The sequence below is a fragment of the Variovorax sp. DXTD-1 genome (assembly GCF_003984625.1).
Lineage (GTDB): Bacteria > Pseudomonadota > Gammaproteobacteria > Burkholderiales > Burkholderiaceae_C > Variovorax.
In genome coordinates this window covers 54,664-111,245 of record NZ_RWKH01000017.1, presented here as the reverse complement: position 1 = coordinate 111,245, position 56,582 = coordinate 54,664, and the positions used below count along the sequence as shown (strand labels likewise).

At 66.3% G+C, this 56,582-nt stretch carries 48 protein-coding genes and 4 pseudogenes (2 of these 52 only partly in view); 29 read left to right on the top strand and 23 right to left on the bottom strand.

The features are described from left to right. On the top strand, positions 1-31 hold the final stretch of the coding sequence (locus tag EJI00_RS17115) for a DUF1003 domain-containing protein (RefSeq protein WP_260590750.1). 530 nt of this gene lie to the left of the window's left edge; 31 of the gene's 561 nt are visible here — the last part of the coding sequence; its start codon lies off the left edge, out of view; the stop codon is at positions 29-31. A 10-nt stretch (positions 32-41) separates the two neighbouring features. On the opposite strand, the gene EJI00_RS17110 is transcribed toward EJI00_RS17115, so the two are convergent. Further along, positions 42-635: a DUF4142 domain-containing protein gene (locus tag EJI00_RS17110; RefSeq protein WP_185868152.1), complete on the bottom strand. Its 594-nt coding sequence runs from the start codon at positions 633-635 to the stop codon at positions 42-44. A 163-nt stretch (positions 636-798) separates the two neighbouring features. Here EJI00_RS17110 and EJI00_RS17105 point away from each other — a divergent pair, with 163 nt between their 5' ends. Further along, positions 799-1,083 (top strand): hypothetical protein, encoded by a 285-nt coding sequence (locus EJI00_RS17105; RefSeq protein ID WP_126748692.1) that lies wholly within the window; start codon positions 799-801, stop codon positions 1,081-1,083. A gap of 31 nt (positions 1,084-1,114) precedes the next feature. Here the strand turns inward: EJI00_RS17105 and EJI00_RS17100 are convergent, their stop codons facing one another. The 3 genes from EJI00_RS17100 to rpoN are packed head-to-tail and all read right to left on the bottom strand — an operon-like array spanning position 1,115 to position 3,079. Then, on the bottom strand, positions 1,115-1,327 hold the full coding sequence (locus EJI00_RS17100) for a hypothetical protein (RefSeq protein ID WP_126748691.1): 213 nt from the start codon (positions 1,325-1,327) through the stop codon (positions 1,115-1,117). A 10-nt stretch (positions 1,328-1,337) separates the two neighbouring features. After that, on the bottom strand, positions 1,338-1,598 hold the full coding sequence (locus tag EJI00_RS17095) for a hypothetical protein (protein WP_126748690.1): 261 nt from the start codon (positions 1,596-1,598) through the stop codon (positions 1,338-1,340). A 17-nt stretch (positions 1,599-1,615) separates the two neighbouring features. Then, a complete protein-coding gene (gene rpoN / locus EJI00_RS17090) occupies positions 1,616-3,079 on the bottom strand; it encodes an RNA polymerase factor sigma-54 (RefSeq protein WP_126748689.1) in 1,464 nt (487 codons plus the stop codon). Positions 3,080-3,291: 212 nt separating this feature from the next. Here rpoN and EJI00_RS17085 point away from each other — a divergent pair, with 212 nt between their 5' ends. Both EJI00_RS17085 and EJI00_RS17080 read left to right on the top strand, forming a co-directional pair. Beyond that, positions 3,292-3,651, top strand: a complete 360-nt coding sequence (locus EJI00_RS17085; RefSeq protein ID WP_126748688.1) for a histidine kinase dimerization/phospho-acceptor domain-containing protein — start codon at positions 3,292-3,294, stop codon at positions 3,649-3,651. Between the two features lie 112 nt (positions 3,652-3,763). Then, positions 3,764-5,188, top strand: coding sequence for a sigma-54-dependent transcriptional regulator (locus EJI00_RS17080; RefSeq protein ID WP_126748687.1), 1,425 nt, complete (start codon positions 3,764-3,766; stop codon positions 5,186-5,188). Here EJI00_RS17080 and EJI00_RS17075 read toward each other — a convergent pair. Further along, on the bottom strand, positions 5,158-5,403 hold the full coding sequence (locus EJI00_RS17075; protein ID WP_126748686.1) for a hypothetical protein: 246 nt from the start codon (positions 5,401-5,403) through the stop codon (positions 5,158-5,160). The genes EJI00_RS17080 and EJI00_RS17075 overlap by 31 nt on opposite strands. Before the next feature lie 146 nt (positions 5,404-5,549). Between EJI00_RS17075 and EJI00_RS17070 the strand changes: the two genes are divergently transcribed. Together EJI00_RS17070 and EJI00_RS17065 are read left to right on the top strand one after the other, a co-directional pair. Beyond that, the gene (locus tag EJI00_RS17070) at positions 5,550-10,163 is read left to right on the top strand and encodes a PAS domain S-box protein (RefSeq protein ID WP_185868154.1); all 4,614 of its coding nucleotides are present in this window, start codon (positions 5,550-5,552) and stop codon (positions 10,161-10,163) included. Positions 10,164-10,255: 92 nt separating this feature from the next. Further along, complete coding sequence (locus EJI00_RS17065) at positions 10,256-11,266, top strand: chemotaxis protein CheB (RefSeq protein ID WP_126748684.1); 1,011 nt, start codon at positions 10,256-10,258, stop codon at positions 11,264-11,266. A gap of 19 nt (positions 11,267-11,285) precedes the next feature. Here EJI00_RS17065 and EJI00_RS17060 read toward each other — a convergent pair whose 3' ends face one another. Further along, positions 11,286-12,209, bottom strand: a complete 924-nt coding sequence (locus EJI00_RS17060) for a manganese catalase family protein (RefSeq protein ID WP_126748683.1) — start codon at positions 12,207-12,209, stop codon at positions 11,286-11,288. Positions 12,210-12,317: 108 nt separating this feature from the next. On the opposite strand from EJI00_RS17060, the gene EJI00_RS17055 reads away from it, so the two are divergent. Together EJI00_RS17055 and EJI00_RS25550 are read left to right on the top strand one after the other, a co-directional pair. After that, positions 12,318-12,815 (top strand): ferritin-like domain-containing protein, encoded by a 498-nt coding sequence (locus EJI00_RS17055; RefSeq protein ID WP_126748682.1) that lies wholly within the window; start codon positions 12,318-12,320, stop codon positions 12,813-12,815. Between the two features lie 59 nt (positions 12,816-12,874). Next, complete coding sequence (locus tag EJI00_RS25550; protein WP_126748681.1) at positions 12,875-13,156, top strand: KGG domain-containing protein; 282 nt, start codon at positions 12,875-12,877, stop codon at positions 13,154-13,156. Between the two features lie 21 nt (positions 13,157-13,177). Here EJI00_RS25550 and EJI00_RS17045 read toward each other — a convergent pair whose 3' ends face one another. Next, positions 13,178-13,759 (bottom strand): response regulator transcription factor, encoded by a 582-nt coding sequence (locus tag EJI00_RS17045; RefSeq protein WP_126748680.1) that lies wholly within the window; start codon positions 13,757-13,759, stop codon positions 13,178-13,180. 241 nt (positions 13,760-14,000) lie between these two features. Between EJI00_RS17045 and EJI00_RS17040 the strand changes: the two genes are divergently transcribed. Further along, positions 14,001-14,399 (top strand): hypothetical protein, encoded by a 399-nt coding sequence (locus EJI00_RS17040; protein WP_126748679.1) that lies wholly within the window; start codon positions 14,001-14,003, stop codon positions 14,397-14,399. 218 nt (positions 14,400-14,617) lie between these two features. Here EJI00_RS17040 and EJI00_RS17030 read toward each other — a convergent pair whose 3' ends face one another. Further along, a complete protein-coding gene (locus EJI00_RS17030) occupies positions 14,618-15,166 on the bottom strand; it encodes an OBAP family protein (protein WP_260590749.1) in 549 nt (182 codons plus the stop codon). Further along, entirely contained in the window at positions 15,124-15,375 is a 252-nt protein-coding gene (locus EJI00_RS25430) for a hypothetical protein (RefSeq protein WP_260590748.1), read from the bottom strand. The genes EJI00_RS17030 and EJI00_RS25430 overlap by 43 nt, the downstream gene beginning before the upstream one ends. Positions 15,376-15,649: 274 nt before the next feature. Here EJI00_RS25430 and EJI00_RS17025 point away from each other — a divergent pair, with 274 nt between their 5' ends. Beyond that, complete coding sequence (locus EJI00_RS17025) at positions 15,650-19,789, top strand: CheR family methyltransferase (protein ID WP_126748677.1); 4,140 nt, start codon at positions 15,650-15,652, stop codon at positions 19,787-19,789. Positions 19,790-19,807: 18 nt separating this feature from the next. Here EJI00_RS17025 and EJI00_RS17020 read toward each other — a convergent pair whose 3' ends face one another. The 3 genes from EJI00_RS17020 to arsC all read right to left on the bottom strand — a co-directional run bounded on the left by EJI00_RS17020 (position 19,808) and on the right by arsC (position 22,431). Further along, positions 19,808-21,178: an NUDIX domain-containing protein gene (locus EJI00_RS17020; protein ID WP_126748676.1), complete on the bottom strand. Its 1,371-nt coding sequence runs from the start codon at positions 21,176-21,178 to the stop codon at positions 19,808-19,810. A gap of 103 nt (positions 21,179-21,281) precedes the next feature. Further along, the gene (arsH, locus tag EJI00_RS17015; protein ID WP_126748675.1) at positions 21,282-22,019 is read right to left on the bottom strand and encodes an arsenical resistance protein ArsH; all 738 of its coding nucleotides are present in this window, start codon (positions 22,017-22,019) and stop codon (positions 21,282-21,284) included. Next, positions 21,985-22,431, bottom strand: coding sequence for an arsenate reductase (glutaredoxin) (arsC, locus tag EJI00_RS17010; RefSeq protein WP_126748674.1), 447 nt, complete (start codon positions 22,429-22,431; stop codon positions 21,985-21,987). Before arsC ends, arsH begins: the two co-directional genes overlap by 35 nt. Before the next feature lie 29 nt (positions 22,432-22,460). On the opposite strand from arsC, the gene EJI00_RS17005 reads away from it, so the two are divergent. The 5 genes from EJI00_RS17005 to arsB are packed head-to-tail and all read left to right on the top strand — an operon-like array spanning position 22,461 to position 25,389. Then, positions 22,461-22,784, top strand: a complete 324-nt coding sequence (locus EJI00_RS17005; protein ID WP_126748673.1) for an ArsR/SmtB family transcription factor — start codon at positions 22,461-22,463, stop codon at positions 22,782-22,784. Between the two features lie 14 nt (positions 22,785-22,798). After that, positions 22,799-23,290, top strand: coding sequence for an ArsI/CadI family heavy metal resistance metalloenzyme (locus EJI00_RS17000; RefSeq protein ID WP_126748672.1), 492 nt, complete (start codon positions 22,799-22,801; stop codon positions 23,288-23,290). 11 nt (positions 23,291-23,301) lie between these two features. Further along, positions 23,302-23,811, top strand: a complete 510-nt coding sequence (locus tag EJI00_RS16995; RefSeq protein ID WP_126748671.1) for an arsenate reductase ArsC — start codon at positions 23,302-23,304, stop codon at positions 23,809-23,811. After that, the gene (locus EJI00_RS16990) at positions 23,808-24,302 is read left to right on the top strand and encodes an arsenate reductase ArsC (protein ID WP_126748670.1); all 495 of its coding nucleotides are present in this window, start codon (positions 23,808-23,810) and stop codon (positions 24,300-24,302) included. Before EJI00_RS16995 ends, EJI00_RS16990 begins: the two co-directional genes overlap by 4 nt. Positions 24,303-24,309: 7 nt before the next feature. Further along, positions 24,310-25,389, top strand: coding sequence for an ACR3 family arsenite efflux transporter (arsB, locus tag EJI00_RS16985; protein ID WP_126748669.1), 1,080 nt, complete (start codon positions 24,310-24,312; stop codon positions 25,387-25,389). A 51-nt stretch (positions 25,390-25,440) separates the two neighbouring features. Here the strand turns inward: arsB and EJI00_RS16980 are convergent, their stop codons facing one another. Beyond that, positions 25,441-27,552: a hypothetical protein gene (locus tag EJI00_RS16980; RefSeq protein WP_126748668.1), complete on the bottom strand. Its 2,112-nt coding sequence runs from the start codon at positions 27,550-27,552 to the stop codon at positions 25,441-25,443. Between the two features lie 374 nt (positions 27,553-27,926). On the opposite strand from EJI00_RS16980, the pseudogene EJI00_RS16975 reads away from it, so the two are divergent. Further along, positions 27,927-28,184, top strand: a pseudogene (locus EJI00_RS16975) (helix-turn-helix domain-containing protein); the annotation flags it as partial. Positions 28,185-28,293: 109 nt separating this feature from the next. Here the strand turns inward: EJI00_RS16975 and EJI00_RS16970 are convergent. The 3 genes and pseudogenes from EJI00_RS16970 to EJI00_RS25425 form a co-directional block, all read right to left on the bottom strand. Then, positions 28,294-29,063, bottom strand: a pseudogene (locus EJI00_RS16970) (IS3 family transposase); the annotation flags it as partial. Between the two features lie 31 nt (positions 29,064-29,094). Next, on the bottom strand, positions 29,095-29,409 hold the full coding sequence (locus EJI00_RS16965; protein WP_126748667.1) for a hypothetical protein: 315 nt from the start codon (positions 29,407-29,409) through the stop codon (positions 29,095-29,097). Beyond that, positions 29,406-29,531, bottom strand: coding sequence for a hypothetical protein (locus EJI00_RS25425; RefSeq protein ID WP_260590747.1), 126 nt, complete (start codon positions 29,529-29,531; stop codon positions 29,406-29,408). Before EJI00_RS25425 ends, EJI00_RS16965 begins: the two co-directional genes overlap by 4 nt. A 275-nt stretch (positions 29,532-29,806) precedes the next feature. On the opposite strand from EJI00_RS25425, the gene EJI00_RS16960 reads away from it, so the two are divergent. Both EJI00_RS16960 and EJI00_RS16955 read left to right on the top strand, forming a co-directional pair. After that, the gene (locus tag EJI00_RS16960; protein WP_126748666.1) at positions 29,807-30,586 is read left to right on the top strand and encodes an exodeoxyribonuclease III; all 780 of its coding nucleotides are present in this window, start codon (positions 29,807-29,809) and stop codon (positions 30,584-30,586) included. Positions 30,587-30,627: 41 nt separating this feature from the next. Next, positions 30,628-31,323 (top strand): AP2 domain-containing protein, encoded by a 696-nt coding sequence (locus tag EJI00_RS16955; RefSeq protein ID WP_126748665.1) that lies wholly within the window; start codon positions 30,628-30,630, stop codon positions 31,321-31,323. A gap of 130 nt (positions 31,324-31,453) precedes the next feature. Here the strand turns inward: EJI00_RS16955 and EJI00_RS16950 are convergent, their stop codons facing one another. Then, positions 31,454-33,346 carry a GspE/PulE family protein gene (locus EJI00_RS16950; RefSeq protein WP_126748664.1) on the bottom strand — a complete coding sequence of 631 codons (1,893 nt, stop codon included), beginning with the start codon at positions 33,344-33,346 and terminating at the stop codon, positions 31,454-31,456. A 122-nt stretch (positions 33,347-33,468) separates the two neighbouring features. Further along, entirely contained in the window at positions 33,469-36,546 is a 3,078-nt protein-coding gene (locus EJI00_RS16945) for a PAS domain-containing protein (protein ID WP_126748663.1), read from the bottom strand. A gap of 90 nt (positions 36,547-36,636) precedes the next feature. Between EJI00_RS16945 and EJI00_RS16940 the strand changes: the two are divergent. Beyond that, a pseudogene (locus EJI00_RS16940) lies at positions 36,637-36,997 on the top strand (alpha-amylase family glycosyl hydrolase); the annotation flags it as partial. 58 nt (positions 36,998-37,055) lie between these two features. On the opposite strand, the pseudogene EJI00_RS25420 reads toward EJI00_RS16940, so the two are convergent. The 5 genes and pseudogenes from EJI00_RS25420 to EJI00_RS16915 all read right to left on the bottom strand — a co-directional run. Continuing rightward, positions 37,056-37,133: pseudogene (locus EJI00_RS25420) on the bottom strand (erythromycin esterase family protein); the annotation flags it as partial. A 131-nt stretch (positions 37,134-37,264) separates the two neighbouring features. Next, positions 37,265-37,969 (bottom strand): phosphoribosyltransferase, encoded by a 705-nt coding sequence (locus EJI00_RS16930; RefSeq protein ID WP_126748662.1) that lies wholly within the window; start codon positions 37,967-37,969, stop codon positions 37,265-37,267. 58 nt (positions 37,970-38,027) lie between these two features. Beyond that, a complete protein-coding gene (locus EJI00_RS16925; RefSeq protein WP_126748661.1) occupies positions 38,028-38,375 on the bottom strand; it encodes a hypothetical protein in 348 nt (115 codons plus the stop codon). Between the two features lie 37 nt (positions 38,376-38,412). Beyond that, on the bottom strand, positions 38,413-38,817 hold the full coding sequence (locus tag EJI00_RS16920) for an Hsp20/alpha crystallin family protein (protein ID WP_126748660.1): 405 nt from the start codon (positions 38,815-38,817) through the stop codon (positions 38,413-38,415). Between the two features lie 25 nt (positions 38,818-38,842). Further along, entirely contained in the window at positions 38,843-39,280 is a 438-nt protein-coding gene (locus EJI00_RS16915) for an Hsp20/alpha crystallin family protein (RefSeq protein ID WP_126748659.1), read from the bottom strand. Between EJI00_RS16915 and EJI00_RS16910 the strand changes: the two genes are divergently transcribed. From EJI00_RS16910 to EJI00_RS16865, 10 genes are all read left to right on the top strand, one after another. Continuing rightward, positions 39,279-39,461, top strand: a complete 183-nt coding sequence (locus EJI00_RS16910; protein ID WP_126748658.1) for a hypothetical protein — start codon at positions 39,279-39,281, stop codon at positions 39,459-39,461. The two genes, EJI00_RS16915 and EJI00_RS16910, sit on opposite strands and share 2 nt — an antisense overlap. 75 nt (positions 39,462-39,536) lie before the next feature. Then, entirely contained in the window at positions 39,537-39,896 is a 360-nt protein-coding gene (locus tag EJI00_RS16905) for a hypothetical protein (RefSeq protein WP_126748657.1), read from the top strand. A gap of 108 nt (positions 39,897-40,004) precedes the next feature. Further along, positions 40,005-40,325 carry a hypothetical protein gene (locus tag EJI00_RS16900; protein WP_126748656.1) on the top strand — a complete coding sequence of 107 codons (321 nt, stop codon included), beginning with the start codon at positions 40,005-40,007 and terminating at the stop codon, positions 40,323-40,325. 193 nt (positions 40,326-40,518) lie between these two features. After that, on the top strand, positions 40,519-42,417 hold the full coding sequence (glgB, locus tag EJI00_RS16895) for a 1,4-alpha-glucan branching protein GlgB (RefSeq protein WP_126748655.1): 1,899 nt from the start codon (positions 40,519-40,521) through the stop codon (positions 42,415-42,417). After that, positions 42,417-44,468, top strand: coding sequence for an alpha-1,4-glucan--maltose-1-phosphate maltosyltransferase (locus EJI00_RS16890; protein WP_126748724.1), 2,052 nt, complete (start codon positions 42,417-42,419; stop codon positions 44,466-44,468). Before glgB ends, EJI00_RS16890 begins: the two co-directional genes overlap by 1 nt. 13 nt (positions 44,469-44,481) lie before the next feature. After that, on the top strand, positions 44,482-47,808 hold the full coding sequence (gene treS, locus EJI00_RS16885; RefSeq protein WP_126748654.1) for a maltose alpha-D-glucosyltransferase: 3,327 nt from the start codon (positions 44,482-44,484) through the stop codon (positions 47,806-47,808). 58 nt (positions 47,809-47,866) lie between these two features. After that, positions 47,867-48,622, top strand: coding sequence for a mechanosensitive ion channel family protein (locus EJI00_RS16880; RefSeq protein WP_126748653.1), 756 nt, complete (start codon positions 47,867-47,869; stop codon positions 48,620-48,622). Positions 48,623-48,667: 45 nt separating this feature from the next. After that, the gene (glgX, locus tag EJI00_RS16875) at positions 48,668-50,830 is read left to right on the top strand and encodes a glycogen debranching protein GlgX (protein WP_126748652.1); all 2,163 of its coding nucleotides are present in this window, start codon (positions 48,668-48,670) and stop codon (positions 50,828-50,830) included. Continuing rightward, positions 50,827-52,683, top strand: coding sequence for a malto-oligosyltrehalose trehalohydrolase (gene treZ / locus EJI00_RS16870; RefSeq protein ID WP_126748651.1), 1,857 nt, complete (start codon positions 50,827-50,829; stop codon positions 52,681-52,683). Before glgX ends, treZ begins: the two co-directional genes overlap by 4 nt. Beyond that, on the top strand, positions 52,676-56,582 hold the 5' portion of the coding sequence (locus EJI00_RS16865; RefSeq protein ID WP_260590745.1) for a malto-oligosyltrehalose synthase. Its footprint extends 1,160 nt past the window's final position; 3,907 of the gene's 5,067 nt are visible here — the first part of the coding sequence; it begins with the start codon at positions 52,676-52,678; its stop codon lies off the right edge, out of view. The genes treZ and EJI00_RS16865 overlap by 8 nt, the downstream gene beginning before the upstream one ends.

Sequence of the window (56,582 nt, the reverse complement as noted above, 5' to 3'; positions counted from 1 at the left end):
TTCGAAAGAAGCGGGACAGCCGGACGAATAGGGCGGCGGACTTACTTCTTGCCGGTGATTCCCTGCGCCGTCGTCAAGTGGCCGTGAACCACCGGCAGCGTCTTGGCCGCATAGGCCTTCAGGTCTGCGTCGGCCGCATTGCGCTGCACCTTCTGCAGCATTTCATGCGTCTTCTTGTGGTCGGAAAGGCCCGCCATCGACATGTACTGCTTGTCGAAGGTTTCACCGCTCAGGGCCTTCAGCGCGGTTGCGGTGGCCTTGTGCTTGGCGTCGGGCTCGGTCGGCAGCTCCACGCCTTTCTTCGATGCGATTTCCTGCAGTTCGCTCAGCGCCTTGGTGTGGTCGTCGACCATGGTCTTGCCGAACTGCTTCACCTCGTCCTTCGAAGCTTTTTCCTGGGCCAGCTTTCCGGTTTCGATCTCCGCGAGGTTGGCCTGCGCAATGTCTCTCATAAAGCGCTGGTCGCCCTTCGACGGCTTGCCTGCCTGGTCCGACTTGCCGGCGGCGCTGCTCGTTTGTGTGGCCTGGTCGCCGCGGGAGCTCGCGCTCTGGGCGCCCGCGGGAAGAGCAGCCGCAAATGCGCAAGAGGCCACTGCGGCCAAGCCGAGACGGGATACTGTGCTTTGGATGGTCATCGATGTGCTCCTTGAGAGTGATGATTTCGGGCCCGCCCGGTGGAGCGGGGTGTCCAGGTTTTTCTTGGCAACGCGCATGCCCGCGCAGCGCAGGCATGTCGCTTGCCGCTCGAGTTGTTCCCTCTTCCTCCACTTTTCTTTTCAACGCCTTGGACGTCCTGTCATGAAAAGATCGCAATCGCGCATGGGCCATGCCAGCGAGTGCTATGAACTGCTTGAATTCCTCTCGCGCCGCCAGATGCCCGTGGTGTGCTCGGAGCCAGACGACATCCACAAGATCCTTGCACTGCGCAGCGCTTCGCTGCTGCAGGCGATGACCGAGCCGACGGTGGTCTTGCGCACCGGCGAACGGCGGATCGAACGTGCCATCGTCACGGCCATTACCGCCGAAGGCCGCGCCGCCTGCACGATGCGCAGCGCCACCGCGCAGAGCGCCGGACGCCGCTGAGCGCGCTGCGCCGCCGCTCGCGGCGGGCGTTTCAGGGTGAGTCGGCCCCGCGAACGGCGTTCCATCCGGCGGGCGTGAGTGCCCGGACTTCGCCGAACTGCCCGGCGCCCGAATCCGGCGGGTAGAAGCGAACGTCCACATGCCCGGTGGCCGCGAGCCGCCGCAGCGCGCGCACCTTGGACGGCCGTGCCACGAAGATCGGGAGGCGTTTGCGGGCCAGTCGTTCGAGATAGCGGTAGGACACGGATACCTCTTCACTGCGGCAACTTCTGCAACTGGGAAATGGCCTGCGCACCGCGGTTCGAGCCGTCTGTGGCCATGCCGAGCGCGCTGCGGCCGTCGGGCGTCAGCGCGAGAAAGCGGCCCACCTCGCGGCCTCCGGCATCGGGCTTGAAGGTGAGGGCTGCAACCAGGCCGGCGGCCCGCAGCACCAGCAGGTTGTCGACATCGTGGGGGTCGGTTAGCGTCGCGGGCGCGGGATGCTTCGCAAGCACGCGCAGAAATTCGATGGACATGTTGTCTCCCTTGCGGGCTAGGCCGCAGCTCCCATTTCTCCCCCTTGGGCGCGGCGGCGCTCGAAGGGATCGATGTTCATGCTCTGGCGGTACTTGGTGACGGTGCGGCGCGCAATGCGAAAGCCCTGCTGCGCCAGCTGGCGCGCCAGCGCCGCATCGCTCAGCGGCGCCACGGGTTCTTCGACGGCAATGAGTTCGCGGATGAGCCCCTGCAGCGCCACCGGCGCGCTCGCGCCTCCGGCCGCGTGTTCGAGCCCGCGTGAGAAGAAGTGCTGCAGCTCGAAAACGCCGGCGGGCGTGGCCATGTACTTGTTGTGCACGGTGCGCGACACGGTGGACGGGTGCACGCCCACTTCTTCGGCGATCTCGCGCAGCCCGAGCGGCTTCATGGCGAGCGGGCCGTGCTCGAAGAACATCTTCTGCCGCGCGACGATGGCGCGGGCCACGTCGAGAATGGTGGATGCGCGCTGCGACACGCTGCCCACCATCCAGCGTGCCTGCTCCAGGCATTCCTTCATGGCGGCGCACTGGCCTGTGCCGCGTTTCTCGCCATGCTGCTCGAGCAACTGCGCATAGGCCGAGTTCACCTTCACGCGAGGCAGGGCGCTGGCATTGAGCGAGGTCCGCCAAGTGCCGCGCACCTTCTTCACGGTCACGTCGGGTATCACGATGCGCGCCGCCGTCTCGCCGAACTGCCAGCCCGGGTGCGGGTTCAGCCGCCGGATGCAATCGATTGCGCACTGCACTTCCTGCGGCGCTGCATCTAGCGCCTTGGCCAACTTGCCGAGGTCATGCGTCGCAAGCAGGCCAATGTGCTCTTCGAGGATCCGCCGCGCGAGTTGAAGGATGCCTGCGTCCAATTCTTTCGCATGCGCTGGGGAAGCCTCGAGCTGCAGGCAAAGGCACTCGGCCACGCTGCACGCCGCCACGCCTGCAGGGTCGAGCGCCTGCACGCGCCGCAGGGCCGTGCGCAGTTCGCGTTCGGCATCCGCACCGGTTTCTCCGAGGGCGGAGCCCATGTCCTCGAGCGAGATGCGAAGGTAGCCGTCGTCGTCCAGCGCCTCGACCACGGCACGCGCAAATGCCATTTCGCGAGCGGAGATGCGCAGCACGCCGAGTTGCCCGTGCAAGTGGGCGCGCAGCGAATCCGGCAGCGGCAGGCGCTGCATCAGGTCGAAGCTCTCGTCATGCGACAGGTGCCTATCGCTCGACGCCGGCGCCGCGGTAATCCTGTCGAAGGCCGCGGCTGATTCGATGTCGGCGGCAGCATCTGCCGCGGCCGACACGGTTTCGGTGATGGATTCGTGGCCGTCTTGCGGCGCCGGCTCGATCTCGAGAAAGGGGTTCAGCTCGGCCGCGTCGCGCAGCGCCTGCGCGTATTCCTGCGAAGACATCTGCAGCAGCCGCACAGCCTGCTGCAGGCGGGGGGAAAAGACAGAGGCCTGCACCTGGCGAGCCCGCAAGACGATCGATGTGTTCATGGTTCTCCGTAGCGCCTCCGATCCCGGTGGCGTGATCACTGCGCAACGGTCGTGCCAGGGTATTCAGGAGTCCCGCGGTGAAAAACTAGTTTAAAAGTACGCAAAAACGCGTTTCGAACGCTCTCGCGGCACCTGTAGGTTGGAAGGCTTGCGGCAAATCTTGCGGTTCTCCCGGGCAGACAGGGGTAGTGCGTTTGCCGCAAACTCGCGCCATGAAAAATCTATCGGGAGACAGGGGGCAGCCGGTGCTGCTGATCGGGGCATGCCTCGCTATTGCGGGATGTGCGGGACTGGGTCTCGCGCTCCGGCAGAAAGCCCGCACCGCACGGGCTGCAGAAGAAAAGCTGGCGCTGCACAAGGCGCGCCTGTCCCGCCAGGCGCAAAGCGCGCAACGCCTCGAGCATGACCTGCGCAGCCCTGTGGGCGCCATGGCGGTGGCGCTGGAGCTCTTGCGCACGTGCGACGACGCCGACACGAGGCGCGAAGCGCTTGGCGTGTTGGAGCGACAGGTGGCGCGTATGACCTCTCTGACAGAGCAAGTGCACGAATTCGTACAGAGCTTGAACGACTGAACCGTCCGGCATTTATTGCGCGTGGGCGCAAGATCCGTACCGGGGTACTCGCGTATGAAAGCGAGGCAAGCACTCTTTGGCAGCGCAGCAAGGCATCAAGCCAGGAACGAAGTTGGGCCACACACTTATTGTTGAAGACGACGAAGATTCGGCGCGGATGATTGCCGCCCTGGTCGCGCGCGAAGGGCACACGGTGATGTGCGCGCATTCGATCGCCGCGGCGCGCCGCCTGGTTGCCATGCAGCGACCCGATCTGCTGCTGCTCGACCTGCACCTGCCCGACGGCAGCGGCTTCGACCTGCTGAACGACCCCGAGATCGTGAGTGACACCATGCTGGTCCTCATGACTGGGCAGGCGAGCCTGGAGACCTCCATCAAGGCGCTGCGGCTCGGTGCGGCCGACTACCTCGTGAAGCCGATCAATCCGCAGCACCTCAAGGGCCTGCTGTCGCGCCTGATCGCCCCGTCGCAATTGCGCGCCGAACTCGACGAGGTGCAGGAACTCTGGCGCGAGACCGGGCGCTTCGGCCACCTGATCGGCCGTTCGCAGCCGATGCAGCGCGTGTACCGGCAGATTTCGCGTGTGGCCGGCACCGCCGTCACCGTGTTCATCCACGGGGAGAGCGGAACCGGCAAGGAACTGGTCGCCCGCGCGGTGCACGACCTGAGCCGGCGGCGCGAGCAGCCGTTTCTTGCCGTGAACTGCGGCGCGCTGTCGCCGCACCTCGTCGAAAGCGAAATCTTCGGCCACGAGCGCGGCAGCTTCACCGGGGCGGAGCGCCAGCACCAGGGCTTCTTCGAACGCGCGCATGGCGGCACGCTGTTTCTGGACGAAGTAACGGAAATGCCGCTCGAGCTGCAGGTAAAGCTGCTGCGCGTGCTGGAGAGCGGCACCTTCATGCGAGTGGGCTCCACACAGGTGCAACAGACCGATGTGCGCATCATCGCGGCCACCAACCGGGATGCCGGCGAGGCGGTGGCGCGCGGCACCATGCGCGAAGACCTGCTGTACCGCCTCAACGTGTTTCCGATCGCGCTGCCGCCCCTGCGTGAACGCGGCGACGACGTCGCCCTCATTGCCACGGGCTTTCTGCAAGACCTGGCGCGCCAGGAAGGCGGCAGCAAGCATTTCACGCCGGGCGCCTTGGGACGGCTGGCGGTGCACCGTTGGCCGGGCAACGTGCGCGAGCTGCGCAACGTGGTGCAGCGCGCATGGGTCATGGCCTCCGGCAACGAGATCGACGAGGAATGGCTGCCCGCAGCGGACAGCGCGGGCGCCGGGCCCGAGCCCGATGCAACGCGCGGCCGGGCGTTCGCGCCCCCTGCGCTCAACGGCCAGCGAGACAGCCATGCGGCACCTCCCGAGGCGGGGGAGGACCAAATCGTGATCGAAGTGGGCACGCAGCTCGCGGATGTAGAACGGCGCGTCATTCTTGCCACCTACGAGCGCTGCGGGCGCCACAAGGAGCGCACCGCGGCGCTCCTGGGCATCAGCATGAAGACGCTCTACAACCGGCTGAAGGAGTACCAGCAATGAGAAGGCGCCGGCGGCTGCGCCGGCGTGTTCCGGCGGGAGCATGAGGACGGGCCGGCGGCGGAGGACGCCGCGCGCATTCGTGTGCGATAGCGTTCCTTCCAGCCGCGCAGCCGCAACCTGTAGGCCGCAGCGCCTGCGGGATCGAAGTCGGTTCCCAGATAATTCGCCGGATTTTCAAGAGGATGGTGGGCGAAATAGCTGCTGAGTTCGTTCATGCGTGTCTCCGGGTGCGTGAAGGTTCTCGCTGGGCGAAAGGTCTCGCGCAAGGCGTTCACCGCCCGGCAAACTGCGTGCCGATGGTGACGCCGCCAAGTCGGTACGCCGTTTGCCGGAGAGCAGAAGGAGAAGCGCATTGGATGAAATGAACCCCGACCATGCCGAGGAAGCACTGGGCGATCAGATCGACGACGCCGTGCCGTCGCGCGGCTATCGCATGCTGCCCGTCGTCGGGCTCGGCGGCTCGGCGGGCAGCATCGAGGCCGTGGGCGAGTTCCTGGAGGCGACGCCCGCCGACACGGGCATGGCTTTCGTGGTCGTTCTGTACCTGCCCGCGGCGCATGAGCATGCGTTGGTGCAGGTGCTGGCGCGGTCCACCCGGATGCGGGTGGTGCCGGTCGGCGGCAGGGAGCGCATCGAGCGCGACACGGTGTACGTGGTTCCGCCCGGCAAGACGCTGCGCACACGCGGCGAACTCATTGAACTGGCGGCGCTTCCGCCGGGCCAGGCCCGCCACATGGCAGTCGACTTTTTTTTTCGCACGCTGGCCGATACCCACGGGCCCCACGCCATTTCGGTGGTTCTTTCGGGCGTGGACAGCGACGGCACCATCGGCATCAAGCGCATCAAGGAGCGCGGTGGCCTCACGGTCGCGCAAGACCCGCAGGAAACCCGCCACAGCGGCATGGCGCAGTCGGCCATTGCCACCGGCATGATCGACTGGGTGCTGCCCGCGCGCGAAATGGGCGAGCGCATTCACGCCTACTACCGCATCGAGCGGCAGCTCAAGCTCCCTCCCGAGCAGTTGCCGAACGGCGAAGACGATGCATCGCCCGCGCCCGATGTGGACGAAGCGGCCTTCCGCGAAGTGCTGGCCTTCGTGCGAAGCCGCAGTGGGCGCGACTTCGCCAACTACAAGCGGGCCACCGTGCTGCGGCGCATCGGCCGCCGCATGCAGGTGAACGGCGTGAGCGATCTTGCCGCCTACCTGGACTGCCTGCGCACGCGCCCCGGCGAGGCCGGCGCGCTGCTGCAGGACATGCTGATCAGCGTGACCAATTTCTTCCGTGACGGCGAATGCTTTTCGGCGCTCGAAGGCATGGTGCACGAGCTGTTCCGCAACAAGACATCGGCCGACACCATTCGCGTGTGGGTGGTGGCCTGCGCCACGGGCGAAGAGGCCTATTCGATCGCGATGCTGCTGAGCGAATACGCCCGCAGCCTCGAGAGTCCGCCGTCCATCCAGATCTTTGCCACCGACCTGGACGAGGACGCGGTGCGCGCCGCCCGCGAAGGCGTCTACCCGCTGGTCAGCGAGGCGGATGTCTCGGAAGACCGGCTGCGGCGCTTCTTCATCCGCGAACAGCGCGGCTACCGCGTGCGCCGCGAACTGCGCGAGATGGTGCTGTTCGCGGTGCACGACGTGCTGAAGGATTCGCCGTTCTCGCGCATCGACCTGGTCACCTGCCGCAACCTGCTCATCTACCTCAACCGGGAGGCGCAGGCCCGGGTGTTCGAGACGCTGCACTTCGCGCTGGTGCCCGGCGGCCGGCTGTTCATCGGCGCATCGGAAGCGGTGGACGAGGACAGCCCGTTGTTCGCTGTGCTCGACAAGAAGCACCGCATCTATGCGCACCGCCATGCGCCCAAGGCCACGTTGCCGGTGCCCACGGGCCGCAGCAGCGCCGCGCTGGCGCTGGATGTCAAGCGCGCACTGCCCGTGATCCCGGGGGCGGCGTTCGCGCAGCTGCAGCGCGGTGCGCTGGCGCCGCTCTCCGATGGCCGCAGCATGACCTGGGGCGAGCTGCACCTGCGGCTGCTCGACCGCCTGGCGCCACCTTCCATCCTGCTGGATTCGAACCACGAGATGCTGCACGTCTCGCCTGCGGCAACGGCGTTCCTGCACTTCAGCGGCGGCGAGCCGTCGCGCAACGTGCTGCGCGCCATCGTGCCCGACCTGAAGGCCGAGCTGCAGACCGCGCTCTATCACGTGAACGAAAGGCGCCAGCCCGTCGAAGTGGCGCCGGTGCGGGTGCGGCTGGGCCAGGCCCAAGCCGAGGTGTCGCTCCACGTGATCCCGGTGGAAGAGATTGGCGGCGGGTTGCTGGTGTTGCTGCGGCAGGGCGAGCCCGCCGTTGGGCACGGCAGCATCGTGGTTCCGCGCGTGGATGCGGAGCCCATCGCCGAGCACCTGGAGCGCGAGGTGATGCGCCTGAAGTCGCAGTTGCGCGAAACCGTGGAGCAGTACGAGACCTCGACCGAGGAACTCAAGGCGAGCAACGAGGAACTGCACGCCATGAACGAAGAGCTCCATTCGGCGACCGAAGAGCTCGAGACCAGCCGCGAAGAATTGCAGTCCATCAACGAAGAGCTCACGACCGTCAACCACGAGCTCAAGAGCAAGGTGGACGACCTGGGCCAGGCCAACAGCGACATGCTGAACCTGATGGACGCGACCGCCATTGCCACGGTGTTCCTGGACCGCGAGTTCCGCGTGACCCGTTTCACGCCCAGCGCGGTTGCCATCTTCAAGCTGATTGCCACCGATGTGGGGCGGCCACTCTCCGATCTGACCACGCCGCTGGACTACCCGCAGCTTGCGGCGGATGCGCGCAAGGTGCTGGAGACGCTGCAGCCTTCGGAGCGCGAAGTGGGCGACAGTGCCGGCAACTGGTACCTGGCGCGCGTGCGGCCCTACCGCACCATCGAAGACCGCATTGCCGGCGTGGTGCTCACCTTTGTCGACATTACCGAGCGGAAGGAGGCGCAGGAGTCGCTGCGGCAGTCGCAAGAGCGCTTCAGCGCCATCGTCAACCAGGCTTCGGTGGGCGTGGCGCAAACCCGGCTCGACGGCGAGATCACCTTTGCCAACACCTGCTATCACGAGCTCATGGGCTACGGCGAGAACGAGCTCGCCGGCGTGAGCGCGCTCGACCTGGTGCATGCCGCCGACAAGCCCGCCATCTCGGCGTTGTTCGCGCGGCTGGCACAGCATGGCGAGCCATTCCAGAGCGAGAGCCGCAATGTCCGCAAGGACGGTTCCTTCATCTGGCTGCACAAGAGCGTGACGGTGCTCACCAACGCGGGCGGCAAGCCCGATTCCGCGCTCATCGTGTGCAGCGACATCAGCGAGCGCAAGGCCGCCGAAGAAGCGCTGCGCGAAAGCGAGGAGCGCTTCCGATTGATGCTCGAAAACGCCGTCGACTACGCGATCTTCTCGGTCGACATGGAGCGCCGCGTGAAAAGCTGGAACACCGGCGCCGAGCGCCTCCTCGGCTATACCGAGGCCGAGATTCTCGGCCGTTCGGCCGACATCATCTTTACCGAGGAAGACCGCGCGGCGGGCGCCCCGCAGGAAGAGGCCCGCACCGCGCTTGCCGCCGGCAGGGCGGCCGACGACCGGCTGCACCAGCGCAAGGACGGCTCGCGCTTCTGGGCCAGCGGCGCGCTCATGCCCATGCACAACGGCGAGGGTGCGGTCGTCGGCATGGTGAAGGTGCTGCGCGACCAGAGCGAGCAGCGCGCCGCGCAGCAGGAGGTGGAGCAAAGCCGCGGGGAGCTGCTCGATGCGCTGCGCGCCCACGAGGCCGCGCGCCAGGCGCTCGAAGCCGCCGACGCGGCCAAGGACCGCTTTCTGGCCGTGCTTTCGCACGAACTGCGCAATCCGCTCGCCTCGATCAGCGGGGCCGCCGAACTGCTGGCGCCCGAGCAGCTCCCAACCCAGGAGCAGGCACGCGCCGCGCATGTGGTGCGGCGCCAGGCAGCCGCCATGAAGGTGCTGCTGGGCGACTTGCTCGACGTGTCCAGCCTGCGGCGGGGCCGGCTGGTGCTGCGCCGAGAGAGGGTCACGGCGCAGGGCATCGTCGATGCGGCGCTGGAAGTGACCCGCCCGCTGATGGAGCAGGGCCGCCACAAGCTGGAACTGGATGTTGCCGCCGCCGGGATACCGCTCGACGCCGATCCGATGCGCCTCACGCAGGTGATCTCGAACCTGCTCTCCAACGCCGCCAAGTACACGCCGGAGAGCGGCGACATACGCCTGTCGGTACGTGCCGATGCCGACGCCGGCCATGCGATCTTCGAAGTTGTGGACAACGGCATCGGCATGGACCCGGACACGGTCGACACCATGTTCGAGATGTTCACGCAGAGCGTGCATGGGCACGAGCGCTCGGCCGGCGGCCTGGGCATCGGGCTGGCGCTGGTGCGCAACATCGTCGAGCTGCATGGCGGCAGCGTCACGGGCGAGAGCAGGGGGCTCGGCTGCGGGAGCCGGTTCACCGTGCGCATTCCGCTTGCGGAGCCGCGCACGGTCGAAGCCGCGCCCGTGCACCCGAACCTGGACGCGGTTTCAGCGGCTGCATCGGCCGAAGGCGCTCCGCAGCGCGTGCTGCTGGCGGACGACAACGTGGACGCCCTGTGGGGCATGGCGCGCATGCTGGCAATTTCGGGCTTCAGCGTAAAAACCGCCGACAACGGGGTCGATGCGCTGCGGGTGGCGGAGCACTTCCGGCCCGATGCGGCCGTGCTCGACATCGGCATGCCGGGGCTTGACGGCCATGAGGTGGCGCGCCGGATTCGGGCGCAGCCCTGGGGACGCGGCATGCTTCTTGTGGCGGCCACGGGATGGAGCCAGCCTGAAGACAAGCTTGCCGCCCTGGAGGCGGGATTCGACGAGCACCTGGTCAAGCCGGTGGCCGCGGCAGACGTGCAACGCCTGCTGCGGGCGCGCGACGGAGCGGCGGCTACGGACGGCTGACGGCGGGGAACGCGGCGCCGGGGGAACGCCGGGCCTGCCGCTTGCCAGAAGGGGGGACAACGTACCAATTCGTGTTCTTCTGCTGGTCAGGAATGCTCAACTCTTCTCCCCCAAACCAAGCCATCTTCATTGGCGCTTCCGTAGGCGGCGTCTATGCAATGCTCGATCTGGTCGCTGAATTGCCGGCCGATTTTCCCGCGCCGATTTTCTTCGTGCAGCACATCGGCGCCCACCGCAGCCATCTTGCTTCCCTGCTCAACGACCGCGGGCCGAACCGCGCGGTCGAGGTGAAGCAGGGCGACGTGCCCGCAGCGGGCACCATCTACATCGCGCCGCCCGACCACCACATGCTGCTCGAGGGCGGCGTGGTTCGCCTGACGCGTGGACCCAAGGAGCACCATGCCCGCCCCGCCATCGATCCGTTGTTCCGTTCCGCCGCACTGGATTACGGCCCCCGCGCCGTGGGCGTGGTTCTTACCGGCAGGCTCGACGACGGCAGTGCCGGCTTGCGCGCCATCAAGGACTGCGGCGGCATCGCGGTCGACCAGGATCCGGCCGAAGCCCATGAACCCAGCATGCCGCAGAGCGCGATGGCGGCGGTGCAGGTGGACCACGTCGTTGCGTTGCGCGGCATGGGCAAGCTCCTGTTGCAGTTGGCGCAACCGCGGCCGGACTTGCCGGCTTTCGAGGCGCCTGCCACGCTGCGCCGCGAATACGCCGTGGCACTGGGAGACCGCACGGTGGAAAACCTGAAGGTGATCGGCGAGCCCTCGATGTTCAGCTGCCCCGACTGCGGGGGCGTGCTGTTCGAGCTGCACGACAAGCACCCGGTTCGCTACCGCTGCCACACGGGCCACGCCTTCAGTGCACGCAGTCTCGCGGCCACGCAGGAAGAGGTGACCGACGCCGCGCTATGGACCAGCCTGCGCGCCATGCAGGAGAAGGAAGCCATGCTGCGGCGGCTGGCCGAGGTCCAGAAGGTGGAAGGCGTCGGCAACGCCGAGAAGTCGCTGCGCGAAGCCGACGAGCTCGCGGCGGTGAGCGCCGCGTTGCGCAAGCTCACCGTGAAGGCGCCCAGCCCGGCCAGTTTCGACGCGAGCTGAGCCCTTCGTTCCTGCGCCGTTACTTCTTTGTTGGCGGCATGGTGCCATCGGCACCCGCGGGCAGCGCCGGGCCTTCGCCCATGCCGAGCTCCGCGCCGGTGAGCGGATCGCCGTCGGGGCGCGACTGAGTGCGCGCCGCCATCTGCTGCAGCACCGGCGCATCCGCATCGCTGAGCTCGACGGTGGCCAGGCCGTCGCCGCCGTCCACCGGCCCAGACTCTTGCGTGACGGGCACGAAGTCCCACCGCTCGCCCTGGTTCCAGGGGCCGCGCAGGTCCGCGTCGCTCTTGGACATGCGGAAGTACACGTTGGTGAAGCGCGGGTCGCCCGGCAGCTTGCCCGGCGGGAAGTTGGGCTCGATGGAATACAGCGCCTTCTCGAAAGACTTCTGGTGTGCGATCTCGCGCGTCATCAGGAAGGTCAGCGCGTCCTTCACGCCCGGATCGTCGGTCAGGTTGATGAGCCGTTCGTACACGATCTTGGCGCGCGCCTCGGCAGCGATGTTGGAGCGCAAGTCCGCCGTGGGCTCGCCGATGGTGTCGATGTAGGCGGCCGTCCACGGCACGCCGGCCGAGTTGACCAGCGGCGGCCCGCCGCCGTAGAGCACCTGCGTGATGTGGCTGTCGTTGCCAGCGCCGGTGATGGTGCGGTACATCTCGCCTTGCTCTTCCACGCCTTCGGCCAGCCGCCCCTTGGCGCCCTTGTTGAGCATGCCGACGATGGTGCCGATGATCTCGAGATGGCTCAGCTCTTCGGTCGAGATATCGAACAGCATGTCCTTGCGGCCCGGGTCGTCGTCGCCGAGCGCCTGGGTGAAGTAGCGGCAGGCAGCGGCCAGCTCGCCCTGCGGGCCGCCGAACTGCTCGAGCATGAGGTTGGCGAGGCCGGGATTGGTCTCGCTCACGCGCACCGTGTATTGCAGTCGCTTGTTGTGAGAAAACATGGGGACTCCTTGCGTTGGGTTGGGTCTGGGTCTGTTGAACGAACGGCCGCGCCTTCGGCACCGCCGCGCTTTTTACGCGGCAAGCGGCGTGCCCCCCACGCGTGCGGCATGCCCGTCAAAAGCCTCTCCGACCTTTTCATTCACGAGCTCTCCGACACCTACAGCGCAGAAAAGCAGATGACGCGCTCGCTGCCCAAGCTGGCCCGCGCCGCCACCGACGAAGGCCTTGCCTCGGCCTTCGAGATGCATCTGGAAGAGACGCGCGGCCAGGTCGAGCGCATCGAGCAGATCGCCGAGCTGCTGCAGATCAAGATCAAGCGCATCAAGTGCGAAGGCATGGCCGGCCTGGTCGAGGAAGGCGATTCGCTGATCGACCAGATCGAGAAGGGCCCGGTGCTCGACGCCGCCTTGATCGGCGCGGCGCGCAAGGTCGAGCACTACGAGATTGCGGGCTACAACTCGCTGTGCACGCTGGCCAAGAAACTGGGGCACACGGAAGCCGTGTCGTTGCTCGAAGCCTCGCTGGCCGAGGAAACGGCGACCGACGGCAAGCTCAGCGCGCTGGCCGAGGCGCAGGCCATGGAAGAGGCCATTGCCGAGGAGTGAGCTGGAGGCTGGCTTTTCTGCCCGCACCCCGGCGCCGGGGCGGGCACGTCGCTTGCCCCATGCAGGACCTGCGCGCAGCGGTTGCGCGCACAGGTCCGCACTGTGTTCGCGGAGCGAAGGAAAGCATGTCAATAAACGATCAAGAAGGGCGCATCCGCAGCCGGCGCGGCTTTGCAGGAATGGATCCCGAACGCCAGAGAGAGATCGCCAGGAAGGGCGGGCGCACCGCGCATGAGCTGGGGCTTGCCCACGAATTCACCCCCGAAGAAGCCCGCAATGCGAGGGCGAAGAGCCTGAGCGCGCGGGCGCAGGGAGCCGCGAACACGCAGCAGCAGGAGTAAGTAGATAGCAGGCCGCCGCGGTCAGGCGATCGCGGCGCGCAGGGCGGCGGGCTCGAAGGTCCTTGCAAGCACGGCATCGAATCCGGCGATTCCGCCCTTGTCCTGCTGGTGCTGCGCCAGCGATGAACCCCACACGGCCACCATGCGGCCTTCGAAGCCGGCGTCTCGCGCACGGCGGCCCATCGACAGCGCCGAGCCGGTCGAGGTCCGCACGTCGACCACCGCGATTTCTGGCACCCGATTCATGAGGGCGCTGTAGCCGTCGTCGCTGCTCGCGGCAAGGTCGACCCTGTATCCCGCGTCCGAAAGAAGCCCTCCAAGCACCGCCAGCAGCTTCGCGTCGTCGGACACGACCAGCGCACGGCCGGGCTCGCCTGCGGCCCGCTGGGCATGGTCGACGAGTTCGTTCATCCGGGCCGAGAGCTGGCGAACCTGCCGTGAAACTACGACGGCCGCTTCGTGCAAGACGGCTTGCGGGAGCTCGACTTGAGCGAGCACCTCGCTCGCGGACGAGATGGCAGCCAACGCATTGCGCGCCTCGTGCACGCAGCGGCTCAGATCCCTGGAGCCGTCGACGGTGGAGACGGTGGAAGATGGGGGCATGTGAATGTGGAACACTGAAGGCGACAGTTCCATTTGGCATGCGGCGTGCCCGGCGTGGGAGCAAGACAGGGCAAGAGCAGCGGGCTGCCGCGTGCCGGTATTTGCCGCAAGTTTTGCAAGCCGTGGAAAGCTCGGGATGCGGCTAACAGCGGCCTCGGCGCCGGGACGTGCGGCGGTGCCGGCCATCATGAATCCTCAGACCTGCTCGGCAACGCCCCAGCCGGCAATCCAGGAGTAAAGAATGATCGTCCCGCGCAAGCGGGATCTCTGCGTGACGTCCGGGTGCAGCCTCGCAGGTCCAGCCGTTCGGTATGGCGTGGTGCTCGTCTTGCGCGTGCCTGGCGCGATGGCGCGCTATGGCACGCTGAGGGCGAGGCTTGGACACTTCTTCTTCTTCTTCTTCTTCGGCTGTGGGCGCTATCCGACGGGGCATGTGGGCGTCTGCTGGCGCGGCGCGCTTGCATGCAGCCGATGCTTGCTGCCGTGTTCCACTTTTAGGGTGCAGACAGGCATGAACAAAGATTCGGTCAAGCAGATTCGGCCTGGCGCGTTCTCGGAATCGGTCGCGGGCGAAGAAGACCCGGGTGCGGTTGAGCTTGCGGCGCAGGGCTTCAGCCGCTGGGGTCGTCCGGCGGCGTAACCCGCCACCGTGCCGCCGCCGACTGAGCCGGTAGGCCAGCCTTCAGCGCCGCTGACGTAACCGGCGGCCTGCATTTTCACGCCCATCTGGTAGGCAAAACTCTCGACCGGGCGCGCGCTCTTCAGGTGGCCGCAAACAGGGCCGGCAATCTGCCAGCAGGCGCGCCTGCCAATATGAGCCGTAGTTGATGCAGCGATGAAAGTTGAGCACGCCGATGCTCATCGGCTGCGCAGCGCGCCATGCGGCTCGGTGCCGGTGGGGTCCGCAATCTGCACCGCCTCGCCTTTTTGCCAGCTGTCGGCGCCTTCGGCAATGGCGGGGGCGGGAATGTCTTCGCGGTTCTTTTTCTTCTCCGCGGAATCGACGCCGAAGCGCTTGTCGCGCTGCGCCACCATGTCGGCATGGGCCTGCCCGTCGGCGGTGAATCCCATCATGAGCTGCGGAACACCGGTGGGAAGTTCCTTGTGCATGTCGGTGTGCCAGGTGTGAAAGGTCTTGCCGTAGGTGCCGACGAGTTTCTTCATGAGCTCGTGCTCGGCGGCCTGCGGAATGCCGGGCGCGATGAGCTGGCCGGACTTCACCTCGTGCACATGGCTGTGCCACAGGGCCTTTTCCTGCGCCGGGAGCGACTTGAAGAGCCGTTCGCTCACGATGTATTCGACGCCCATGATCCGGGCGTTCTTCACATTGCCGTCATAGATCACGCACTGGATGAGCTCTTCGTTCAGCACCGAGCAGTAGTGGTGCGCCTCCATCTGGGCCTGCATGTTGCCGCTGTAGAAATGAAGCCGTCCAGGTACGCGTTCAACGCATCGAGCGGCGGCTTGTCCTGCAGGGCGGCGGCACCGGCTTCGAGCGTGGCGGTTTTTGCGCTCTTGCCGGCTCCCGGCGACTCGACGCCGGAATCGGTGTTGCTGCCGCCGCACGCCGCGAGCAGCGCGCCCAGGGCAAGCGGAAGGAGAAATCGCAATGGCATGGCTTGCATGGTGGGTTCTCAAGAAGGAGAAGAGAAAACCGCGACCATGCGCCGCAGGCACCCGGCGGCGGCAAGATGCGGCCGACGCGGTGTGTAGGAGCAGCGCGAAAACCCTGCTCCTGGAGACGTGGACCGCTTCTCACGCCCCAAACCGAAAAAATCAGGGAAAAAACCGGCCGCAAACCCGGAATATGGCGGCCACAAGGGGCAGAATTTCAGGATCGAATGCCGCACGCGGCAGGCTCCGGGGCTGCGGCCCTGCAATGGCATCTCAATGCCCAAATCGAACCCGCCTTCGCCTTCCTCCGCCGATGAACGCAAGCTCACGCCCAGCACGCTGAGTTTCCCGGTCGTCGGCATCGGCGCCTCCGCGGGCGGGCTAGAGGCGCTGCTCCGCTTCTTCGAGCAGATGCCGGCCGATGCAGGCATGGCGTTCGTTGTCATCCTGCACCTGTCGCCCAAGCATGAGAGCAATGCGGCCTCAATACTGCAGCGCTCCACGCAAATGCCCGTGATGCAGGTCACGCAGCCGGTGCCGGTCGAGGCGGACCATGTGTACGTGATCCCGCCCGGCGTCGACCTGACGATGAACGACGGCCACCTGCAGGCCACGCCCAGCGAGCGGATCAAGGGCCAGCACTTGGCCGTGGACGTGTTCTTTCGCACCATGGCCGAAGTGCACAGGGAGCGGGCCGTCTGCATCGTGATGTCGGGCACCGGAAGCGACGGCGCGGTGGGGCTCACGCGCGTGAAGGAGCACGGTGGCCTTGCCATGGCGCAGTCGCCTGAAGACGCGGCGCACGACGGCATGCCGCGCGCCGCCATTGCCACCGGCATGGTCGACATCGCGCTGCCCGCCGCGGAGATGGGCGAGCACCTGGTCGAGCATTGGCGCAACGTACAGCGCATTCGCATGCCTTACGGCGAGAACGAGGAACTCGTGCAGGAGCCCGACACGGGCGACGCAGGCAGGCGGGCCGAAACGGCGCTGCAGGAGATCATGGGCCTGTTGCGCACCTACACGCGGCACGACTTTCGGCACTACAAGCGGGCCACGGTGCTGCGCCGCATCGAACGCCGGCTGCAGGTGAACCGCCTGGCGGACCTGCCGGCCTACCGCGACTTCCTGCGCGACCATCCCGATGAGGCGGTGCCGCTGCTGCAGGACATGCTCATCAGCGTGACCAATTTCTTTCGGGACCCCGAAGCCTTCGAGGTACTCGAGCAGGACGTGCTTCCCAAGCTGATCGAGGCCAGGCAGCCCGGCGAGCAGGTGCGCGCCTGGGTGGCGGGCTGCGCCACCGGCGAGGAGGCCTATTCGCTCAGCATCCTGCTGCACGAGCAGATCGACAAGCAGTCCAAGCCGCTGGACATACAGATCTTTGCCACCGACATCGACGGGCGGGCCATTGCCACGGCGCGCAGGGGGCTGTATGCGCAGGGCATCGCCGAAGACATTTCGCCCTCGCGGCTGCAGCAGTTCTTAGTTCCCGAGCAGGACCAGTACCGCGTGACGACCTCGGTGCGCGAGCCGGTGCTCTTTGCGCTGCACAACCTGCTGCGTGACCCGCCGTTCTCGCGGCTGGACATCATCTGCTGCCGCAACCTGCTGATCTACCTGGACCGTGCGGCGCAGGCCCATGTGCTGGAGATGTTCCGCATTGCGCTGCGGCCGGGGGGCTATCTGTTCCTGGGCACTTCGGAATCGATCGATGCGGTGGGCAGCCTGTTCACCGCGGTCGACAAGAAGAACCGCATCTACCGCGCCAACCCTGAATTGCCGACCGGGCGCCACATGCCGCTCATCAGCGATACGCCGTTCAAGGCGGGATCGCCCGACCCCATGGAAGCGCTGCGCTCGCCTAAGCGCGCCGAGCGCCTGAGCTTTGCCGAGCTGCACCAGCGCGCGCTCGAGCAGTTCTCGCCGCCGAGCGTGCTGATCAACAGCGAACACGAGGTGCTGCACCTGTCCAGCGGTGTCGGCCGCTTCCTGGAGCGGGCCGGGGGCGAGCCGTCGAACAACCTGCTGAACAACGTGCGGCCCGAACTGCGGCTGGAGCTGCGCACCGCGCTTTTCAAGGCCGCGCAAACCTCGGGCAGCGTGGAAACGCGCCTGGTGCAGAGGCGGGATGACGGGCGGCAGGTGTTCCTGAACATCACCGTCCGACCCCTGCAGCGCGGCGATGGCGAGGACAAGGACGCGCCGCGGCTCACGCTGGTGGTGTTCGATGAAGTGGAAGACAGCATGCGCCCCGAGGGCGGCGAGCCGGCCGACGCGGCGCGCGAACTGCTCATCAGCCAGATGGAAGACCAGATTCGCCAGCTCAAGCTCCATCTGCAGGAAACCATCGAAGGCGCCGCAACCTCGACCGAGGAACTGAAGGCCTCCAACGAGGAGCTGCAGGCCATCAACGAAGAACTGCGCTCCGCCACCGAGGAGCTCGAGACCAGCAAGGAAGAGCTGCAGTCGATGAACGAGGAGCTCGCGACGGTGAACTTCGAGCTCAAGATGAAGGTGGAAGAGCGCGGGCACATCAACGACGACCTGCAGAACCTCATCACCTCGTCGGAGATTGCCACGGTGTTCGTGAGCCGGGGCATGCACATCAAGCGCTACACGCCGCATGCGAGCAAGCTGTTCAACCTGATTCCGTCGGACCTGGGGCGCTCGCTGTTCGACATTACCAGCCGGCTCAACTACCCGGAGCTCGCGGAGGACACGGCCTCGGCTTTCAAGGACCTGCGCATTACCGAGCGGCACGTGACCAGCGTGGACGGGCGGCACTTCATGGCGCGAATACTCCCGTACCGCACGGCGGAAGACAAGATCGAAGGCGCGATCCTGAACTTTTTCGACATTACCGAGCTGCGCGCCGCGGAAGAGAAAGTGCGCGCGGGCGAAGAGCGGCTGCGCATGGTGGCCGCGACCACGCGCGACTTTGCCATCATCACCTGCGACGACCAGGGCCAGATCACCACCTGGAACGCCGGCGCCCAGCGCATCTTCGGCTACAGCGAGGAAGAGATGATCGACCGGCCGCTGGCGGTGATCTTCACCGCCGAAGACCAGGCCAACGGCGTGCCCGAACGCGAGAAGCGCCGCGCGGTGGAGTTGGGCCGGGCCGAAGACGAGCGCTGGCACCAGCGCAAGGACGGTAGCCGCTTTTTTTGCAGCGGCGTCACCACGCCGATGGAACCCGCCGCGGGCGGGGGCTATGCGAAGATCGCGCGTGACATGACCGGGACCAAGGAGCACGAGCTCGCGCAGGAGCACCGGCTCTTCAAGGAAAAGAAGGCCAGCCTCAGCGCGCAGGCGGCCAACGAGCTGAAGGACAAGTTCCTGGCGGTGATGTCGCACGAGCTGAAGCAGCCGCTCAACCTCATCCAGATGAACGCCGAGCTGCTGATGCACATGCCGGCCACCGCGGAGGTGCCGGCGGTGCGGCGGCTGGGCGAAACCATCAAGCGCGCCGTGGCCAGCCAGACGCGCATCATCAACGACCTGCTCGACCTTTCTCGCATCCGCACCGGCAAGCTGCGGCTCAATCGCGTGCCCGTCGACCTGGGCGAGCTGGTGCAGACCACGGCGCAGGCCGCGGTGAACGACGTGGCCGGCAAGAAGCTGGCGCTCGACGCGAACTGCGAAGCCGGCGTGCTGTGCAACGGCGACCGCATACGCATGGAGCAGATCGTGTGGAACCTGCTCAGCAACGCCGTCAAGTTCACGCCAGACGGCGGCCGCATCACGGTACGGGTCACAGCCGACGAGAACTTCGGCAAGCTGGTCGTGGCCGACACCGGCTGCGGCATTGCGCCGGAGTTTCTGCCGCATGTGTTCGGCATGTTCAACCAGGCCAGCAGCGACGCGACGCCTCCCAACGGCGGGCTGGGCATCGGCCTGGCGCTGGTGCATGAACTGACGCGTGCCCACGGCGGCCGCGTCGAAGTGCATTCGGCCGGGCTGGGCCTGGGGGCCGAGTTCAGTGTGTGGCTGCCCCGTGTGGGAGCCGCGGTCGAAGCTGTGGTGGAACAAGCCCCGGCTGAAGTGAGCCTGCGCGGCTGGCGCGTGCTCGCGGTGGACGACTACGCCGACGCGCTGGCCCCGTTTGCCGAGGTGCTGAGGCTCGAGGGCGCGATAGTCGATATTGCGCCAAGCGCAAAAAAGGGCCTGGAGCTGCTCGAATCGAATGCCTACGATCTGCTGGTGTCCGACCTTGGCATGCCTGAGATGGACGGCTACCAGTTCATAGCCGAAGTGCGGCGGCGGCCGGAGACGCGCGAGCTGCGCTCCATTGCCATGTCCGGCTTCGGCCGGCGCGCCGATGCACGCCGCGCGCTGGAGGCCGGCTTCAATGCGCACTTGCCCAAGCCCGCCTCCATCGACGAGCTCAAGGCGGCCATCGGCAAGCTGTGATGAGCGTGTGCGCGCGGCTCAGGCGCCGTGCCGCAGCAGGAAGCCGCTGGCAGGCGCAATCCATTCGACCTCGTTGCCGGCATGCACGGCGGTTGGGTCGGCTGCGCCGGTGAACAGCGTGCGTTCCTCGGGCAGCAGTAACTGAAGCGCGGGAGCTGAGGTGCCGCCGGGGCCGGGAAGGGCCACCAGCGTGGCGCCGCCCAGGTCGAGCGATTCGCCAGGAGCAGGCCACAGCACCACGGCACCAGGCCACGACGATCGCAGGCTTTCGAGCGCTTTATCGGCCGCCTCTGTGCGCGGCGCGGTTGAGAGCAGCCATTGCACCTCCTCCGGCGCCGCTTTGCGCAGCAGCTCGTTCGGCGCGGTGCCGTGCGGCAGCGGGTCGATCAATGCCCACGGGCCGCCTGCGCCGCCGACGAAATAGCTGTTCGAACCCGGCTCCGCCGACAACGCGCCGGCGCTGCCCGTGACCCGCCGCACGCGGGCGGACAACTGCATGGCCAGGCCGGCCTCGAGCGCATAGCGCGCATGGCCGGTGCCGTCGGGGTCGAGGCGGCTGATCTCCTGGTAGGCCGGCTCGTCGATGTTCACCGCGCGGCGCCCCGCAGGTCCGTCGGCCAGGCGAGGCATGTTCAGCACAATGCCGGCCAGGCCGCGCGCATGCGCCATGCAACTGGCGGTGCTTTCGAATGCGGCCAGCTGCTCGAGCGTGCGGTGCGTCACGTTCATCAGCTTGAGCCCGCGGTCCGGATCCACAGCGTCGGCCGGCTTGAGCCACATGTGCTCGACGGTTTCGCGGCCGTCCGGCTTCACGCTTTGCCCGGCGGGCATCTCCGCAATGAAAAAGCGGGTGTCGAAACGGCGCGGCATGCCGGGCGGCGTGAGCCAGTGGCTGAAGTAGGCGAGCCGGTCGACCGCGAGACGCCAGCCTTGCGCATCGCACATCGCCAGCAGCGCGTCGGTGCCTTGCTCTGCGGCATGCCGCATGGCTTCTAGGCGCGAGGCGGGCAGCCGGTCGAGCTCGACCACGCGGTCTTCGGCGTCGCAGGCGAACAGCACGCCCGCTTCCTCGAAGCATTCGCGCACCGCGGCTGCGTAGTAGTCGAGCCCGCCTTCGGCCACGCCGAGCCGCCTGCTCGCGCCTGCGTCATCGAGTCCCTTGCACATCAGGTGCAGGCTGCGGTCATGCGTGTCGACCACGCCGCCGGGGAAAACGCTGGCGCCGCTGTTCTGGTCGTCGGCTTTTTCAGCGCGGCGAAGCAGCAGCACTTCCATGCCGTTGGCGCCGTCGCGCAAGAGAATCAACGTGGCCGCAGTGCGGATGGGGCGGGGCGCTGGCTGCGGCGGGTTCGCCGGGGCCGTTGCCGTTGCCGATGGCTTGGCATTCATGGGCGCTGATTGTCGGCCAACGGGCGCCAGGCTACCGGCGCCACTGCCCGCCGATGTCGGACAGCCTGCTTGCTGGCGTAGGACGCGGCACGAAACAACGGCCCTAGATGGCGCGCTGGTTCACCCGCTTGGCGAGCTCGTCGGCGCTTTCCCGGCGCTCGCTGTAGCGGTCGACCAGGTAGCCGGCCGCGTCGCGCGTGAGCAGGGTGAACTTCACGAGTTCTTCCATCACGTCGACCACCCGCTCGTAGTAAGAGGAGGGCTTCATGCGCCCGGCTTCGTCGAACTCGAGAAAAGCCTTGGCAACGGAGGACTGGTTGGGAATGGTGAGCATGCGCATCCAGCGCCCGAGCACGCGCAGCTGGTTCACCGCATTGAACGACTGCGAGCCGCCCGACACCTGCATGACCGCGAGCGTCTTGCCCTGCGTGGGCCGGACGGCGCCGATGCTCAGCGGAATCCAGTCGATCTGCGCCTTCATGATGCCGGTCATGGAGCCGTGGCGCTCGGGCGAGCACCACACCATGCCTTCGGCCCATTGCGCCAAGTCGCGCAGCTCCTGCACCTTGGGATGGTCGTCGGGAGCGCTGTCCGGCAGGGGCAGGCCGGCGGGGTCGAAGATGCGCGTCTCGCCACCCATGGCCTGCAGCAGCCGTGCGGCTTCTTCGGTCAGCAAGCGGCTGTAGGAACGGTCGCGCAGCGAGCCGTACAGCAGCAGAAAGCGCGGTGCGTGGCGCGCCGGCGCGTTGCCGGAGAGGCGCTCGAGCGAGGGCCGGTCGAACAGGGCGGCATCGATGTTCGGAAGCTCAGGCAGCGGGTTTGACACGGCGGCCCTCCGCATCGATGACGACTTCGCCGTCTTCCTTGGTGAAGGGGCCCTTCTGCGGAGACGGAAGAATGCCGAGCACTTCTTCGGATGGGCGGCAGAGCCGGGTGCCCAGGGGCGTGACCACGATGGGCCGGTTGATCAGGATGGGGTGCGCAAGCATGAAGTCGACCAGTTGTTCGTCCGTCCACTTCGGATCGGCCAGCCCGAGTTCGGCATAGGGTGTTCCCTTTTCGCGCAGCAGCGCGCGGGGCTGCATCTTCATGGCGGCGAGCAGTTCGACGAGCGTCTCCTTGCCGGGCGGTGTCTTCAGATATTCGACCACCCGGGGCTCTTCGCCGCTGTTGCGGATCAGCGCCAGCGTGTTGCGCGAGGTGCCGCACGCCGGGTTGTGAAAGATGGTGATGGATGAGTTGGACGATTGCATTCTTGCGATTATGCAACTATTATTGAATTATGGAAGAACAAGACATCGTCAAGTCCCTGGCAGCACTGGCCCAGCCCGTGCGCCTTCAGGTGTTTCGCGCGCTGGTGGTGGCAGGCCCCGCAGGGCTTACCCCCGGCGCGCTGGTCGAAGCGCTGGACGTGCAGGCCACCAGCCTCTCGTTCCACCTCAAGGAACTGACCCATTCCGGGCTTGTGACGCAAGAGCGCAGCGGCCGCAACCTGATTTACCGCGCGGCGTTCGATCGGATGAACGCGCTCATCGGCTACCTCACCGAAAACTGCTGCCAGGGCGAGGCGTGCCTCACCGAGGCGGCCCAGGCTTGTCCATGCTGAATGAAGGAGCAACCATGAAGCGATTCCATGTGCATCTGAACGTCCAGGATCTGCCGGCGAGCATCGCCTTCTATTCGAAGCTTTTTGCTTCGGAGCCTGCGCGCATCGAGAGCGACTACGCCAAGTGGATGCTCGCCGATCCGCCGGTGAACTTTGCAGTGTCGACCCGCGCCAACTCGCTGGGCATCGACCATCTCGGCCTTCAGGCGGAGAACGAGGAAGAACTTGCAGAGCTGAAGGCACGCGTTGCGCAGGCCGACATCCAGGTGTTCGACGAAGGTTCGGCCACCTGCTGCTACGCCCGCAGCGAAAAGCACTGGATCACCGATCCGCAGGGCATTGCCTGGGAGCACTTTCACACGCTGGGCAATGTGCCGGTGTATGGCGAGAAGAGGGCGGATGCCGGCGAGGACGCTGCCTGCTGCGCGCCGAAGACGCCTCGCGGCCGGGCCGTCGGAATACCGCTCGTCGCAACGCCGGCCGCGCCGGTTCAAACCTCCGTCTAGGCGAGCGCCCCATGGCTGAAAAAATCTACAACGTGCTCTTCGTGTGCACGGGCAATTCCGCGCGGTCGATCATGGCCGAAGGCCTGCTCAACGACATGGGTGCCGGCCGGTTCAAGGCGTACTCGGCGGGCAGTCATCCGTCCGGAAGAGTCAGTCCGCATGCGCTGCGCACGCTCGAGAGACTGCGGCTTTCCGCGGAGGGCTACCGCAGCAAGAACTGGGACGAGTTCGCCAGGCCCGGTGCTCCCGCCATGGACTTTGTGCTGACGGTGTGCGACAAGGCCGCCGGCGAGGTGTGTCCGGTATGGCCCGGCCAACCCATGACCGCCCATTGGGGCGTGGCCGACCCTGCGGCTTTCGAAGGCCCGGAAGAAGCCGTCGAGCGGCAGTTCATGGACACGGCGCTGACTTTGAAGCGCCGCATCGAGCTGATGCTGGCGCTGCCGATGGAGCGGCTCGACGCCATGGCCATCCAGCACGAGATGCGCGACATCGGCAAGGCCCGGAAAGCCGCGCAATGACCGTCAACGTATTGATCCTGTGCACGCACAACTCGGCCCGCAGCGTGCTGGCGGAAGGCATGCTCAACCACCTGGCCAAAAAAAGCGGCAAGGACGTCAGGGCCCACAGCGCCGGCAGCGCGCCAAGCGGGCGGCTGAACCCTTTCGCGCTCGAGGCGCTTGCCAATGCCGGCGTGGATGTGTCGCCTTATCGCAGCAAGAGCTGGGACGAATTCGTCGGCGACGGCAAACCCGTGATGCGCATCGTCATCACCGTGTGCGACAGTGCCGCGCAGGAAGCCTGCCCCTATTGGCCCGGCAGCCCGGTGAAGGTGCACTGGGGCTATCCCGACCCTTCGCATGCACTCGGCGGCGACGAGGGCAAGCGGGTGGCCTTCGAGCTGACGCGCCAGGCCATTGCGTACCGTCTCGTGCAGTTGCTGGCGCTGCCGCTCGAATCGATGCCGGACACCGAACTTCAGGCGGCGCTGACCGCGATTTCCGAAAGCTGACCCTTCCATGAGCTCCCATACCGCCACCGTCGAATCGACATCACCCCCGCCCGCCATCGGCTTGTTCGAGCGCTACCTCACGATCTGGGTCGCGTTGTGCATCGTGGTGGGCATTGCGCTGGGCCAATGGCTGCCGGGCGTGTTCCGCGGCATTGCCTCGCTCGAGGTGGCCAAGGTCAATGTGCCGGTGGGCGTGCTGATCTGGGTGATGATCATCCCGATGCTGCTGAAGATCGACTTCGCGGCGCTCGGGCAGGTCAAGGCGCATTGGCGCGGCATCGGCGTCACGCTCTTCATCAACTGGGCGGTGAAGCCTTTCTCGATGGCGCTGCTGGGCTGGATTTTCATTCGCCACGTGTTCGCGCCGCTGCTGCCACCGTCGCAGCTCGACAGCTACATCGCAGGCCTCATTCTGCTGGCCGCCGCGCCGTGCACGGCGATGGTGTTCGTGTGGAGCCAGCTGTGCAAGGGTGACCCGTACTTCACGCTGTCGCAGGTGGCCCTCAACGACGCGATCATGGTGGTGGCCTTCGCGCCCGTGGTTGCGCTGCTGCTCGGACTCTCTTCGATCACCGTGCCCTGGGACACGCTGCTGACTTCGGTCGGCCTGTACATCGTGGTGCCGGTGATCATTGCGCAACTGCTGCGAAAGTATCTGCTCAAGAAGGGCACGGCGCACTTCCAGGCCGTGGCGGCATGGCTGGGGCCGTGGTCGATCTCGGCGCTGCTGCTCACGCTGGTGCTGCTGTTCGCCTTCCAGGGCGAGGCCATCATCGGCCAGCCGCTGGTGATTGCGCTGCTCGCGGTGCCCATCCTCATCCAGGTGTTCCTGAACTCGGGGCTGGCCTACCTGCTCAACCGCAAGCTGGGCGTGGCGCATTGCGTGGCCGGTCCGTCGGCGCTGATCGGCGCCAGCAACTTCTTCGAGCTCGCAGTGGCCACGGCCATCAGCCTGTTCGGATTCCAGTCGGGCGCCGCGCTGGCCACGGTGGTGGGCGTGCTGATCGAAGTGCCGGTGATGCTGCTGGTGGTTGCCGTGGTCAACCGATCGCAGGGGTGGTACGAACGAGGCACGAAGAAGGTCTGAGCGGAAGGGCGCGATCGCAGCCGTGTTTGACGTGGCTCTTGGCGTGCGTCCTCATCGCCCGCCCATCACCGGCCCCTGCTGCTGGTTGGCTTGCGCTGCGTTCTGTGCCCGAATCTCGCTCATTATTTGCGCCCGCTGCTGGTCGGTTTGCTGGATGTGCTGATCGCTCTGCTGATCGCTCTGCTGAACGCTGGGTGCGGGCTGGCTGATGTCCATCTGTGCTGGCACGGCAAAGAGCGAGCGGGAGGCGAAGATCACCGACTTGTCGCCAATATAAATACCCGACAGGTCTTTCTCTGTAATTCTCGACCGGTGGCAGGCGGCCGTGCCTTGGGCCAGGCGTTCTTCGGAGGTGCCCTTCGGGAGGAGGTCTTTGAGGGTGCTGTACAGCGCATGCTGGGGATGGCTCGGGTCGCTGAAATCGCGCAGAAGCGGGCGGCTCGCATCAGCCGCGGCAGTGGCGGCACTTGCGGATATCGGATTCCTCTCATCGCGTTGCTCCAGGCCGTCTGGCCTGCGTTGCTCGGCCATGCGCGCCATCCGCTCCCGCATCGCGGCCAATTCGGCCTGCGCCGCAGCCGCCCGGGCCTGTGCCGCAGCCGCCTCGGCTTGCGCCGCCGCAATGGCTGCCGCAGTGGGTTGGGCCATCGGCTGCGAAACCGGGGGCGTGGCGGCGCGCTCCTCAGGGGCGCTTTGACGGTTCGGCACATGTTCTCCCCGGCTTGGGGCCAGCGCCTGTTCCTGCACGCGTTCCGGCGCACGGTCCTGCACGCGCTCCACCGAAGGCTGCAGCGTCCTTTGAGGGCTCGGCTCGTTCTTGAACCGCTCCCTGTCCTGCGCCAGCGCAATCTCCAGGTCGCGCATATGGGCCTGCTCCTGCGCCAGGTGCATCCGGTACAACGGGCTGCTCTTGTCCAAATTGGATACATCCAGCTTGCCCACGGGCCGCAACGAGCCCGGGGAAATCTGCTCGGGCTCGTCGCGGCGCCGGTGCGCCTCGGCAAAGCTCATGCCGCCCGGCGTGGGCACGATGCGCGATTCATGCGTGGTGATCTGAGGAACGGGTTCCCGCTGCGCAGGAGCCTGTGCAGGTGCAGGCGTCCTGAACGAACCGGGGATGACGTGGACAGAGCCCTCTTCGTTCGGTGCGGGGTTCGGTGGCGCCGCACTGTGCAATTCCGTGCCATCGGCCGCGTAGTTTCGAACGGCAGTTGCGGACTGCGTGACGTTGCCCGCGCCATCGCGCCGGACGATGGTTTCGGTTTCGGTGTAGTGGCCGGTTGCGGCATCGCGGGCCCAGACGGTCGTGTGGGCCCTGCCTTCATGGATCACCGTTGCGGCCTGTCCCAGGGGCGAGCCGTCGGGAGCGAAGCCGTCTTCGATAGCCGCGCCGCCGCCCGCGCCGCGTGCGATGCCGGCTTGCTCCATGCGGCCCGTCTCGCGGTCGAGCGCCCAGTGAGCCCCGCTTCGATAGTCGCTGGTCGCCACCAGCCGAAAGCCGTCGGGGTTGGAGGCCTCGGGGTTCTCATAGGTTTTTTCGCCGAGAAGCTCGCCACTGGCTCTGCCGACTTCCTGCACGATGCGGCTGGCGGAGCCATCGGCATTGCGCACGTCCAGGATGTTCAGGGCCTGGCCCGGCTCGGGCGACCGCGCCCAGGTCTGGGTGGCGTTGGCACCGACGGGCGAGGGCGTGTCCCACGGCAGACCATTGGGGCCCATGGTGTTGGCCGACTGGATCTCGCTGCGCGCAAACGCATCGCGCAACGCTCCGCGCTGCTGCTGGGCGAGCTCCGCCCGCGCCTGGGCCAGTTGCGATTCGAAGCCCGCCGCCCGGAGGTAGCTGCCCGTGAGTTCGGCCGCCCTGGGCCCGCTGACGACTTTCACATAGCGGCTGGGCAGTGCGGGGTTGTCCTGCATCGAGAACCAGGTGCACTTGCCTTCGACCTGCACCAGCGCGTACTGGCTTCCGTCCGACGTGGTGACCGTCGGTGTCAGCGGCGTGTCATTGGGCAAGGTCAGCGGTGGGCCGAGCTTGTCGGGAGTGTCGCCGCCCGTCAGGTAGGCGCCGAGGGACTTGGCGCCTTGGGCACCTGCGAAGGCGCCGCCAACTCCGCCAAAAAACGCACCAATTGCCGTACCCCAACCTGGCCCAAGCAGGTACATGCCAGTTAGGGCCCCTGCTTGAGCACCCGCCCACGCACCGCCCGCTTGGCCACCAACACCAAGCCCCTCCGTTACGGCTTCTGCTCCGTTGCCCTGCACAACGTGCTGTCCAACGTTGATCGCATCATTGATACCTCCAACCACCGCAGCCGCAGGCACGATACGGCCTGCGATAAGTGCCGTAGAAGGCATGCGGGTCGCAGCGTTTGCAGCACCATGCTCGACCCCTGCCACGACAGCCGATGGGCCGTCCGACAGAACCTCCCTGTGTTGATTGCCACCGAAAATTGACCCGGCTAACGCACTAATTTCCGTCTAAGACTGACCCACGTAAAACTCTACCCTGCTCATTTTTAAGGCAGGGGATCCTAGGAGTGATAGACGTGGCGACATTGAGTGTCATCAGACGCTGGGCCCTGCGCGAGCAGATGTCCATTCGCGAGATAGCCAGGCGTACAGGCCTGTCTCGCAACACCGTAAAGAAGTACCTGCGAGCCGGCGAAGAAGCGCCGCGCTACGCCAAGCGGGCGAGCTCAAGCAAGCTCGACCCCTATGCCGACAAGCTCGCGACCTGGCTCGCGATCGAGGCCACCAAATCGCGGAAACAGCGGCGCAATCTGCGGCAGATCCACACATCCCAACCTAAAAAGGAGAACATCAAGCACTTATCCACATCGTGAAGCCTTCGAGTTCACAAAACGGGTGGGTCAGTATTCAATGGAAATCTAGGGTCAGAGATCGGCGGAATCCAACAGACCAACCAACCACTTGACGCGAGAACAAGTCGATCACCACGCTCAGGTACAGCCAGCCCTCGTGGGTGCGGATGTAGGTGATGTCGGTGACCCAAGACTGGTTGGGCTCGCCGACGATGAAGCGCCGCTGCAGGTGGTTGGGTGCGACCACAGCAGGCTTGCCGCCACGACTTCCAGGCCGCCGACGATAGCCCGTCTGGGAGCGTAGTCCCTCCAGCTTGAGCAGGCGAGCCACCCGGTGCTTGCCGCATGTCTCGCCCAGATCGCGCATGTCCATGGTCAGCTTGCGGTAGCCGTAGACGCCGCCGCTCTCCAGCCAGGCGTGCTTGAGAAGGCCCAGCAGACGTTGATCGTCCTTGCCACGAGGACTCATCGGTTCGGCCTTCCAGGCGTAGTAGCCGCTGGGGTGCACGGCCATGGCCTTGCACAGTCTGCGAACGCTGTGCTCGCCTTCATGACGCTCGATGAACGCGTACTTCACCCGGACTGCCTGGCAAAGTACGCTGCGGCCTTTTTTAGGATGTCGCGCTCCTCGGTGACCCGCTTGAGCTCGGCCTTCAGCCGGCGCAATTCGTCTGTCTGCGACACCTGCGCCTGCCGATCACCAGCAGGCGTTCGCAGGGCCTTGATCCACTGATAAAGGCTGTGCTGACTCACGCCCAGCCGGGCCGAAACATCGGCCACCTTGTGACCGCGCTCGGTGATCTGCTTGACCGCCTCGGCCTTGAACTCTTCGGTGTATCTCTGCTTACTCATGGCACCTCCTATTGGGCCTCAGGTTTGAGGCTCAGAGGTGTCTAGAAAACCCGGGGCGATTCAGGGCTGAAATCACGAACAAGCAGGGACTCGCGGCCCACAGCACGGAGAAATAGAAGCGATTCACGTCTGCCCTGATGTTCAGCGCCGTGATGCGATCGATCTGAGGAACCACGGAAGCCATGAAATCGCTGAAGTCCCGAGCCCATGCGTTGGCCCGCAGGATGTCATCGGGGATCAGCAGACCCACGACTGCCATGACAAGGTAGTACGCCACAAGCGCAAGACCAAAGGGGTTGCGCCAGGCAGATGTCTTGGTTTGAGCAACGGGTGTGGATTCGCTCATGCGGCCTTCTTCCGGAATTCACCATTTGCCGGATAGCCGTTGCCCTGAACAACGTCCGTTCCAACGTCGGCCGCCCGCGGGCCGTGCATCGATCGGGTTCGGAGTTCGGGGCTGATGGTCATGCGTTTCCCTTTGGCGGTTGTGCCTTGTGTTTCGAGCGGACGACCTCGGCAATTCAGGCGTACCGTTGCCTCCGATGCAGTCGTTCATGCCGACTCATTACAGGCCGAGATTTGCGATCGCTGAGGCGCCGGTCGCGCCGTAGTTCACATTTTTCCGTTGTTTTTTTGGGTACTGCTTGCACGCTTCTGGCATCGCAGGGCGTGTTCTCCGACAAGACCGGGGCGGCTTTCGGGCCATGATCCGCCCACTACGTTTCTTGTTTCGTGCAGTGCCCGTGAAGATTGCGACCTTCAACGTCAACGGCATCAACAGCCGGCTTCCGCGCCTGCTCGAATGGCTCGAAGAGTCCCGCCCCGACGTTGCCTGCCTGCAGGAACTCAAGTCTCCCGACGCCAACTTTCCGGCGGCGGCCATTCGCCAAGCGGGCTACGGCGTGCTGTTCCATGGCCAGCGATCATGGAACGGCGTGGCCATCCTCGCGCGCGGAAGAGAGCCGATAGAAACCGGCCGCGGACTCGACGGAAACTCCGAAGACAGCCAGAGCCGTTACCTCGAAGCCGTGGTGAACGGCGTGGTGGTCGGTTGCCTCTACCTGCCCAACGGCAATCCGCAGCCCGGCCCCAAGTTCGACTACAAGCTCGAATGGTTCGAGCGGCTCAACGCCCACGCGCAGCGCCTCTGCGGCTGCGGCCTGCCGGTCGTGCTGGCCGGCGACTTCAACGTGGTGCCGACCGACGCCGACATCTACAACCCGGCCTCGTGGCGCAATGACGCGCTGCTGCAGCCCGAAAGCCGCGCCGCCTTTGCGCGCCTGCTGGCCCAGGGGTGGACCGACGCGATCCGAACCCGCCATCCGGGCGAGGCGATCTACACCTACTGGGACTACTGGCGCAACCACTGGCCGCGCAATGCGGGGCTGCGCATCGACCACCTGCTGCTGAACGGGGAGCTCGCGCCGTTGCTGGTCGAAGCGAATGTGGACCGCGAGGTGCGCGGACGTCCGGGCGCGAGCGACCATGCGCCGGTGTGGATCGAACTCGAATTGCCCTTCTAGAATTCTTTCCGATGCCAAAAGGTGTTCCCAACCCAGCGCCCATGTACGGGATCTATGCCCGCCCGTGGGGTTTCGAGGTTTCCATCGTCCGGCGCGGGATCCGGTATTTCCAGCAGTTCGGCAACGGCAGCTACGGCGGCGCCGAACATGCGCTGCGGCGGGCGCAGGAATGGCGCGATGCCGTCGTGAGAACCGTGCCCCCGGCCACGCGGCGCGAGCGGGCCGAAAAGCTGCGGGCCAGCAACACCACCGGTGTGCCGGGCGTCTTCTGCCTGGTGTCGTCCGACGGAAGAGGGCTGTCGTGGCTTGCCAAGACCTACATCGCGCCCGACGAAATACTGCGCGCCAACTTTCCGATCCACAACTGGGGCGATGCGGCGCGCACCATGGCCATCGAGGAACGGGCGAAGCAGTTGAAGCACATGACCGGCCTGGCGGCCCTGCATCCCGCGGAAGAGTCGATCCGCAAGTCCGCGAGCGCGCCGACCGCGACTCCAGCGCTGCGCAAGCGCTCCCGTTCCGAAATCCTTCGCAAGTCGAATTCCAGCGGCGTCAGCGGCGTCCACTACAAGCAGCCCCGGCCCGACCACCCCGGTTATTGGCTGGCCATTACCTACACCGCAGGCAAGGGCAGCGTGAGCAAGGCGTTCTCGATCAAGGTCCATGGCTGCGATGAAGCCAAGAGACTGGCCATTGCCGAACGCAATCGCCAGTTGGCTCAAAAGGGTATTGGCTGATCGGCGGGTTACATCTATGCGCTATTGAGATTGCCCGGCCCGCCATGGCGATGCTGCCGGCGGTGGTATGGGATGCCGCCTGATCCGGACAGCCATGCCCTGACGGGCCGCTGCCGCACGCGGCGCTGGCTCAGACGTTGCTGGTCGCGCGGACCTCCTCGATGGTGGTCTTTCCGGCAAGAACCTTTTCGATGCCGTCCTGCCGCAGGGTGCGCATGCCTTCGCGCAGCGCCGCTTCCTGCAGCTCTTCGGCACGGGCGCCGCCCTGCACCAGCCGCCGCAGCGTTTTCGAGATCACCATCAGTTCGTGGATGCCCACGCGTCCATGGAAGCCGGTGTTGTCGCAGTGCTTGCATCCGGTGCTGGCGTAGGCGAGCAGCTGGCCGTCCTGACCGTAGTGGCGGTGCCAGCCATGGCGTACCGTCTCGCGTTCGGCCGGCGTGTCGTGCGCGCCGAACGAGTGCATGTAGTCGGACAGCAGTTCATCGACTTCTTCGGGGCGCATCGGCCGGCTGGTCACGCAATGGCTGCAAAGGCGGCGCACCAGCCGCTGCGCCAGCACGGCCAGCAGCGAATCCGCGAAGTTGAACGGGTCCATGCCCATGTCCAGCAGCCGGGTCACCGTTTCGGGTGCGCTGTTGGTGTGCAGCGTCGACAGCACGAGGTGGCCCGTCAGCGAAGCCTCGATGGCGGTCCTGGCGGTTTCCTCGTCGCGGATTTCGCCGACCATGATCACGTCCGGGTCCGCGCGCACGAAGGCCCGCAGCGCCTTGGCAAAAGTCCATTCGATGCGCGGGTTGACCTGCACCTGCCGCAGGCCGGCCTGGGTGATTTCGATGGGGTCCTCGGCCGTCCAGATCTTTCGCTCCGGCGTGTTGATGTGCATGAGCGCCGAGTGCAGCGTCGTGGTCTTGCCCGAGCCCGTGGGGCCCACGCACAGCACCATGCCGTAGGGGCGCTCCACCGCCTTGGTGAACTCCGACAGGTTGCGCTGCGAAAGGCCGAGCTGCTCCAGCGCAATGGGTTTGGCCGAAGCCAGGATTCGCATCACCACGTCTTCCAGGCCGTTGCTGGTCGGGATGGTTGCCACGCGCAGCTCGATGCGGTGCTGCGGCGAATACTTGGCGAAGTTGATCTTGCCGTCCTGCGGCTTGCGCTTTTCGCTGATGTCCAGGTCGCACATGATCTTCACGCGCGCGACCACCGCGTTGCGGTAGCTGGCCGGCAGCTCCAGGTGGGTGCGCAGCCGCCCGTCGCGCCGAAACCGGATGCGCGTCTTTTCCTTGCCCGGATAGCTTTCGATGTGGATGTCGGACACGCCCTCGCGGTGCGCGTCGACGATCATGCTGTTGATCATTCGCACCAGCGAGTTGTCCGACTGCTCGATGCTCTTTTCTTCTTCGTGGGCGGGAGCGGGGCGCTCTTTTTCGAGCGTGACCAGGAGCTCGCTGGTGGCGGCCGGCTCGAAGTCGAGCGGGCGCGACGGGTCGTGCACGATGGTCGGGTCCAGGATGGTGTCGCTGCCGATCTTTCCGTAGGCCTTGTAGAGCACCGTATCCAGCACAAGGCATTCGCCGATCACCGGCACCACCTTCATCTGCGAGATGAACTCCACTTCGTCGATGGCGGCGTGGCGGCTGGCCGGGTCGTCCATGGCAAGGATCAGGCGGCCCTGGTGGATCATCAGCGGCATCACCTGAAGGCGACGCGCAACCCCGTGGCTGAGTGTGCGCAAGGCGTCGATAGCGACCGGGAACAGGTGCAGGTTGACCAGCGGGTAGCCCATCTTTCGTACCAGCGCGGCCTTCAGCTGCTCCCGGGTGACCACGCCCATGCGGACCAGCGTTTCGCCCAGCGGCACGCTGCGGTCGAGCTGCTGCTGCGCCAGGCCTTCGCGCAACTGCTCCTCGGTGACCGCGCCCAGGGCCATCAGCGCCTGGCCGATCCGCAAGATCGGCATGCGGCTTTGAACTTCCAGGGCATGCAGCAACTGCTCGGGCGTGACGACTTCGGTGGGCGACATTGAATTGAATCTCCTGTTGCGGTGATTCTGGGGTGCACGGGCAGGCTTGTCAGCAGGAGCACACCCCGTGCGAAGGCTCGCTGCAATGCCGCGTCACTACCAAAGTTCTCAATTGAAGCGCGTCAATCGGAAAAACCGTGGGTATTGCGTCCCGCGGACTTGGCGCGGTACAGCGCGGTGTCGGCGCGCGCGAGCAGCTCCGACGGCGTGGCGGGCGCTTCGCTTGCCGGGTGAAACGCCACGCCGATGCTGGTGGTAACCCGAAGGCTCTGTCCGTCGATCTCGAACGGCGCGCCGCCGATCTGGTCGACGATCTTCCGAGCAATGGCGGCGGCCGCTTCTTTCGCCTGCAGGTTTTCGAGCACCACCACGAACTCGTCGCCCGCGAGGCGGGCCACGGTGTCGGTGGCCCGCACGCTCGCCAGCAGGCGGCGGGCGTATTCCACCAGCACGCCGTCGCCGGTCGCATGGCCAAGGGTGTCGTTGATGGTCTTGAAGCGGTCGATGTCGAGAAACAGCACCGCCAGCGCGCTTTGCGTGCGCTGGGCGCGAGCGATGGCACCCGGCAGGAACTCGTTGAACGCGAGGCGGTTGGCCAGGCCCGTGAGCGTGTCCACCCGCGCCAGGCCGCTCAGCTTGCGCTCCACCGCCTTCAGCGCACTGATGTCGAAGCTCAGCGAGAAGATGCCGCGCGTGACGCCGTCGGCCCCGGTGTCGGGCACGTAGCTCACGCGCGTGGTGCGTTCGCCGTCCTGCGTGAGGGTCTGTGCCTCGAACTCGACCCGCTCGCCCGCCAGCGCGCGCTGGATCATGTGCCTGCGCGAGAGATACAGCTCGGGCCCTGCCACATCGCTGATGTGGTGGCCCAGGATCCTGGAAGGCTCCACGCCCAGCCATTCGCGGTAAGTGGCATTCGCGAAGGTGATCTTCTCCTCGCGGTCGATGTAGGTGATGAGCGCCGGCAGGTTGTCAGTGATGGTGCGCAGGCGCATCTCGCTTTCGGCCTGCTGGACCTCGGCCTTCTTCAGCGCGGTGATGTTGAAGGTCATGAGATAGAAGCCGAGCACCTTGCCTTCCAGGTCCTTGTCGGGAATGAGGTTGACCTGGAAGTAGCCGGTCTTGCCATGCAGCGGCGTCCGCACCGGAAACCTCACCGCCTTGCCCTCGCGCACCATGGGAAGGTAGGGCTGCTGCTGCCGGTATACCGTGTCGCCCACGGCCCTGCGCAGGTCGACGCCGGTGAGCGGACCGTCGTCCAGGCCCGCCATCCGCCGTGCCCGCACGTTCGCGAACAGGCAGTTCTCGTCGTTGTCGAAGTAGCCCACCAGCGCGGGAATGTTGTCGGTCACGTCGCGCAGCCGCTTCTGCTGTTCGGTCAGGGCCTTGCGGATGTTCACCTCGTCGGTGATGTCGAAGGTCATGGCGAACACGCCCTGCACCACGCCGTTCGCGTCCTGGTCGGGGATGTAGTGCGCCTTGAAGGTGCGGTGGCCGATGCCCAGCGCGGGATCGCCGGATTTTTCGATGACCACCGTTTCGCCGGCAAGCACGCGCCGGTAGGAGTCTTCGACCACCGAAAAATCCTCGGCGCCGCGCACCTCGGGCATCGAACGGCCGATCATGGCCCTGTCCTTGTGCAGCGCCTTGACCTTCGCATTCACGAAGGTGTATCTCAGCGACGAATCGACATGCGAAACCAGGGCAGGGATGTTGTCGGCAATGATGCGCACCTGCGCTTCGCTGTGCGCAAGGCTCACCTCGATGCGCTTGCGCTCCGTCACGTCGAAGGTCATGGCGTAGTAGCCGCGCACCTGCCCGGCCTGGTCGCGGTCGGGAATCAGCTCGGTCTGGAAGAAGCGGTCTTCCTCGCCAAGGCGTGCGTCGCCCCGGCTTTCGAAGCTGACCGCCTCGCCCTCCAGCACGCGCTGAACCGCGGCGTCCACCGCCTCGTTCTCGCCGATCGGCTGCGCCGTGCGCCCGATGAGCTGCGCCGCGCCGCGATCGAGCTTTCTGCAGAGAGGGGCGTTCACGAAGGTGTAGCGGCCCTGCGCATCCACGTGCGACACCAGCGCGGGCAGGTTGTCGGTGATGTCGCGCAGGAACTTCTCGCTCGACTTCCGCTGGCGCATCAGCCCGTCGAAGGTTCGTGCAAGGTCGCCCAGCTCGTCGTTCGGGTAGGTGCGAAAGGGCCTTTCAAGCGCTGCGTTGTCCACATCCAGCATATGCCGGTGCAGGTAGCGCAGTGGCCGCAGCTGCCAGCTCACCACCGTGAGCGCCACGGCGCCGGCAATCACCGCGAGCACCAGCGCGCCGACCCAGGCCGCGCGCTCGATGGCCTCGATGCGGGCGAACGCTTCCGCGCTCGGGTACATCGCACCCATGACCCAATTCGTCTGCTGTATGCGCTTGAAGGAGTACAGCCCATGCACGCCCGCATGGTTGACGCCTTCCGTGGCGCCCTCGTAGCCCTCCATGGGGCGATCGATCTCGGGGTTGCCGACTCCCTTCAGGCCGGTCTGGTTGATGATGAGCTCGGTGCGCGGGTGGTCGATCACCACGCCGTCCGTGCTGGTGATGAAGAGGTAGCCCGTTTCGCCGAACTTCACGTCGGCCAGCTCGCCCAGCAGGTTGCGGTCCTTCAGGTTCAGGGCGCCCGAGATCACGTACTTCACGTTGTTGGCCGGGTCCAGCACCGGCTCGGTCATGGCAACCTGAGCCAGGCCGGTCAGCCGGTTGAGATAGGGCTCGGAAATGACGCTGGCCTTGGACGCGACCGTTTTCTGGAAGTACGGGCGGTCCTTGATGTTCACCCTGCCGGGCTGCTGCGCACCGTTCAGGCTGGCAACCAGGTCGCCATCGGCGGTGAAGAACGCCACGTTGCTGAACGCCTTGCGCAGCGGCTGGTGCTTTTGGAGAAAGGCCTGCAGCGCCTCCGTGTCCTGGAAGTCGTTCGATTCCACGCTGGTGGCAAAGGTCTCGAGCAGGGTGCGCCGGCTGACGAATTTCTGGTCGACCGTGTTCGCAACGGCCGACAGCCTCGCGAACTCTTCGCTTTCGATCGAGGCCTTCATGCTGGCCTTGACCAGCTGCAATGCCACCGTGCCGATGGCGGCCGTGGCTGCCAGGACCACCGCGGCAACGCCGATGCCAAGGCGCGTATTCAAGTTGATGCGAATGTTCCTGAGACCTGATGTGTTCATTGTCGTGGACAGGCATCGCGATGGAATCCGCGTTGCGCACGTAGTGTGTCAGAAGCAGGGTCTCGGGTACTTCGCGCAATCCCCCATGCCTTGCTACGTTACCGGGAGGCGGCCGATGCCTGGTGGAAGAACGTCATTTATCAAATCTATTCGCGTTGGTTCCAGGACAGCAATGGAGACGGTACCGGCGATTTGCGGGGCATACAGATGCGACTTGACTATCTGGTCGAGCTGGGCGCGGACGCTGTTTAGATATCGCCGATCTACCCCTCACCAATGGCCGACTTCGGGTACGACATTTCCGACTACTGCAACATCGACTCGCGTTTTGGCATCGCTGGAAGACTTCGATGCGCTGGCCGCCGAGTGCCAGCGGCAGTACTACTGCCATTCCTTCCTGAAGGAGCAGCCCGACCTGAACTGGCGCAACCCCGAAGTGCGCAAAGCCATTTGTGGGTGGTAAAGCCCACAAGCACCGCGTCGCGGCCCTGGCGTTCGCGCACCAACTGGCCGACGTTGAGCTCGCCGCGCTCCTCGCCCGTTTCGGTGGCGTGCGCATCGCCCAGGTGCGAGTTGTGGGCCCACACCACGATCTTCGGTCGCTCGCTGCCGCGCCAGAGGTGGCGATCCACCTCGCCCAGTCTCGACCATGTGCCGGTCCCGCAAGCTCCATGAGGAAGCGCCGCTCAGGCACATCGGTAATACGCCTCGGCATTTTTCACGAGGCGCGCGTTCTGCTTGGCGTTGAACGCGTCTTCTTCGTCGACCGTGTTGCCGGGCGGCTCGCTTCTTCGAGCAGGCGGCACACTTCCTCGTCGCTGGTCTGGGAAAAATCGAGATACCACCGGCCGACGCCCAGAAAGGAGTCGGGAATCTCGGCGCAAACGACGTCGTCCGCCTCGCCGTGCAAGAGCGCGCAGGCTTCTGGGGATGCGACGGGTGCAGCGACCACGACACGGGCCGCCTCCTGCCTGCGCACCGCGCGCACGGCCACGCGCATGGTGGCACCGGTGGCAAGCCCGTCGTCCACCAATATGACGATGCGGCCCGCCAGGTCGGGCGCGGGCCGGTCGCCGCGGTAGGTGCGTTCGCGACGTTCGAGCTCACGCTGTTCGTTGCTCACCACTTCATCGACCGCCCTGGCGCCGATGCCGAGCTCGCGCACAAGCTCTGCGTCGAGCACCTGTTCGCCGCCGCTTGCAATGGCGCCCATGGCGTATTCCTCGAGGCCCGGCACGCCCAGCTTGCGCACCACCAGAACGTCCAGCGGCGCCTGCAGCGCCTGGGCCACTTCGTACGCCACCGGCATGCCGCCGCGCGGCAGGGCCAGCACAATCACGTCAGGCCTGACGGCATAGATGGCCAGCTCCTGGGCGAGCACGCGGCCTGCGTGCTGCCGGTTCCTGAAATACTCGAATCCCATTTCGGCGTCCTTGCGGCCACCTTAGGTTTGCTCGAGCGCCGGCGCTGTAGGGGGATGCTCACATCGGCGTAGGCGCGCTCTGCCCCGGCTCCGATCGATAGCGCTGCGCCGCCTCCCAGGCCTCGACGATCAGCGCACGGGCCTTCGGATGCTCGGGGTCTGTCACCACCCATTCCGGGTACGCGTGCGGAAGGCTGGAGGCCGTCACGCGGATCGCATCGAATTCCGTTCGGGGGAGCGGCGGCGTTGCGCTGGCGCGATGGGTCAGCGTCTTGCGCAGGCCCGCCTTCCACGCATCCGGCAGGTGATCGACGGCGGGCAGGAGCGCCAGCGCGATGTGCGCCGCGCGCGGGCTCAGGGCTTCGGCGTCGGCGCGCAAACGCGCCAGGCACTCGGTACCGCTCATTCCTCACCTCCGGAGCATGTGGTCATGGCGGGCTGCTTCACGCGGCCTGGATCTCGATACGCCGCGGCTGGGCGTGCTCGGCCTTCGGAATGCGCAGCTTCAGCACACCCTGCTTCAGTTCAGCCGAGATCGCGGCCGTGTCCAGCTCCTTGCTGAGCGTGAACACGCGGCGGAAGCGGCCGAGGCCCACCTCCGTGTGGCTGGATTCCAGCCCCTCCGGAACGGCCAGGTCCGACTCCGCCTCGATGGTCAGCGTGTCGGAAGCCACGTGCAGGCCGAGCTTCTCGCGCGAAACGCCGGGCAAGTCGGCAAAGAGCGTGATGCCGCCGCTGTCCTCGATCACGTCGACCGGCGGCGTCAGGGCGGCGTCGCTGTAGCGCGCGCCCTCCTTGCGGGCGAGCTCCTTCGATTCGGCGACGCGAGGCGATGTGTTGCTGTTCATGATCGTCTCTCCTTTCGTTTGCTTGTCACTGAACGGTGATGCGCCGGGGCTGCGACGAGGCGCGCCGCTGCACGGTGATGTGCAGCACGCCGTCGCGGTACTTGGCCTGCACGGCGTCGGGGTCGGCATCGTCGGGCAAGGTCAGCACCCTGCGGAAGCTGCCCTCGAAGCGCTCGTTGATGTGAACGGCCGCCTTGGCATCGCCCTGGGGCAGCGTGTTGCTGCGCGTGCCGGCGATGGTGAGGAGGCCGCGCTCCAGGTTGACTTCCAGGCTGGACGGGTCGACACCCGGCGCAAACGCGTAGATCTCCACGGTCTGCGGCGTGCCGCCGACGTTCAGGGCAGGGAAGCCGTTGCGGCCGAAGCCGCGGATGGTGGGCGACAGATCGAAGGCCTGCTGCATCTCGCGCTGCAGGCGATCCATCTCGGCGAACATGTCGCGCGGAAACAAGGATCGGTACATGGCGAAAACCTCCATTCGAAAGTTGAACGGAGCGCCGGAGGCCTCTCCAGCGCTTCCGATCAGCGAAATAGGCGCGGCCATGCTTTTTTCAAGAGCCTTTTTTTCCGCTGCCGCAGCGGCAGCGCCCGATGCTATGAACCTGCCGCGCGCGATTAAAAAGACCTTCCGGCAGACCCCTTGAAGCCCGGCGAGGCGGACCTAACTCGAACGTCGTCGAAATCGTCAGTCGTCATTCCAAACCTAGAGGAGATTTGTCATGTCGATGGACCTGCTCAAGCAGATTGCCGCATCCCGCCTTCCCATGTCTTTCCGGACGCCCAAGGAGATCGACGAGGTCAGGATTCTTCGCCAGGCCGGGCTCGTGATCGCGTTCGTTCCGGCCCCGGCCGATCCGCTGAAGCTGTCGGGCGCCGAGCCCGCGGCACAGGTGCTTGCCATTACCGAAAAAGGCCGCGAAGAACTGTCGCGGGTGCACTATCCGGGCGAGACGCCGGGGCGCAGCAAACCGCGCCACACGGGCCTGAAGAACTGGCTCGCCGGCGGGCGTCGCGGGCATGGATTGCAGCAAGGTTTGCTGCACCAAAGCCACGATTCACGGCGCTCGCAAAGCTTGTAGGCCGCATCCTTCCTGAACATGCGCGGAAGTCCATGACAGCGCATGCGTGCTTCCGCGCTGAATCCGTTTCACCACTACACAAGAGACAAGCGAGAACAGGAGACACACATGGACTTCGAAGGCATCTACTGCTTTGACACGGCGAGCGTCCGCTTCGCGATTTATCCGGACGGTCCCGACGGCGCGCGGATCATTGCGCAAATTTCAGAAGAAACCCTGCACGACGTGTTCGGCACCAGGAACCTCGGCGACCAGTTGCTCGACACCTGCAGGACGCACTTCGGCGACATCGGCGCCGCCGCGCTCAAGCGGTTCCGGGCCAACCCCAACCAGGCCATCAACCTGACCGTGGACGACTTCTCCCGCCGCACTCTTCCCCGGTCGGCGGGAGTGCAGGGCGCATGGCCGGCAGCCTCGCTCGCGGCCTGAACAGCCGCGCCGGCGCGCGGTCATTTTTCGTCCCTCATCGCGTTATGGGGAACTCTCCGACACGGCAAGGAGGTTTCAGCCTTACCCGCCGGGCCCGAATTCTTTGCAAATTGTTAGCTGAGGCCGTTGGGTTGACGAGAGCGTGTTCCTTTGAACACCCGGTCGCTGGCCTTCAAGCAAGCAAGGAACACCGGTGCCAGTGACTCAGCAGCTACCCGAGCCCGAGGCGCAAGACGCCTACCTGTTCCGCGAAGGAACGCACTCCCGCTTGTATGACCTGATGGGTTGCCACCTTTCGAAGGAGGGCGGCGCGCGCTTTGCGGTGTGGGCGCCCAATGCGGAGTCCGTTGCCGTGGTCGGCGACTGGAACCACTGGTCCGGCGACGCCGATCCGCTGTCGCCCTCGCCGGACGGCACGGGCATCTGGCTGGGCCATGCGCCCAACGCGGCGCTCGGCCAGACCTACAAGTACCGCATCCGCTCGCGCTTCGGCGGCTACACGGTCGACAAGGCCGACCCCTTTGCCTTCTGTGCCGAGCATCCGCCCGCCACGGCATCGCGCATATGCGATCTTTCGTATGAATGGAATGATGGCGAATGGATGGCCACGCGCGCCGCGCGCAACGCGCTGGACGCGCCGATGTCCGTCTACGAGGTGCACCTGGGTTCCTGGCGGCGGCGCGACGGGCACTTCATGGGTTACCGCGAAATCGCGCATGAGCTTGCGGACTATGTGAAGCACATGGGCTTTACGCATGTGGAGCTCATGCCCGTGACGGAGCACCCGTTCTACGGCTCCTGGGGCTACCAGACCACCGGCTACTTCGCGCCCACGGCGCGCTTCGGGTCTCCGCAGGATTTCATGTACCTGGTCGACCACCTGCACCAGAACGGCATCGGCGTGCTGCTGGACTGGGTGCCTTCGCACTTTCCCACCGACGAGCACGGGCTCGCGTTCTTCGACGGCACGCACCTCTACGAGCATGCCGATCCGCGGCAGGGCTTTCATCCGGAGTGGAACTCGAGCATCTTCAACTACGGCCGCGCCGAGGTGCGCAGCTTCCTGGTGTCGTCGGGGCTCTTCTGGCTCGACCGGTACCACCTGGACGGGCTCCGGGTGGATGCGGTGGCGTCGATGCTTTACCTCGACTACGCGCGCAAGCACGGCGAGTGGATTCCCAACCGCCACGGCGGCCGCGAGAACCTCGAGGCGATCGACTTCCTGCAGACGCTGAACCGCGCCGTGTACCGCGAGCACCCCGACACCATCACCGTGGCTGAGGAATCGACCGCGTGGCCGCGCGTTTCGCGCCCCACCGACATGGACGGCCTGGGCTTCGGCGAGAAGTGGAACATGGGCTGGATGCATGACGTGCTCGCCTACATGAAGGAAGAGCCCGTCAACCGCAAGTACCACCATCACAAGATGACGTTCTCGCTGGTGTATGCCTTCCACGAGAACTTCGTGCTCCCGCTCTCGCACGACGAGGTGGTGCACGGCAAGGGCTCGCTGCTGAACAAGATGCCCGGCGACCCGTGGCAGCAGTTCGCCAACCTGCGCGCGCTGTTCGGCTTCATGTGGGCGCACCCGGGCAAGAAGCTGCTGTTCATGGGTGGCGAGTTCGGCCAGCGCCGTGAATGGACGCATGACGGCGAGCTCGAATGGTGGGTGTGCGACCTCGAAGGGCACGCGGGCCTGCAGCGGCTGGTGTCGCAGCTCAACCGGGTGTACCGCGGCGCGCCCGCGCTCTACCAGCAAGACTTCACCCCGGCAGGCTTCGAGTGGGTGGTGGCGGACGACGCCGAGCGCAGCGTGTTCGCGTTCGTGCGCAAGGCGCAGGGCGGCCATCCGCCGCTGCTGGTGGTCAGCAACCTGACCCCGGTGCCGCGCACCAACTACGTGCTGGGCGTGCCGCAAGGCGGCTACTGGCGCGAACTCATCAACACCGACGCGGTGGAGTTCGGCGGATCGGGCTGGGGCAACCTGGGCGGCGTGGAGTCCGCACCGGTGCGCTCGCACGGCCGCATGCAGTCGGTGTGCATCACCTTGCCGCCGCTTTCCACGCTGATTCTCGAGCACCGGCCATCATGATGAAAAAACTGTTCGCAACCCCGCAGACGCCCGCAGCTTCGAGAATGCCCGAGATGAGCGACGGCAACCGCCGCGCCGTGGTCGACGCCGTCTTGCCGGCGGTGGACAATGGCCGCTTCCCGGTGAAATGCATCGTGGGCGAAATGGTGCACGTGAAGGCGCATTGCTTTACCGACGGCCACGACGTACTGCGAGTGGTGCTGTGCTGGCGGCCGCATGACAAGACCGAGTTCCGCGAAGTGCCGATGAAGCCGCTCGTCAACGACGTGTGGGAGGCCGCGTTTTCGCCGCCCGCGCTGGGGCGCTACTTCTACACCGTGGTTGCGTGGGTCGACCCCTTCGAATCGTGGCGCAGCGAAATGGCGCGGCGTGTGGACGCCGACGACGTGCGCATCGCATCGCAGGTGGGCGCGCTCGAGGTGGCCGCGGCCGCCGAGCGGGCCGAGGGCGCGGACCGGCAGGCGCTTGCGCGCTGGGCCACCGAGCTCGATGCGGTAGCTGCCCACCCGGCCACGGAGGCGTCGACGCTCAAGGCGCTGGCGCTGGACGAAGAGTTGGCCATGCTCGCGCGCCGCCACCCGGACCGCCGGCACCAGGTGCGCCATGCGGTCGAGTTGCCGCTGGAGGCCGAGCGCGAGCGCGCCCGCTTCAGCACCTGGTACGAGCTGTTTCCGCGCTCCGCGGGCACCACGCCCGGCGTGCACGGCACCTTCAAGGATGTGGAGGCCCGCCTGCCGGCCATCGCGGCCATGGGTTTCGACGTGCTCTACTTTCCGCCGATTCATCCCATCGGCCGGGTGCAGCGCAAGGGCCCCAACAACGCGCTGACCAGCGGCCCGGAAGACGTGGGCAGCCCCTGGGCCATTGGCGCCGCGGAGGGGGGGCACAAGTCCATTCTTCCCGCCCTTGGCACGCCGGAAGACTTTCGCCACCTGTATGCGCAGGCCACCGCGCACGGGCTGGAGATTGCGCTGGACATCGCGTTCCAGTGCGCGCCCGACCACCCCTACGTGAAGGCGCACCCCGACTGGTTCCGGTGGCGGCCCGACGGCAGCGTGCAATACGCGGAGAACCCGCCCAAGAAGTACCAGGACATCTATCCCTTCAACTTCGAGAGCGAAGACTGGCGCGGCCTGTGGGTGGAGCTGCGCAGCGTGATCGAGCACTGGATCGGCGAGGGTGTGCGCATCTTCCGCGTGGACAACCCGCACACCAAGGCCTTCCCGTTCTGGGAGTGGGCCATCGGAGAAATTCGGCGCGAGCACCCGGAGGTGATCTTTCTTGCCGAGGCGTTCACGCGGCCCAAGGTGATGCACCGGCTGGCAAAGCTGGGCTTTTCGCAGTCGTACACGTACTTCACCTGGCGCAATACCAAGCAGGAGCTCACCGAATATTTCACCGAGCTTTCGACCGCGCCGGGCATCGACTACTTCAGGCCCAACGTGTGGCCGAACACGCCCGACATCCTGCACGAGCAATTGCAGGGCGGGGAGCCTTCGGTGTACATGGCGCGGCTGGTGCTGGCCGCCACGCTGTCGGCCAACTACGGCATCTACGGGCCGGCCTTCGAGTTGCGCGAGCATCTGCCGCGCTCGCCCGGCAGCGAGGAATACCTCGACTCCGAGAAATACCAGCTGCGCCACTGGAACCACGACGACCCGGGCAGCCTCGCGCCCTTCATCGCCCGGGTGAACCGTATCCGCCGCGAGAACCCGGCGCTGCAATGGGACCGGAGCCTGCGCTTTCTGGAGATCGACAACGACCAGCTGCTGGCCTATGCCAAGGTGTCCGAGGGCGGCGACAACGTGATCGTGACCGTGGTGAACCTGGACCCGCACAACGTGCAGTCGGGCTGGCTCCAGTTCGATCCGCAAACCGCGGGCATCGACAGTTCGCGCGCATTCCAGATGCACGACCTGCTGAGTGGGCAGAGGTTTACGTGGCAGGGCGGATGGCATTACATCCGGCTCGATCCGCACAGCGTGCCCGCGCACATCTTCGTCGTCCGGCGGCGCCATGGCGACGAGCGCGACTTCGACTACTTCCTGTGAGGCCGCGCCCAACATGAATGCACCTGTTTCCCACATTGCGCTTGAAACGGTCGAGATCGACATCAGCGACGACCCGCTGTGGTACCGGGACGCGGTGATCTACCAACTCAACGTCAAGGCCTTCTTCGACTCCAACAACGACGGCATCGGCGACTTCAAGGGCGTGACGGCCAAGCTCGACTACGTGAAGGAGCTCGGCGTCAACACCATCTGGCTGATGCCGTTCTATCCCTCGCCGCTGCGCGACGACGGTTACGACATTTCGGCCTACGAAGACGTGAACCCGCAGTACGGCACGCTGGACGACTTTCGCGAGATGCTGGACGCCGCGCATGCGCGCGGGCTGCGCGTGATCACCGAGCTGGTCATCAACCACACATCGAGCGACCACCCCTGGTTCCAGGCTGCGCGCAACGCGCCGCCCGGCTCGCCCGAGCGCGACTTCTATGTGTGGAGCGACACCGACCAGATCTACCAGGGCACGCGCATCATCTTTACCGACACCGAAACGTCGAACTGGGCGTGGGACCCGGTGGCCAAGGCCTACTACTGGCACCGCTTCTTCAGCCACCAGCCCGACCTGAATTTCGACAACCCGGCGGTGCTGGAGGCCATCTTCAAGGTGATGCGCTTCTGGCTCGACATGGGGGTGGACGGCTTCCGGCTCGACGCCATTCCCTACCTGGTAGAGCGCGACGGCACCAGCAACGAGAACCTGCCCGAGACGCATGCGGTGATCAAGAAGCTGCGCGCCGCCATCGACGCGCAGTACAAAAACCGCTTTCTGCTGGCAGAGGCCAACATGTGGCCGGAAGACGTGCGCGAGTATTTCGGCGATGGCGACGAATGCCACATGGCATACCACTTTCCGCTGATGCCGCGCATGTACATGGCCATTGCGCAGGAAGACCGGCACCCCATCGTCGAGATCATGCAGCAGACGCCGGACATTCCCGAGGGCTGCCAGTGGGCGATCTTCCTGCGCAACCACGACGAGCTCACGCTCGAGATGGTGACCAGCAAGGAGCGCGACTACATGTACACCATGTATGCCGCCGACCTGCGCGCGCGCATCAACCTGGGCATTCGCCGCCGCCTTGCGCCGCTGATGGAAAACGACATCGACCGCGTGAAGCTCATGAACGGCATGCTGCTGTCGATGCCGGGCTCACCCATCATCTACTACGGCGACGAAATCGGCATGGGCGACAACGTGTTCGTGGGCGACCGCAATGGCGTGCGCACGCCCATGCAGTGGAGCCCCGATCGAAACGCCGGCTTCTCGCGCGCCGACCCGCAGCGCCTGTACCTGCAGCCCATCATGGACCCGATGTTCGGCTACGAGGCGCTCAACGTGGAGGCGCAGGCGCGCGACAGCAGTTCGCTGCTCAACTGGACCAAGCGCATGCTGGCCGTGCGCAAGACCAGCCACGCCTTCGGCCGCGGCAAGCGGCGCTTTCTGAAGCCGGGCAACCGAAAGATCCTGGCCTACCTGAGCGAGTACGGCGACGACATCATCCTGACGGTGTTCAACCTCTCGCGCGCCGCGCAGCCGGTGGAGCTCGACCTCTCGGCCTTCAAGGGCAGGGTGCCCATCGAGATGCTGGGCCGCGCGCCGTTTCCGCCCATCGGCGAGCTGCCGTACCTGCTCACGCTGGCCTCGTATGGGTTCTACTGGTTCAGGCTCACGTCCGACGCCGAGATGCCCAGCTGGCACCAGGAAGGCGTGGCGCTGCAGGAGTGGCCCACGCTGGTGCTGTTCGACGGCTGGACCAGCTTCTTCCGCGACCGGGTGATGCCGTGGCGCATCGGCATGTCGGAGCGCATGCGCGCGCAATTCGAGCAGGAGGTGCTGCCGCGGCACATCGAGATCCAACGGTGGTACGCATCGAAGGGCACCACCATCGAGCGCGCTCGGCTGGCCGACCATGCGGTGTGGGAATCCGGCTCGCAAAGCTGGATGCTGCCTCTGCTCGAGCTCGACGGTCCGCAAGGCGGCGCCACCTATTTCATGCCGCTGGCACTGGCCTGGGAAGAGCGCGATGAAGAGCGCATGGCCGGAGTGGCACAGGCCGCGGTGGCCAAGGTGCGGCAGCAGGCGCAAGTGGGCCTGATGGGCGACGCCTTCTACGACGAGGCTTTTTGCCGTGCGCTGCTGCAGGCCATCCGCAGCGGCATGGACCTGGACACCGCACGAGGACGGCTGCGGTTCCGCCCCACGGCGGCGTTTGCCGCCGTCAAGGCCGACATCGACAGCCTGCCCGTCGGGCGGCCGAGCGGCGTGAGCAGCAACACGGTGGTCACGGTGAACGAAACCCTGTTCCTCAAGGGCTACCGGCATCTGCGCGAAGGCCTGAACCCCGAACTGGAGATGGGCCGCTTCCTGACGGACGTGGCGCACTTCCCGCATTGCGTTCCGGTGCTGGGTGCGCTCGAATACACCGCCAACGACGGCCGCACCATGACGCTGGCCATGGTGCAGTCGTATGTGTCGAACCAGGGCGACGGCTGGGACCACACGCTCGGCTACCTGGAACGGTTCCTGCGCGACTTTGCGACCACCAACGGCGCGCTGCCCGATCCGCTGGCCGCGCACGGCGGCTTTCTCGCGCTCATGGCCACGCTGGGTCGGCGCACCGCCGAACTGCACAAGGCCCTGGCAATGCGCACGGGCGCCGCGGCCTTCGAGCCCGAGCCGCTGCTGGCCGAAGACATTGCCCGCTACGCGGCGCAGGCCCGGGCCGACGTGGCCACCACGCTTTCGCTGTTGCGCGACAGGCTGGGCCAACTGCCGGCGCCGGCGCAGATCGACGGCCAGGCGATTCTCACCATGGAAGACGCGCTGCAGGCTTCGATTGCGGCGCGCAAGCCGCAGACGCAGGGCGGCATCAAGAGCCGCTACCACGGCGACTTTCACCTGGGCCAGGTGCTGGTGCGGGACAACGATTTCGTCATCATCGACTTCGAAGGCGAGCCGGCGCGCAGCTTCGACGAGCGCCGTGCCAAGGGCTCGCCGCTGCGCGACGTGGCCGGCATGCTGCGCTCCTTCAACTACGCGCGCTGGTCGGCCCTGCGGCGCGTGGCGCAGAGCGTTGAAGAAGCCGCCTACCTGGCCCCGCCCGCCGCCGCATGGGAGCAGGCCACGCGCGAGGCCTTCATGGACGGCTACTCGCAGGCGGCAGCCGACGGCAACGCGCAGATCGACACCGAACTGCTCGCGCTGTTCGAACTCGAAAAGGCGCTGTACGAGCTGCGCTACGAGCTCAACAACCGCGCCGACTGGGCCCAGGTTCCGCTGAACGGCGTGCTGGCGCTCCTGCAGGCAGAGCGGCCCGGCTGATGCCTGCGCCGCATCCGCCGCTTTCGTCCGCAACCGCATTCACGCACCGGAGAGACTCATGGACCGATTTGGCATTCACCTGGAGCCGCTGAACGCAATGCTCTACCAGGTTGGGGCCTTCGTGCCGCGCCTGGCCATTGCACTGGTAGTGGTGCTCGCCGGCTGGCTTATCGCCAAAACGGTGCGCTTTGCCGTTACCAAGGCATTGCGCGCCATCAACTTCAACGTGCTGACGGAACGCGCCGGGCTGGACAACTTCTTGCGCCAGGGCGGGTGGGGCGGCGACACCAGCAGCCTCTTCGGCGTGCTGGCCTACTGGCTCGTCATTCTTGCGGCACTGCTGGTGGCGTTCAACGGGCTGGGGCTGAGCTACATCGCCGACCTGCTCGGGCGCGTGGTGTGGTTTGTGCCGAACCTTTTCGTCGCCTTGCTGGTGCTGGCCTTCGGATCGTATTTCGCCCGCTTCGTGGGAGAGGCGGTGTCGAGCTACTTTCGCGGTGCCCAGATGCGCGATGCCGTGCTGCTGGGGCAGATCGCGCGCTATGCGGTCATGGCCTTCGTTATTTTGATTGCGCTGGACCAGATCAAGGTGGGCGGCGACATCGTGCGCGAGAGCTTCCTGGTGGTACTGGCGGGCGTGGTGTTTGCGCTGGCCCTGGCCTTCGGGCTCGCGGGCAAGGACTGGGCCGCGGCACAGATCGAGCGCTGGTGGCCGCGCACGCCCCAGGACAAGAGCACCACCACCACGACAACACCGACGATCGTCGTCGAGCCCAGCAAAGGCAGTTCGCCCGGCGAGCGGCCACCGCGCTAAGCGCTTTCTCTTTCTTCTTCGCCTCTTTCTCTCATACCTGACTCGATGACACGCAGCAAACGACCTTCCATCACGGCCGTGTGGCCGGGCCGCCCTTATCCGCGCGGCGCCAACTGGGACGGGGAGGGCGTGAATTTCGCGCTCTTCTCCCAACACGCACAGGGCGTTGACCTGTGCCTTTTCGACGAGAAGGGCCGCCACGAGATCCAGCGCATTCCGATCCGCGAGCGCACTGACGGCATCTGGCACTGCTACCTGCCCGAGGCACGCCCTGGCCTGGCCTACGGCTACCGAGTGCACGGGCCGTACAAGCCCGAAGAGGGCCACCGCTTCAACCCGCACAAGCTGCTGGTCGACCCCTATGCGAAGGACCTGGTCGGAGAGCTGCGCTGGGGCGATGCGCTCTATGGCTACACCGTGGGCAGCAAGCGGGAAGACCTGTCGTTCGACCGGCGCGACAGCGCACCGCTGGTGCCCAAGGGCCGCGTGCTCGAAACCGCCTTTACCTGGGGCGACGACCGCCGGCCGTCCATACCCTGGCAGGACATGGTGATCTACGAGCTGCACGTGCGCGGCTTCACCATGCGCCACCCCGACGTGCCCGACGAACTGCGCGGCACCTACGGCGGCCTGTGCTGCGCGCCGGTGGTCGACTACCTGAAGCGGCTGGGCGTGACCACCGTGGAGCTCTTGCCGGTGCACAGCTTCCTGAACGACAGGCACCTGGCCGAGAAGGGCCTGCAGAACTATTGGGGCTACAACTCGCTGGCCTACTTCGCACCCGAAATGCGCTACAGCGCCTCGGGCAAGGTGAAGGAGTTCAAGACCATGGTGAAGACGCTGCACTCGGCAGGCATCGAGGTGATTCTCGACGTGGTCTACAACCACACCTGCGAAGGCAACCAGCTGGGGCCGACGCTCTCCATGCGGGGCGTGGACAACGCCTCCTACTACATCGTCAACGCCGAGAACCGGCGCTACTACGACGACTTCACCGGCTGCGGCAACACCGTCAACCTGGAGCATCCGCATGCGCTGCAGCTGGTGATGGATTCGCTGCGCTACTGGGCCGAGGAAATGCACGTCGATGGGTTCCGCTTCGACCTGGCTTCCGCGCTGGCACGCGAGTCGGGCAAGGTCGAAAACCTTGGCGGCTTCTTCGATGCGATACGGCAAGACCCGACGCTCAACCGCGTCAAGCTCATTGCCGAGCCGTGGGACCTGGGCCACGGCGGCTATCAGGTCGGCAACTTTCCGCTGGGTTGGGCCGAATGGAACGACCGCTACCGCGACGGCATGCGCGGCTTCTGGAAGGGCGATGCCGGCTTGATCGGCGAGGTGGGCAAGCGGCTCACCGGCTCCGAAGACCTGTACGGCTGGTCGGGCAAGCAGCCTACGGCAAGCATCAACTTCATTACGGCGCACGACGGCTTCACGCTCAACGACCTGGTCTCTTACAACGACAAGCACAACGAGGCGAACGGCGAAGAAAACCGCGACGGCAACAGCCACAACATCTCGTGGAACTGCGGCGCCGAAGGGCCGACCGAAGACCCCGAGATCGTGGCGCTGCGCGAGCGGCAAAAGCGCAACATGCTGGCTACGCTGCTGCTCTCACAGGGCGTGCCCATGCTGCTGGCCGGAGACGAGCGCGGCCACACGCAGAACGGCAACAACAACGTCTACTGCCAGGACAACGAGCTCGGCTGGATCGACTGGACCCCCACGCCCGAGCGGCAGGCGCTGGTCACCTTCGTGGAGCGCGCCATCGCACTCAGGCGCGCGCATCCCTCGTTTCGCAGGCGCAGCTTTTTCGCGGGCAAGCCGAGCGAGGCCGAGAGCGTGACCGACGTGCTATGGCTCAGGCCCGACGGCGCAGAGATGCGCCCCGAGGACTGGGGCGACGCCAACGCCAGGTGCTTTGCCATGTACATGTCGGGCGGCGGCATCGTCGACCGCGGGCCGCGCGGCGAGGCGCAGCACGACGACGACTTTCTGGTGCTGTTCAATGCGCATCACGACGAGATCAAGTTCACGCTGCCGCCCGCGCCCTACGGCGCATGGCGGCTGCTGCTGGACACCGCCAGCGGTTCGCCGCCGCCCGCCACCGAAGACGTGGCCGCGCTCGCGCCCGCGTGGTCGGAGCCCGCCTACCCGCTGCAGTGCCGCTCGCTCGTGGTGCTGAGCCGGCCGGATGTGCGGCCATGAAGCGCGCTCATCGCATGCCCTTCGGGGCTACCGTCAATAGCGACCGCGGCGTCGACTTTGCACTTTGGGCTCCTTCCGCGGACGGCATCACGCTGGTGCACACGCCTGCCGGAGGTGCAGACTCTTCGCACGCGATGCCGCGCAGCGAGGATGGATGGCACCGCCTGACGCTGCCGGATGCGCGCCATGGGGATAGCTACGCCTACCGGCTGGCGGATGGAACCACCATTCCCGACCCGGCCTCGCGCTACAACCCGGACGACGTTCATGGCCCCAGCCGCATCGTCGACCCGCATCGCTTCGAATGGACCGACACCGACTGGCGCGGGCGCCCCTGGCACGAGGCGGTGGTCTACGAACTGCACGTGGGTACCTTTACGGAAGATGGCACCTTCGAGGCTGCGCGCGAGCGACTCGGTGAGCTTGCGGAACTGGGCATCACTGCCATCGAGCTCATGCCGCTGGCGGATTTTCCGGGTGCGCGCAACTGGGGTTATGACGGCGTGCTGCAGTTTGCGCCGGACGCTAGCTACGGAACGCCGGACGATCTCAAGGCGCTGGTCAATGCCGCGCACGGGCTGGGCCTCATGGTGCTGGTCGACGTGGTCTACAACCACTTCGGGCCCGAAGGCAACTACCTGCATGCGTGCTGCCCCGAGTTCTTCAACGCGGCGGAGCGCACGCCGTGGGGTGCTGCTATCAACTTCGACGGCGAGCAGTCGCGCACGGTGCGCGACTTCTTCATCCACAACGCCTTGTACTGGGTGGAAGAGTTCCACATCGACGGCCTGCGCATGGATGCGATCCACGCCATTCGCGATTCGTCCGAAAAGCACATCGTTCATGAAATCCGCGAGGCGCTGAACACCGGCCCGGCGCGCGAGAGGCATGTGCACCTGGTGCTGGAGAACGACGCCAACCTGGCCTCGCTGCTGGCGCGCGACAGCGCCGGCCTGCCGGTGGCGGGCACCGCGCAATGGAACGACGACCTTCACCATGCGGCGCATGTGCTGACGACCGGCGAGCGCGACGGCTACTACGCGGACTATGCCGACGATCCCGCGGGCTGCCTTGCGCGCGCGCTGGCCGAAGGCTTCATCTACCAGGGCCAGCCATCGGCCTTCCGCGGCGGCGAGCTGCGCGGCGAACCCAGCACGCAGTTGCCCTCGACCGCTTTCGTGTCCTACCTGCAGACCCACGACCAGGTCGGCAACCGGGCCTTCGGCGAGCGCATCCATGCGATGGGCGATCCGGCGCTGGTACGCGCGGCGTTTGCCTGCGTGCTTCTGTCGCCGCATGTGCCCATGCTCTTCATGGGCGATGAATTCGCGGCCTCGTCGCCGTTCTTGTACTTCTGCGATTTCGGTCCGGAGCTGGCTTCCGCAGTGGCGGAGGGGAGGCGCTCGGAATTCGGCGGCTTTGCCGCGTTTGCCGACGAAGCGGCGCGCGCCCGCATTCCAGACCCGAACGCCGAAGAGACCTTTACCGCCTCGAAGCTCCGGTGGCGCGAGCGCGGCACGCAACCGCACTTTGCACGGCTGTGCGAAATGCAGCAGCTGCTCGAGGCGCGCCACCGCATGCTGGTTCCGCACCTGGCCGGTGCCCGCCACGCCGGAAGCCATCGCTGCGAAAACGGCTTGGTGCAGGTGCAGTGGGAGCTGGCGAGCACCGTGGCCGGCGAGCCGGCCAGGCGCCTTCATCTCCTGGCCAACTTCGGTATGCAAGCCGCCACGCATTCCGCGGTGCCGCCTGGTGCGGTGGTCTACAGCTCAGGGGCCGCCGCGGATGCGGCGGGCCTGCGGCTGCAGCGCGGCGCGGTGCACGCGACGCTGGAGGACGTGTCCGGTGGTTGATTCGAGCCAATGGTCCGCCGATGTGCTGGAACGCCTTTGCAGGCACTACGGCATCTCCGCCACCTATTTCGACGCTTTTGGAACGCAGCGCCACGCCGCGCCCGAGAACCTTGCCGCATTGCTGGCCGAGTTTGGTGTGCAGGCGGGTGCCGCACCGGGCGATGTGGCCGAGCCGGCCATGCCGCCCGTTCTCGTTGTCGCAGCGCACGCGCCGCACTGGAGCGTGCACCTGCCGCGGCAAGGCCATCTTGCCGGCAAGCTTCGCTGGCACTTGCGCGATGAAGAAGGCCGCCTGCGCGATGGCGAAGCCGATGCGCACGCGCTGCACGATGGCGGCGGCATCCTGCACCTGGCGGAACCGCTCGCGCCCGGCTACCACTGGCTGCGAATCGACGGCCTGGACGGCGAGACCATGGTCGTCGCGTCGCCCGGGCGCTGCTACCGGCCTCCCGCTGCGCGCGACGGTGGCCGTGTGTGGGGGCCGGCGGTGCAGCTGTATGCACTGCGATCGCCGCGCAACTGGGGCATCGGCGACTTCGGCGACCTGGACGCGCTGATCGACAGCATGGCCGGGCAGGGCGCCGACGTGGTCGGGCTGAACCCGCTGCATGCGCTGTTCCCTACGGACCCGCAGCGCGCGAGCCCCTACAGCCCTTCGTCGCGGCAGCGGCTCAACGTGCTGTACATCGATGTCGAGGCGGTGGACGACTTTGCCGCGTGCGAGCCCGCGCGCCGCCGCGTGGAATCGCCCGAGTTCCAGGCGAAGCTGGCCGCACTGCGCGAGTTACCGCTGGTGGACCATGCCGGCGTGGCCGCTGCCAAGTTCGAAGTGCTCGAACTGCTTTTCGAGCACTTCAGAACGCACCATCTTTTGCGCACGGGTGGCCCGGACGCAGCCGGCGAAGCCTTCCTCGACTTCGTTGCCGAGCAGGGCGAACCGCTCCGTCGCCACGCGCTCTTCGAGGCGCTGCAGGCCCACTTTGCGGCGGAAGACCCGCAATGCTGGGGTTGGCTCATGTGGCCCGAGGCCTACCGCGACATCGACTCGCCCGCGGTGCAAGAGTTTGCGGCCCGGCATGCCGACCGCCTGCAGTATCACCAATACCTGCAGTGGTTGGCTGAGCGCCAGCTTGCACGCGCGGGTGCGCGTTGCGAGGCGCTGGGCATGGGCATCGGCCTGTACCTGGACCTTGCCGTTTCAGTAGACCGCGGCGGCTCCGACGCATGGGGCGCGCAGCATTGCTTTGCGGTGGGAGCCAGCATCGGTGCGCCGCCGGACGAGTTCAACCCGGCCGGGCAGAACTGGGGCCTGCCGCCGCTGCGGCCGGACCGCCTGCGCGCCAACCACTACCAGCCGTTCGTGCAGATGCTGCGCGAGAACATGCGCCACGCGGGCGCGCTGCGCATCGACCACGTCATGGGGCTGATGCGCCTGTTCTGGATTCCACCGGGCCGCACCGCGCACGACGGCGCGTACGTGCGCTATGCGGTCGACGAGATGCTCGCCATCGTGGCTGTGGAAAGCCATCGCCATCGCTGCATGGTCGTGGGCGAAGACCTGGGCACGGTCGAAGACGCGATGCGCGATGCGCTCGCGCGGGCCGATGTGCTCTCTTACCGGCTCCTTTACTTCGAAAAGCAGCAGGGCGGCGGTTTCACGCCGCCCGCGGCATATCCACCGGCGGCACTGGTGGCCATCAGCACGCACGACCTTGCCACGCTCGCGGGCTGGTGGTCGGGACATGACCTCCGGCTCAGGCTGGCGCTGGGCCTTTTTCCGGACCCCGGACTGTTCGACCGGCAACTGCTCGATCGGGCGCAGGAGCGAATCCGGCTGATGCTGGCGGTGCGCGAGGCGGGGCTGCTGTCGCACGACGAAGCCGCGCAGGCACTGGCGTTGGCAACGCCCTCGCCACGGACGATGCAGGCGGTCCACGCGTTTCTGGCCGCTGCGCCGTCGGCGCTGATGGTGTTCCAGCTGGAAGACGTGGCCGGCGAAGTGGACCAGGCCAACATGCCCGGCACGGTCGACACGCATCCGAACTGGCGGCGCAAGCTCGCTGCGACGGTGGAGGCATTGGCCGCGAGCGACGCCATGCGGGGCCTTGCCGGGCATCTGCGCGCGGCAAGGCCTCGCCGCAGCGCAAGCGCAGAGCCGGCGCCGCTGCTGCAGGCGCGTGTGCCGCGGGCCACCTACCGCCTGCAGTTCCACAAGGGCTTCAGCTTCGACGATGCCATTCGCGTGCTGCCTTACTTGGCGCAGCTCGGCGTGAGCCATGTGTACTGCTCGCCCATCCAGCGGGCCCGCGCGGGCAGCACCCACGGCTATGACGTGGTGGCTCATGCGGAGATCAACCCCGAGCTTGGCGGCGCCGAAGGCTTCGCGCGCTTTGTCGAGGCGCTGCAGGCCAACGGCCTGGGGCAGCTGCTCGACATGGTGCCCAACCACATGGGCGTGCTCGGTGCCGACAACGCCTGGTGGATGGACGTGCTGGAGAACGGCCCGGCCTCGCTCTTCGCGCAGTATTTCGACATCGACTGGCAGCCGCTCAACCAAGAGCTGACCGGCAAGGTGCTGCTGCCAGTGCTCGGCGGTCACTACGGAGAGGTGCTCTCCAGCGGTGAGCTGGTGCTGCATTTCGAAGCGACGCAGGGCAGCTTTGCGCTGCGCTATTTCGAGCACCGGTTTCCGCTTGCGCCCGAAAGCTATCCCGTGGTGCTGGGGCGTGCGCTGCCGCACCTGAAGGACCCGGCGCTTGCGGCGGAACTGGCCAGTCTCTCGACCGCCTTCGGCCACCTGCCGGGCCGTCATGCGCACGCGCCTTCAGAGCGCACCGAGCGTGTGCGCGACAAGGAGCTGTTCAAGGCACGCCTCGCGCAACTGGTGCAGGCGCATCCCGCGCTGGCGCGCGCCGTGCTTGCGGCCGTGGCCGAACTGAACCTGGCATCGGACAACGCGCGCGACGAGCTGCATAGGCTCATCGAGGTGCAGGCCTATCGGCTCGCGTACTGGCGCGTGGCGGCGGACGAAATCAACTACCGGCGCTTCTTCGACATCAACGACCTGGCGGCGGTGCGCATGGAGCGCGACGAAGTCTTCGAGGCCACGCAATCCTTTGCGCTGGACCTGGCCGCGGCCGGCGTGGTGGACGGCCTGCGCATCGACCACCCCGATGGCTTGTACGACCCCGCGCGCTACTTCAGGCAACTGCAGGAAGGCTATGCGCGCCGCGCGGGCATCGTGCTGCCGGCCCCAGGGCCCGACGGCAGGCCTCAGCGCCCGCTGTACGTTGTCGCCGAGAAAATCGCCGCCTCCGAAGAAGAAGTGCCCGTTGAATGGCACGTGCACGGCACTACCGGCTACCGTTTTGCCAACGTGGCCAACGGCGTGCTGGTGGACACCGCCGCAGCCGATGCGTTGCGGCAAACCTGGCACCGCTTCACCGGCGATGAGCAAGACTTCGATGCCGTGGCCCGCGCAGGCAAGCATGAAGTGATGCGCAGCGCGCTCGCTTCAGAACTGAACGTGCTCTCCACCGAGCTGCTGCGCATTGCGCGTGCCGACCGCACCACGCGCGACTACACGCTCAACGCGCTGCGCCGCGCGCTGGCCGGCGTGGCGGCCTGCATGACGGTCTACCGCACCTACATCGTCGATGCGCCTTCGGCGCAAGACGCGCATTTCATCGATGCAGCCACCGACGCGGCCGAACGCCAGAGCCTGGATGCCGACCGTTCCATCTTCGCCTTCGTGCGCCGCTCCCTGCGCGGAGAGGCCGCCGAGCATGCGACCCCGGCGCTGGCCGAGCGCGTGCGCCGGTTCGCGGTGCGCTTTCAGCAGTTCAGCGCGCCCGTCGCGGCCAAGGGCGTGGAAGACACCGCGTTCTACCGCTACTTTC

Excerpts from the sequence above, each read along its gene's own strand:
- EJI00_RS17110 (WP_185868152.1), bottom strand. The coding sequence starts at position 635 with ATGACCATCCAAAGCACAGTATCCCGTCTCGGCTTGGCCGCAGTGGCC.
- EJI00_RS17105 (WP_126748692.1), top strand. The coding sequence starts at position 799 with ATGAAAAGATCGCAATCGCGCATGGGCCATGCCAGCGAGTGCTATGAA.
- EJI00_RS17095 (WP_126748690.1), bottom strand. The coding sequence starts at position 1,598 with ATGTCCATCGAATTTCTGCGCGTGCTTGCGAAGCATCCCGCGCCCGCG.
- rpoN (WP_126748689.1), bottom strand. The coding sequence starts at position 3,079 with ATGAACACATCGATCGTCTTGCGGGCTCGCCAGGTGCAGGCCTCTGTC.
- EJI00_RS17085 (WP_126748688.1), top strand. The coding sequence starts at position 3,292 with ATGAAAAATCTATCGGGAGACAGGGGGCAGCCGGTGCTGCTGATCGGG.
- EJI00_RS17075 (WP_126748686.1), bottom strand. The coding sequence starts at position 5,403 with ATGAACGAACTCAGCAGCTATTTCGCCCACCATCCTCTTGAAAATCCG.
- EJI00_RS17070 (WP_185868154.1), top strand. The coding sequence starts at position 5,550 with ATGAACCCCGACCATGCCGAGGAAGCACTGGGCGATCAGATCGACGAC.
- EJI00_RS17065 (WP_126748684.1), top strand. The coding sequence starts at position 10,256 with ATGCTCAACTCTTCTCCCCCAAACCAAGCCATCTTCATTGGCGCTTCC.
- EJI00_RS17060 (WP_126748683.1), bottom strand. The coding sequence starts at position 12,209 with ATGTTTTCTCACAACAAGCGACTGCAATACACGGTGCGCGTGAGCGAG.
- EJI00_RS17055 (WP_126748682.1), top strand. The coding sequence starts at position 12,318 with ATGCCCGTCAAAAGCCTCTCCGACCTTTTCATTCACGAGCTCTCCGAC.
- EJI00_RS25550 (WP_126748681.1), top strand. The coding sequence starts at position 12,875 with ATGCAGGACCTGCGCGCAGCGGTTGCGCGCACAGGTCCGCACTGTGTT.
- EJI00_RS17045 (WP_126748680.1), bottom strand. The coding sequence starts at position 13,759 with ATGCCCCCATCTTCCACCGTCTCCACCGTCGACGGCTCCAGGGATCTG.
- EJI00_RS17040 (WP_126748679.1), top strand. The coding sequence starts at position 14,001 with ATGATCGTCCCGCGCAAGCGGGATCTCTGCGTGACGTCCGGGTGCAGC.
- EJI00_RS17030 (WP_260590749.1), bottom strand. The coding sequence starts at position 15,166 with ATGCAGGCCCAGATGGAGGCGCACCACTACTGCTCGGTGCTGAACGAA.
- EJI00_RS25430 (WP_260590748.1), bottom strand. The coding sequence starts at position 15,375 with ATGCCATTGCGATTTCTCCTTCCGCTTGCCCTGGGCGCGCTGCTCGCG.
- EJI00_RS17025 (WP_126748677.1), top strand. The coding sequence starts at position 15,650 with ATGCCCAAATCGAACCCGCCTTCGCCTTCCTCCGCCGATGAACGCAAG.
- EJI00_RS17020 (WP_126748676.1), bottom strand. The coding sequence starts at position 21,178 with ATGAATGCCAAGCCATCGGCAACGGCAACGGCCCCGGCGAACCCGCCG.
- arsH (WP_126748675.1), bottom strand. The coding sequence starts at position 22,019 with ATGCGGAGGGCCGCCGTGTCAAACCCGCTGCCTGAGCTTCCGAACATC.
- arsC (WP_126748674.1), bottom strand. The coding sequence starts at position 22,431 with ATGCAATCGTCCAACTCATCCATCACCATCTTTCACAACCCGGCGTGC.
- EJI00_RS17005 (WP_126748673.1), top strand. The coding sequence starts at position 22,461 with ATGGAAGAACAAGACATCGTCAAGTCCCTGGCAGCACTGGCCCAGCCC.
- EJI00_RS17000 (WP_126748672.1), top strand. The coding sequence starts at position 22,799 with ATGAAGCGATTCCATGTGCATCTGAACGTCCAGGATCTGCCGGCGAGC.
- EJI00_RS16995 (WP_126748671.1), top strand. The coding sequence starts at position 23,302 with ATGGCTGAAAAAATCTACAACGTGCTCTTCGTGTGCACGGGCAATTCC.
- EJI00_RS16990 (WP_126748670.1), top strand. The coding sequence starts at position 23,808 with ATGACCGTCAACGTATTGATCCTGTGCACGCACAACTCGGCCCGCAGC.
- arsB (WP_126748669.1), top strand. The coding sequence starts at position 24,310 with ATGAGCTCCCATACCGCCACCGTCGAATCGACATCACCCCCGCCCGCC.
- EJI00_RS16980 (WP_126748668.1), bottom strand. The coding sequence starts at position 27,552 with ATGTACCTGCTTGGGCCAGGTTGGGGTACGGCAATTGGTGCGTTTTTT.
- EJI00_RS16965 (WP_126748667.1), bottom strand. The coding sequence starts at position 29,409 with ATGAGCGAATCCACACCCGTTGCTCAAACCAAGACATCTGCCTGGCGC.
- EJI00_RS25425 (WP_260590747.1), bottom strand. The coding sequence starts at position 29,531 with ATGACCATCAGCCCCGAACTCCGAACCCGATCGATGCACGGCCCGCGG.
- EJI00_RS16955 (WP_126748665.1), top strand. The coding sequence starts at position 30,628 with ATGTACGGGATCTATGCCCGCCCGTGGGGTTTCGAGGTTTCCATCGTC.
- EJI00_RS16950 (WP_126748664.1), bottom strand. The coding sequence starts at position 33,346 with ATGTCGCCCACCGAAGTCGTCACGCCCGAGCAGTTGCTGCATGCCCTG.
- EJI00_RS16945 (WP_126748663.1), bottom strand. The coding sequence starts at position 36,546 with ATGAACACATCAGGTCTCAGGAACATTCGCATCAACTTGAATACGCGC.
- EJI00_RS16930 (WP_126748662.1), bottom strand. The coding sequence starts at position 37,969 with ATGGGATTCGAGTATTTCAGGAACCGGCAGCACGCAGGCCGCGTGCTC.
- EJI00_RS16925 (WP_126748661.1), bottom strand. The coding sequence starts at position 38,375 with ATGAGCGGTACCGAGTGCCTGGCGCGTTTGCGCGCCGACGCCGAAGCC.
- EJI00_RS16920 (WP_126748660.1), bottom strand. The coding sequence starts at position 38,817 with ATGAACAGCAACACATCGCCTCGCGTCGCCGAATCGAAGGAGCTCGCC.
- EJI00_RS16910 (WP_126748658.1), top strand. The coding sequence starts at position 39,279 with ATGGCGAAAACCTCCATTCGAAAGTTGAACGGAGCGCCGGAGGCCTCT.
- EJI00_RS16915 (WP_126748659.1), bottom strand. The coding sequence starts at position 39,280 with ATGTACCGATCCTTGTTTCCGCGCGACATGTTCGCCGAGATGGATCGC.
- EJI00_RS16905 (WP_126748657.1), top strand. The coding sequence starts at position 39,537 with ATGTCGATGGACCTGCTCAAGCAGATTGCCGCATCCCGCCTTCCCATG.
- EJI00_RS16900 (WP_126748656.1), top strand. The coding sequence starts at position 40,005 with ATGGACTTCGAAGGCATCTACTGCTTTGACACGGCGAGCGTCCGCTTC.
- EJI00_RS16890 (WP_126748724.1), top strand. The coding sequence starts at position 42,417 with ATGAAAAAACTGTTCGCAACCCCGCAGACGCCCGCAGCTTCGAGAATG.
- treS (WP_126748654.1), top strand. The coding sequence starts at position 44,482 with ATGAATGCACCTGTTTCCCACATTGCGCTTGAAACGGTCGAGATCGAC.
- EJI00_RS16880 (WP_126748653.1), top strand. The coding sequence starts at position 47,867 with ATGGACCGATTTGGCATTCACCTGGAGCCGCTGAACGCAATGCTCTAC.
- glgX (WP_126748652.1), top strand. The coding sequence starts at position 48,668 with ATGACACGCAGCAAACGACCTTCCATCACGGCCGTGTGGCCGGGCCGC.
- treZ (WP_126748651.1), top strand. The coding sequence starts at position 50,827 with ATGAAGCGCGCTCATCGCATGCCCTTCGGGGCTACCGTCAATAGCGAC.